The sequence below is a fragment of the Vibrio sp. CAU 1672 genome, assembly GCF_029223195.1.
Taxonomy (GTDB): Bacteria; Pseudomonadota; Gammaproteobacteria; order Enterobacterales; family Vibrionaceae; genus Vibrio.
Genome location: NZ_JARHUF010000028.1, coordinates 1 through 51,421 on the forward strand (window position 1 = coordinate 1; position 51,421 = coordinate 51,421).

The 51,421-nt window shown below is 50.0% G+C and carries 48 protein-coding genes, 1 rRNA gene and 1 pseudogene; 12 read left to right on the forward strand and 38 right to left on the reverse strand.

Annotated elements, in window-relative coordinates; all coding sequences use genetic code 11:
* From P2G85_RS18465 to dusA, 8 genes are all read right to left on the reverse strand, one after another.
* Positions 1 to 113, reverse strand: a 16S ribosomal RNA gene (locus P2G85_RS18465); the annotation flags it as partial.
* 610 nt (positions 114 to 723) lie between these two features.
* On the reverse strand, positions 724 to 1,503 hold the full coding sequence (locus P2G85_RS18470; RefSeq protein WP_275865540.1) for a phosphoadenylyl-sulfate reductase: 780 nt from the start codon (positions 1,501 to 1,503) through the stop codon (positions 724 to 726).
* Positions 1,496 to 3,232 (reverse strand): assimilatory sulfite reductase (NADPH) hemoprotein subunit, encoded by a 1,737-nt coding sequence (cysI, locus tag P2G85_RS18475; RefSeq protein ID WP_275865541.1) that lies wholly within the window; start codon positions 3,230 to 3,232, stop codon positions 1,496 to 1,498. Before cysI ends, P2G85_RS18470 begins: the two co-directional genes overlap by 8 nt.
* A complete protein-coding gene (locus P2G85_RS18480; protein ID WP_275865542.1) occupies positions 3,232 to 5,106 on the reverse strand; it encodes an assimilatory sulfite reductase (NADPH) flavoprotein subunit in 1,875 nt (624 codons plus the stop codon). The genes cysI and P2G85_RS18480 overlap by 1 nt, the downstream gene beginning before the upstream one ends.
* A gap of 117 nt (positions 5,107 to 5,223) precedes the next feature.
* A complete protein-coding gene (locus P2G85_RS18485; RefSeq protein ID WP_275865543.1) occupies positions 5,224 to 5,454 on the reverse strand; it encodes a hypothetical protein in 231 nt (76 codons plus the stop codon).
* Between the two features lie 144 nt (positions 5,455 to 5,598).
* The gene (locus P2G85_RS18490; RefSeq protein ID WP_275865544.1) at positions 5,599 to 6,255 is read right to left on the reverse strand and encodes a TIGR04219 family outer membrane beta-barrel protein; all 657 of its coding nucleotides are present in this window, start codon (positions 6,253 to 6,255) and stop codon (positions 5,599 to 5,601) included.
* 101 nt (positions 6,256 to 6,356) lie between these two features.
* On the reverse strand, positions 6,357 to 6,572 hold the full coding sequence (pspG, locus tag P2G85_RS18495; RefSeq protein ID WP_275865545.1) for an envelope stress response protein PspG: 216 nt from the start codon (positions 6,570 to 6,572) through the stop codon (positions 6,357 to 6,359).
* Between the two features lie 163 nt (positions 6,573 to 6,735).
* The gene (gene dusA / locus P2G85_RS18500) at positions 6,736 to 7,716 is read right to left on the reverse strand and encodes a tRNA dihydrouridine(20/20a) synthase DusA (RefSeq protein ID WP_275865546.1); all 981 of its coding nucleotides are present in this window, start codon (positions 7,714 to 7,716) and stop codon (positions 6,736 to 6,738) included.
* Positions 7,717 to 8,013: 297 nt separating this feature from the next.
* Between dusA and zur the strand changes: the two genes are divergently transcribed.
* Positions 8,014 to 8,472, forward strand: a complete 459-nt coding sequence (gene zur, locus P2G85_RS18505; RefSeq protein WP_275865547.1) for a zinc uptake transcriptional repressor Zur — start codon at positions 8,014 to 8,016, stop codon at positions 8,470 to 8,472.
* An 18-nt stretch (positions 8,473 to 8,490) separates the two neighbouring features.
* A complete protein-coding gene (locus P2G85_RS18510) occupies positions 8,491 to 8,952 on the forward strand; it encodes a chemotaxis protein CheX (protein ID WP_275865548.1) in 462 nt (153 codons plus the stop codon).
* Positions 8,953 to 9,050: 98 nt separating this feature from the next.
* Here P2G85_RS18510 and pgi read toward each other — a convergent pair whose 3' ends face one another.
* Entirely contained in the window at positions 9,051 to 10,703 is a 1,653-nt protein-coding gene (gene pgi, locus P2G85_RS18515) for a glucose-6-phosphate isomerase (protein ID WP_275865549.1), read from the reverse strand.
* A gap of 307 nt (positions 10,704 to 11,010) precedes the next feature.
* On the opposite strand from pgi, the gene P2G85_RS18520 reads away from it, so the two are divergent.
* On the forward strand, positions 11,011 to 11,430 hold the full coding sequence (locus P2G85_RS18520) for a secondary thiamine-phosphate synthase enzyme YjbQ (protein ID WP_275865550.1): 420 nt from the start codon (positions 11,011 to 11,013) through the stop codon (positions 11,428 to 11,430).
* Positions 11,431 to 11,485: 55 nt separating this feature from the next.
* Here the strand turns inward: P2G85_RS18520 and P2G85_RS18525 are convergent, their stop codons facing one another.
* From P2G85_RS18525 to P2G85_RS18535, 3 genes are read right to left on the reverse strand one after another with little or no spacing between them, the layout of a single operon-like run.
* Positions 11,486 to 12,682, reverse strand: coding sequence for a hypothetical protein (locus tag P2G85_RS18525; RefSeq protein ID WP_275865551.1), 1,197 nt, complete (start codon positions 12,680 to 12,682; stop codon positions 11,486 to 11,488).
* A gap of 3 nt (positions 12,683 to 12,685) precedes the next feature.
* Complete coding sequence (gene alr, locus P2G85_RS18530) at positions 12,686 to 13,762, reverse strand: alanine racemase (RefSeq protein ID WP_275865586.1); 1,077 nt, start codon at positions 13,760 to 13,762, stop codon at positions 12,686 to 12,688.
* A 13-nt stretch (positions 13,763 to 13,775) separates the two neighbouring features.
* Positions 13,776 to 15,176 (reverse strand): replicative DNA helicase, encoded by a 1,401-nt coding sequence (locus P2G85_RS18535; protein ID WP_275865552.1) that lies wholly within the window; start codon positions 15,174 to 15,176, stop codon positions 13,776 to 13,778.
* Between the two features lie 208 nt (positions 15,177 to 15,384).
* On the opposite strand from P2G85_RS18535, the gene P2G85_RS18540 reads away from it, so the two are divergent.
* Positions 15,385 to 16,149: a DUF481 domain-containing protein gene (locus P2G85_RS18540; protein ID WP_275865553.1), complete on the forward strand. Its 765-nt coding sequence runs from the start codon at positions 15,385 to 15,387 to the stop codon at positions 16,147 to 16,149.
* Between the two features lie 91 nt (positions 16,150 to 16,240).
* On the opposite strand, the gene rplI is transcribed toward P2G85_RS18540, so the two are convergent.
* The 14 genes from rplI to pilM form a co-directional block, all read right to left on the reverse strand.
* Positions 16,241 to 16,693: a 50S ribosomal protein L9 gene (gene rplI, locus P2G85_RS18545; RefSeq protein WP_275865554.1), complete on the reverse strand. Its 453-nt coding sequence runs from the start codon at positions 16,691 to 16,693 to the stop codon at positions 16,241 to 16,243.
* Between the two features lie 34 nt (positions 16,694 to 16,727).
* On the reverse strand, positions 16,728 to 16,955 hold the full coding sequence (rpsR, locus tag P2G85_RS18550; protein ID WP_275865555.1) for a 30S ribosomal protein S18: 228 nt from the start codon (positions 16,953 to 16,955) through the stop codon (positions 16,728 to 16,730).
* A 16-nt stretch (positions 16,956 to 16,971) separates the two neighbouring features.
* Positions 16,972 to 17,274 carry a primosomal replication protein N gene (gene priB / locus P2G85_RS18555; protein WP_275865556.1) on the reverse strand — a complete coding sequence of 101 codons (303 nt, stop codon included), beginning with the start codon at positions 17,272 to 17,274 and terminating at the stop codon, positions 16,972 to 16,974.
* Positions 17,275 to 17,282: 8 nt separating this feature from the next.
* Positions 17,283 to 17,672: a 30S ribosomal protein S6 gene (rpsF, locus tag P2G85_RS18560; RefSeq protein ID WP_010443890.1), complete on the reverse strand. Its 390-nt coding sequence runs from the start codon at positions 17,670 to 17,672 to the stop codon at positions 17,283 to 17,285.
* Between the two features lie 231 nt (positions 17,673 to 17,903).
* Entirely contained in the window at positions 17,904 to 18,575 is a 672-nt protein-coding gene (gene rpe / locus P2G85_RS18565) for a ribulose-phosphate 3-epimerase (RefSeq protein WP_275865557.1), read from the reverse strand.
* 100 nt (positions 18,576 to 18,675) lie between these two features.
* Complete coding sequence (locus P2G85_RS18570; RefSeq protein ID WP_275865558.1) at positions 18,676 to 19,515, reverse strand: Dam family site-specific DNA-(adenine-N6)-methyltransferase; 840 nt, start codon at positions 19,513 to 19,515, stop codon at positions 18,676 to 18,678.
* Between the two features lie 69 nt (positions 19,516 to 19,584).
* Positions 19,585 to 21,117: an AAA family ATPase gene (locus P2G85_RS18575; RefSeq protein WP_275865559.1), complete on the reverse strand. Its 1,533-nt coding sequence runs from the start codon at positions 21,115 to 21,117 to the stop codon at positions 19,585 to 19,587.
* A gap of 53 nt (positions 21,118 to 21,170) precedes the next feature.
* Entirely contained in the window at positions 21,171 to 22,274 is a 1,104-nt protein-coding gene (gene aroB, locus P2G85_RS18580; protein ID WP_275865560.1) for a 3-dehydroquinate synthase, read from the reverse strand.
* A gap of 33 nt (positions 22,275 to 22,307) precedes the next feature.
* Positions 22,308 to 22,826: a shikimate kinase AroK gene (gene aroK, locus P2G85_RS18585; protein WP_275865561.1), complete on the reverse strand. Its 519-nt coding sequence runs from the start codon at positions 22,824 to 22,826 to the stop codon at positions 22,308 to 22,310.
* A 173-nt stretch (positions 22,827 to 22,999) separates the two neighbouring features.
* Positions 23,000 to 24,721 (reverse strand): type IV pilus secretin PilQ family protein, encoded by a 1,722-nt coding sequence (locus P2G85_RS18590; RefSeq protein WP_275865562.1) that lies wholly within the window; start codon positions 24,719 to 24,721, stop codon positions 23,000 to 23,002.
* 40 nt (positions 24,722 to 24,761) lie between these two features.
* A complete protein-coding gene (locus P2G85_RS18595; RefSeq protein WP_275865563.1) occupies positions 24,762 to 25,277 on the reverse strand; it encodes a pilus assembly protein PilP in 516 nt (171 codons plus the stop codon).
* The gene (gene pilO / locus P2G85_RS18600; RefSeq protein WP_275865564.1) at positions 25,270 to 25,860 is read right to left on the reverse strand and encodes a type 4a pilus biogenesis protein PilO; all 591 of its coding nucleotides are present in this window, start codon (positions 25,858 to 25,860) and stop codon (positions 25,270 to 25,272) included. The genes P2G85_RS18595 and pilO overlap by 8 nt, the downstream gene beginning before the upstream one ends.
* Entirely contained in the window at positions 25,853 to 26,434 is a 582-nt protein-coding gene (locus P2G85_RS18605; RefSeq protein ID WP_275865565.1) for a PilN domain-containing protein, read from the reverse strand. The genes pilO and P2G85_RS18605 overlap by 8 nt, the downstream gene beginning before the upstream one ends.
* On the reverse strand, positions 26,418 to 27,425 hold the full coding sequence (pilM, locus tag P2G85_RS18610; protein ID WP_275865566.1) for a type IV pilus assembly protein PilM: 1,008 nt from the start codon (positions 27,423 to 27,425) through the stop codon (positions 26,418 to 26,420). The genes P2G85_RS18605 and pilM overlap by 17 nt, the downstream gene beginning before the upstream one ends.
* Before the next feature lie 141 nt (positions 27,426 to 27,566).
* Between pilM and P2G85_RS18615 the strand changes: the two genes are divergently transcribed.
* On the forward strand, positions 27,567 to 30,113 hold the full coding sequence (locus tag P2G85_RS18615; protein WP_275865567.1) for a PBP1A family penicillin-binding protein: 2,547 nt from the start codon (positions 27,567 to 27,569) through the stop codon (positions 30,111 to 30,113).
* Positions 30,114 to 30,190: 77 nt separating this feature from the next.
* Here the strand turns inward: P2G85_RS18615 and oxyR are convergent, their stop codons facing one another.
* Positions 30,191 to 31,078, reverse strand: a complete 888-nt coding sequence (gene oxyR, locus P2G85_RS18620) for a DNA-binding transcriptional regulator OxyR (RefSeq protein ID WP_275865568.1) — start codon at positions 31,076 to 31,078, stop codon at positions 30,191 to 30,193.
* Positions 31,079 to 31,247: 169 nt separating this feature from the next.
* Here oxyR and P2G85_RS18625 point away from each other — a divergent pair, with 169 nt between their 5' ends.
* The 3 genes from P2G85_RS18625 (at position 31,248) to P2G85_RS18635 (ending at position 32,712) form a co-directional block, all read left to right on the forward strand.
* A complete protein-coding gene (locus P2G85_RS18625; protein WP_275865569.1) occupies positions 31,248 to 31,976 on the forward strand; it encodes a redoxin family protein in 729 nt (242 codons plus the stop codon).
* A 110-nt stretch (positions 31,977 to 32,086) separates the two neighbouring features.
* Complete coding sequence (locus P2G85_RS18630) at positions 32,087 to 32,236, forward strand: hypothetical protein (protein ID WP_275865570.1); 150 nt, start codon at positions 32,087 to 32,089, stop codon at positions 32,234 to 32,236.
* Positions 32,237 to 32,439: 203 nt separating this feature from the next.
* The gene (locus tag P2G85_RS18635) at positions 32,440 to 32,712 is read left to right on the forward strand and encodes a DUF3624 domain-containing protein (protein WP_275865571.1); all 273 of its coding nucleotides are present in this window, start codon (positions 32,440 to 32,442) and stop codon (positions 32,710 to 32,712) included.
* A 160-nt stretch (positions 32,713 to 32,872) separates the two neighbouring features.
* On the opposite strand, the gene argH is transcribed toward P2G85_RS18635, so the two are convergent.
* The 4 genes from argH to argC form a co-directional block, all read right to left on the reverse strand.
* Positions 32,873 to 34,747, reverse strand: a complete 1,875-nt coding sequence (argH, locus tag P2G85_RS18640; protein WP_275865572.1) for an argininosuccinate lyase — start codon at positions 34,745 to 34,747, stop codon at positions 32,873 to 32,875.
* Between the two features lie 251 nt (positions 34,748 to 34,998).
* Complete coding sequence (locus tag P2G85_RS18645) at positions 34,999 to 36,213, reverse strand: argininosuccinate synthase (protein ID WP_275865573.1); 1,215 nt, start codon at positions 36,211 to 36,213, stop codon at positions 34,999 to 35,001.
* A 90-nt stretch (positions 36,214 to 36,303) separates the two neighbouring features.
* Positions 36,304 to 37,095 (reverse strand): acetylglutamate kinase, encoded by a 792-nt coding sequence (argB, locus tag P2G85_RS18650; RefSeq protein WP_275865574.1) that lies wholly within the window; start codon positions 37,093 to 37,095, stop codon positions 36,304 to 36,306.
* Positions 37,096 to 37,117: 22 nt separating this feature from the next.
* On the reverse strand, positions 37,118 to 38,122 hold the full coding sequence (gene argC / locus P2G85_RS18655) for an N-acetyl-gamma-glutamyl-phosphate reductase (RefSeq protein ID WP_275865575.1): 1,005 nt from the start codon (positions 38,120 to 38,122) through the stop codon (positions 37,118 to 37,120).
* A gap of 144 nt (positions 38,123 to 38,266) precedes the next feature.
* On the opposite strand from argC, the gene argE reads away from it, so the two are divergent.
* The 3 genes from argE to P2G85_RS18670 all read left to right on the forward strand — a co-directional run bounded on the left by argE (position 38,267) and on the right by P2G85_RS18670 (position 43,284).
* Entirely contained in the window at positions 38,267 to 39,403 is a 1,137-nt protein-coding gene (argE, locus tag P2G85_RS18660; RefSeq protein WP_275865576.1) for an acetylornithine deacetylase, read from the forward strand.
* 241 nt (positions 39,404 to 39,644) lie between these two features.
* Positions 39,645 to 42,278 (forward strand): phosphoenolpyruvate carboxylase, encoded by a 2,634-nt coding sequence (gene ppc, locus P2G85_RS18665; RefSeq protein ID WP_275865577.1) that lies wholly within the window; start codon positions 39,645 to 39,647, stop codon positions 42,276 to 42,278.
* Between the two features lie 466 nt (positions 42,279 to 42,744).
* The gene (locus P2G85_RS18670; RefSeq protein WP_275865578.1) at positions 42,745 to 43,284 is read left to right on the forward strand and encodes a PadR family transcriptional regulator; all 540 of its coding nucleotides are present in this window, start codon (positions 42,745 to 42,747) and stop codon (positions 43,282 to 43,284) included.
* Between the two features lie 68 nt (positions 43,285 to 43,352).
* Here the strand turns inward: P2G85_RS18670 and metF are convergent, their stop codons facing one another.
* The 3 genes from metF to P2G85_RS18685 form a co-directional block, all read right to left on the reverse strand.
* Complete coding sequence (metF, locus tag P2G85_RS18675; RefSeq protein ID WP_275865579.1) at positions 43,353 to 44,255, reverse strand: methylenetetrahydrofolate reductase; 903 nt, start codon at positions 44,253 to 44,255, stop codon at positions 43,353 to 43,355.
* Between the two features lie 253 nt (positions 44,256 to 44,508).
* The gene (locus P2G85_RS18680; RefSeq protein WP_275865580.1) at positions 44,509 to 46,917 is read right to left on the reverse strand and encodes a bifunctional aspartate kinase/homoserine dehydrogenase II; all 2,409 of its coding nucleotides are present in this window, start codon (positions 46,915 to 46,917) and stop codon (positions 44,509 to 44,511) included.
* 10 nt (positions 46,918 to 46,927) lie between these two features.
* On the reverse strand, positions 46,928 to 48,091 hold the full coding sequence (locus P2G85_RS18685) for an O-succinylhomoserine (thiol)-lyase (protein ID WP_275865581.1): 1,164 nt from the start codon (positions 48,089 to 48,091) through the stop codon (positions 46,928 to 46,930).
* A gap of 225 nt (positions 48,092 to 48,316) precedes the next feature.
* On the opposite strand from P2G85_RS18685, the gene metJ reads away from it, so the two are divergent.
* Entirely contained in the window at positions 48,317 to 48,637 is a 321-nt protein-coding gene (gene metJ / locus P2G85_RS18690; RefSeq protein WP_275865582.1) for a met regulon transcriptional regulator MetJ, read from the forward strand.
* Positions 48,638 to 48,737: 100 nt separating this feature from the next.
* On the opposite strand, the gene P2G85_RS18695 is transcribed toward metJ, so the two are convergent.
* From P2G85_RS18695 to P2G85_RS18710, 4 genes and pseudogenes are all read right to left on the reverse strand, one after another.
* Positions 48,738 to 50,015 (reverse strand): malic enzyme-like NAD(P)-binding protein, encoded by a 1,278-nt coding sequence (locus P2G85_RS18695; protein WP_275865583.1) that lies wholly within the window; start codon positions 50,013 to 50,015, stop codon positions 48,738 to 48,740.
* 221 nt (positions 50,016 to 50,236) lie between these two features.
* A complete protein-coding gene (gene bfr / locus P2G85_RS18700; RefSeq protein ID WP_275865584.1) occupies positions 50,237 to 50,728 on the reverse strand; it encodes a bacterioferritin in 492 nt (163 codons plus the stop codon).
* Between the two features lie 72 nt (positions 50,729 to 50,800).
* Entirely contained in the window at positions 50,801 to 50,989 is a 189-nt protein-coding gene (locus tag P2G85_RS18705) for a (2Fe-2S)-binding protein (RefSeq protein ID WP_275865585.1), read from the reverse strand.
* 316 nt (positions 50,990 to 51,305) lie between these two features.
* Positions 51,306 to 51,421 (reverse strand): annotated as a pseudogene (locus P2G85_RS18710) (elongation factor Tu); the annotation flags it as partial.

The window sequence follows — 51,421 nt, forward strand, 5'->3', positions numbered from 1 at the left end:
GCTCGCCGCCCATAATTTCCACCGAAGCTTCTATTATGTCGCTGCCGCTCGACTTGCATGTGTTAGGCCTGCCGCCAGCGTTCAATCTGAGCCATGATCAAACTCTTCAATTTAAGATTTTGTCGGCTCAATGAATACTGAACATTCCTTTCGCTAATAAATAGCAGAAGTAATGTTTGAATTGACTGTGCTGAATCTTTCGATTCAATGGTCACTTCGTATCATTGAAACCTAATTTGAAGCCGAAGCTTCGAATTGGATTATCATCAACGAGTGCCCACACAGATTGATAGGTCTATATTGTTAAAGAGCTACTCTTCTTTGTGATTGACATCACTTCGGAAGAGGCGGCCATTTTAGCGAGATAATTATCAGTGTCAAACACTTTTTTGCTTTTATTTTACTTTTTTCAAAGTAAAGGCAATTAACTATTTCGCTTTTCTTTCTAGCCTGTCGATTTGACCCTGAACCCTTATGAGCTCTTGCCCTGTCGACGAGGAGGCATTATAGAGACCCCGATCTCATTGGCAAGTATTTTTTTGCAAAAAATGCAGAAATAACGTCTAAGAGCGGACTTTTTACTCAAAGGCTTATTTATACCAATTTACACAACCATCCCAAACAGGTTATCCACAGAGTTATCCTATTGGGCGTGATTTTTAAGTCTAGTCGAAAAGAACAAAGCTGCTAAATAGCAGCTTTCATTAATTATCCAGGCTAAATCTAGATACCCGAACCATCTTGCTCGGCACTATCGTCTTCGTGAAGCCCACATTCACGCTTCAAACCGAAAAAGCGAGTGTCTTCCTCTTCCATCCCCGGCTCCCACTTACGAGTGGTGTGTGTGTCACCAACCGATAAATAGCCCTCTTCCCAAAGTGGGTGATAGGAAAGCCCATGCTCTTGCAAATAGTAATGCACATCTTTATTACTCCAGTCAACCACTGGTAAAAACTTAAACACACTATTCTGAACCGATAAAATCGGTAGCCCTGCACGTGATTTGGCTTGTTCACGACGTAAGCCAGAAAACCAAGTTCCCACCTTCAGCTCTGTTAGCGCTCTGCGCATCGGTTCAACTTTATTCAGCTTATTGTATTTGCTGATACCCTCAACGCCTTGCTCCCACAATTTACCGTAACGCGCTTCTTGCCAGTGAGCGCTTTCCTGCGCGCGATAAACTTTCAGGTTAAGGTTCAATTGCTCTTTCAGTTGGTCGATGAAGCGATAGGTTTCCGCAAAGAGATATCCCGTATCGGTTAAGATCACCGGAACATCTGGCTTTTGTTGCGTAATCAAGTGCAACATCACTGCCGCCTGAATACCAAAACTGGATGAAACTGCAAACTCACCTTGCAAGTTCTCCAGCGCCCACGCAACGCGTTCTTGCGCCGATAACTGTTCAAGCTTGACGTTAATCTCAGCTAGGCGAAGACTCTGTTCCGCCTTAGTTAAAGTCAACAACTCTGCCAGTTCCAGCTTGGAAGCGACGGAATCAAGCATAAAAGTCCCTCCTTGATACAAACACTTCCTGAATGATGCGAGCACGAATGGTGAAGTCACCAAAGCACTCACCCTCTTCCCGCTCATTGGCCCAACGACCGACTAATTGATCGATTTCTTCAAGGATCTGTTTATCGGTAATGTTCTCTTTATACATCTTAGGTACGCGCGTACCAGCTCGATTCCCCCCCAGATGGAGGTTGTAACGGCCTGGAGCTTTACCGACTAAACCGATCTCTGCCAGCATTGCCCGGCCACAACCGTTGGGACATCCCGTCACACGCAGAATGATGTTGGCTTCTTTTGGCAGACCATGCTTCTCCAAAATACCTTCTACGTCGGTAACAAACTGAGGAAGGAAACGCTCGGCTTCTGCCATTGCCAGCGGACAAGTTGGGAAAGCTACACACGCCATAGAGTTCTTACGCTGTTCACTAACACTGTCATCCATCAAGCCGTGCTCACGAGCAATCTTTTCAATCTTAGCTTTTTGGCTTTTAGGTACACCCGCAACAATCAGGTTTTGGTTTGCGGTCATGCGGAAATCGCCTTTATGGATTTTGGCAATCTCAGCAACACCGGTCTTCAGTGGTTTATCTGGGTAATCCAGCAGGCGCCCGTTTTCGATGAAGAGCGCTAGGTGGTGCTTACCATCAATCCCTTCTACCCAACCGATACGATCACCGCGTTCCGTGAATTCAAACGGCCGACTTGCTTCAAACTGAATGCCTGCACGCTTTTCGACTTCGGCTTTAAAGACATCAGTTCCCACACGGTCGAGGGTGTACTTGGTTTTGGCGTTCTTGCGGTTTGAACGGTTCCCCCAATCACGTTGAGTTGTTACTACTGCCGCTGCGACCTCTAGCGTTTTCTCTAACGGGATAAAACCAAAGTCGTCAGCTCGACGTGGGTAAGTTGAGGTATCTCCGTGTGTCATTGCCAGACCGCCACCGACAAGCACATTAAAGCCAACCAACTTGCCGTTATCTGCAATTGCGACAAAGTTGAGATCGTTCGCGTGCACATCGACATCATTTTGCGGCGGAATAACCACAGTGGTTTTAAACTTACGCGGCAGGTAGGTCTTACCCAGAATCGGTTCGTCTTCCTGTGTCGATTCTACTTTTTCGCCATCCAGCCAAATTTCAGCATATGCGCGAGTTTTCGGTAACAGGTGCTCACTGATTTTCTTCGCCCATTCATACGCCTCCTGATGAAGCGCTGACTCAACCGGGTTAGTGGTGCACAGCACATTACGGTTCACGTCACCTGCTGTCGCAATAGAATCAATACCAATACTGTTTAGCGTTTGGTGCATCAACTTAATATTTGGCTTTAGTACACCATGGAACTGGAATGTTTGACGCGTAGTGAGACGAATACTTCCGTAAAGAGAGTGCTCCGTTGCAAACTTGTCGATCGCCAGCCATTGCTTTGGCGTGATGATGCCGCCCGGCATACGTGCACGAAGCATCACGTTATGCAGTGGCTCCAGCTTTTGTTTTGCACGCTCATTACGGATATCGCGGTCATCTTGCTGATACATACCATGGAAGCGGATCAGCTGGAAATTGTCGGCGGTAAAACCACCGGTAATACGGTCTTGCAGATCTTGCGCAATCGTACCGCGCAGTAAATTACTTTCCCGCTTCAGGCGTTCGTTATCCGACAGTGGGCCTAATTCTTCGCCTAATACAACCTGCTTGTTATTTTCAATAGAAAAAGTCATTAGTACACATCCCTTTGGTAACGTTTCGCTTTACGTAAGTCATTAATGAATTCTTCCGCATCATCGCGTGACAGCTCGCCCTGTTGTTCAGCAACATAAATCAACGCTTCATGAACATCTTTCGCCATGCGGTTTGCATCCCCACAGACATACAGGTAGGCACCATCTTGGATCCACTGCCATACCTGCTCGGCGTTTTCTAGGATTCGATGTTGAACGTAGACTTTCTCTGCCTGGTCCCGGCTAAACGCCACATCAAGACGAGTCAACAAACCTGACTTGAGGTACTTCTGCCATTCAACTTGGTAAAGGAAATCTTGAGTAAAGGTACGGTCACCAAACAACAACCAGTTCTTGCCTTCCGCGTCACGGTTATCACGCTCTTGAATAAAACTGCGGAAAGGGGCGATACCAGTACCAGGACCAATCATGATGATTGGCGTATTGTCATCTTGCGGCAATTTGAAGTTGTTGTTGTGCTCAACAAACACTTTTACTTCACCGCCTTCTTCTAGACGCTGCGCCAGAAAGCTTGACGCACCACCATAACGCTTCTCATCACCCTTGTCGTACTCAACCAAACCAACGGTCAGGTGCACCTCTTCATCTACTTCTGTTTGACTTGAAGCAATAGAATATAGACGGGGTGTCAGGCGACGCAGCAACCCCACCAGCTCTTCTGCGCTAAGTTTGGTTTTCTTCTCTGCCAGCACATCAACTATTTGGGTAGCAGTTGCGTACTCACGGAGTTTGTCTTTGTCTTCCACCAGCTTTTGCAGCTTCTTGCTACCGGAAAGCTCGGCAAACTTGGTGACCAACTGCGGATTGGCGGCAGTGATCTCGTATTGACTGACCAAAGCACTGTGAACAGAAAGGCTTTCTCCATCCACTTCGACACTCTCGACTCCAGAAAGGCCGACTTTGCCTAAAATTGCATTCGCCAATTCTGAACTGTTCTCAAACCAAACGCCTAATGCATCGCCTGGCTGATAAGTCAGTCCGGAGTCTTCCAGATCAATTTCGATATGGCGAACATCTTTACCGGAATCACGACCGGTGATTTTCTGGCTGGAAAGCAACGTTGCGGTATATGGGTATTGCTTGTTATAGACAGAGTGACCTGACACGGCCTGGCCGACAGGCAGTTGCACAATTTCAGCTTGTGTTTCTGCAGAGAGCGCTGCTTTGACTGTCTTTAGTGCTTTCGCACGCCATTCACTCGCGGGGGCTTCATAGTCCACATCACAATCGATACGTTCGATGAATGGCGTCGCGCCCTGCTTAGATAAAAATGCATCAAAATCTTTACCGGTCTGACAGAAAAACTCGTAACTGGAATCCCCCAACCCAATCACACCATACTGAAGGTTTGGCAGCTTAGGGGCTTTCTTTGACTGCAGAAACTCATGCAGTTCTATCGCGTTGTCTGGCGCTTCACCTTCACCGTTGGTTGACGCGACAATAATGACATGAGTTTCTTTTGCTAAGTTCTTACCTTTGTAATCGCTGGCATCAAACAGCTCAACAGCGATCCCCTGGGCCAGCGCTTCTTGCTCAAGCGCCTCCGCCACCCCTTTGGCGTTGCCCGTCTGGGAAGCAAAGATGATCGTCAGTTTTCCTGCGGGTTTCGCTGCCACCGCAGCAGCAGGTTGGGTGGGCGACGTTGCGCTCGTCACACCGGATTGGTTTTGCGCCAAGCCCCAGAAGAAACCACTGACCCACGCGAGCTGCTGCGAAGACAGCCCGGTGACGGTTTGCTGGAGCGTAGTTAATTGCTGATCGTTAAGTGGGCTAACAAGCGGAGAATTGCCGGCTGACCCGTTATTTTGTTCAGACACACTTTTGTGAGAATACTCATTCTTTGGAAAAGACATTGTCACGACATCCCTATTCATTGCGTGACGTTAGATTAACCACTCTCCTTAATAACAAGAAAGAATAGAAGTGAATGTTTTATAACTTTTTGGAAGTAGAAAGCCGTTAACCGATCACTACCGGTCTTCAATCCGTACCTGCTGAAACCCGACGGCCATTGCGGATTTGGAAGCGGTATCCAAATCATCATACAGGCACTCTTCTCCATGACTGTCTGTCAGTACCACAAAACCGCCGCGGGCATGACGAAATTCAACGACCCAGCCCCCTTCTTGGATAGACGGTTCAATCACAGCCTCAACCAGCTGTTTTTCTCTGAATAAATGTCTTAGCTCATTAATTGTCATAGCGATCCCTGCTCAACCACCACATTGCTCTTAATAAGCATGGCTGAACTCTAAAGAGATGCATGAATTTTTCGATTAAATATAACGAAGTGATATAAAAAAACGCCGCTTATAAGGCGACGTTTTAAACAAACCGGTTAGCTCTTAAAACCTATACTCGGCACCAACAAAAAAGCCGTTAGCAAAAATAAACTCTTTGCCTAACGTCGAGGTAAACGATTCGGACTCCAAATCAATTACACGATAACCGCCACGGAAAACCACCTGTGCATCATCCAGTGGCAGATGGTATTGTACCCCTGCCATCAGGTCCGTACTCTTGATCCCGTTGTTGTTACCAAAATGCATTTCACCAATCACATCAACGTTGGTGTTTGGCACCGATATTTCTCCGTAGCCATACCACGCCCAAATCAGCTCATCAAAGTCTGCCAAGGTATTATCTTCTGCGTTGATATAGCGGGTATCACTTAAGTTACTCAGTGTTATACCTGCATCAAAGTGGAGTAAATCGTGCTCGAGAATCTGGTAGTACAAGGTTAAATCCAGTTTATCGAAGCCCATATAGTCGGCATCGACACTTGAGTAGCGCACCCGGGCATTCGGTACATATTGAATGTTATGCTCTATCGCCGCGTAAAAGGATCCACTGGTATGGCTGTCACGACGGACTTCATTCACCTTAGTGTCGGCTCTCCATACTTCTCCCCCTACTGTTATCGAAACATCAGTGTCTGCCAAGGCAGGAAAAGAGGTCGCTATAGTCAGCGCCGTTAACGCGCAAGCCGCCTTCATTGTCATCGAATTGCTACTCCAAGATCGCTTGATCATTTTCATCAGGGCATAAGGGAAAATAGTATCATACTCTCCCTGACAGCCCTCAATAATATCTCGGCAATCGCCTACTTATAACGGGGCTGGGCGACGACATGCTTAAAAAACCAAATACCCAGTGCGATAACGATAAGCCAAGGCAATAGCTTAAATACCACGCCAACCATACCAAGCAAAAACATCACCATCAGCGCCACCCCTGCCGCTGCAAAGACTGTGGCCATTGTCAGGCCGGTGACCAGTAGCGTTGCAGTAAAGACCAGAATAAAGATCAGTTCCAACATAATCACTTCTCCTTTGTTTTAAGCTTACCTGAGCAGGTTCCGTACCAATAACCAAAACAAAACTCAACTCATTAATTTAAAACAAAAAAATAAAGCCAGAGCACAAATCGCGCTCTGGCCTTAGCAACTAGGTCTGGTGATTTTTACCTACCCATGGTGAAATTTACACATTCAGTTCCTGAGGAATTTTAGCCAGTGCCTGTTCTAGCACTTCGAGACCCGCTCCAGGCTTGTGCGCATTCTCACTGATATGACGACGCCATTGGCGTGCTCCAGGCATGTTTTGGAATAACCCCAACATATGACGTGTCATGTGACCAAGGTAAGCGCCTTTCGCAAGCTGCTCCTCAATGTAAGGGTACATCTCTTGCACGATTTGGCTGCGTTTCTTGACCGGTGCATCAGAGCCAAACAACTCCTGGTCTACCGAGGCCAGCAGGTATGGACTCTGATACGCCTCACGGCCAATCATCACGCCGTCAAGATGCTCAAGATGTTCTTTCGCTTCTTGCAGAGACTTCACTCCGCCATTCACTGCAATGATTAAGTGAGGAAAGTCTTTCTTCAGCTGGTATGCCCGCGGGTAATCCAATGGGGGAATTTCCCGGTTCTCTTTCGGACTTAGGCCGCTGAGCCACGCCTTACGTGCGTGGATGGTAAATTGTTCACAACCGCCTTTTTCTGCCACGATGGAAACAAAATCGGTTAAGAACTCATATGAGTCCTGATCATCAATACCAATCCGTGTTTTAACCGTGACTGGCACATCAACCACTTCTTTCATTGCCGCAACACAGTCAGCCACCAGCAGAGGCTCAGCCATCAGGCACGCACCAAACCGGCCATTTTGGACCCGGTCGGAAGGACAGCCGACATTGAGGTTGATTTCATCATAGCCGCGCTCCTGCGCCAGTTTGGCACACTGTGCCAAATCGGCCGGGTTAGAGCCGCCAAGCTGCAACGCCACCGGGTGTTCTTCTTCGTTGTAAGCCAGGAAGTCTCCTTTTCCATGAATGATCGCACCTGTCGTTACCATCTCGGTATACAGCAGGGTTTCCTTGGTCATTAAGCGGTGGAAGTAGCGACAATGACGATCGGTCCAATCGAGCATCGGGGCCACAGAGAGCCTGCAAGAATGAGTCATGATATAAACACCCGTTTTACGTTACCAAATAAAGTGAGCGATAATGCGCTCAAAAATCAAGTCGGCTATTGTATACCCAAGTGACTTCCAGATGCGAGCATTGCTATCTGCGCAAATCATCAAAGCCGGCGCTATCGAATAATCAGCGAAAAGAGTCAAAATTGAGATCTATTGCCAAACCTCTAAGTACGGCAATTGGTATTAAGTCATGATTTCCGCTGTGATTGGGGGTAGAATCGGTAATTTCTGAACCAACTTGGTATAGAAATAGGTTATAATCAGGCTCGTCCAATAGTTATGGTGAAAAGTTTGGGCTCAACAATCATTGAACAAATTGAAAGCATTTGCACCGCTCGGGGCGTCCGGCTAACGCCACAGCGCCGACGGGTGTTTGAACTCATTTGTATGAATCGTCGCGCCTCCAGTGCATACGAGCTATTGGAACAATTGAAACAAAGCGAACCTCAAGCCAAGCCACCCACGGTCTACCGTGCTTTGGACTTTTTGATTGAACAGGGCTTTATCCATCGCGTCGAGTCCACCAACAGCTATATCTCTTGTTGCTCTTGTAACTCCAAACAGCACTTTTTCCAGCTATTGATTTGCGAGAAGTGCGGTGATGTCGTTGAACTGGAGGATGAGAGACTGATATCCTTGTTGAACAATAACGCAGAGAAACACGGGTTTCAGGTCACCAACCAGATCGTAGAAACTCACGGCATATGTCAGGCATGTGCCTCTGAGACGAAAGAATAAGTAAATAGAAGAACATTTATGCGCGCTGAATTTGTAAACCCGTTTTTAGCTTCACTGATGAATGTCCTAAAAACGATGGCTTCTCTCGAACTGAAGCCTCAAAAACCAAGAATCAAAAAGGATGAAATCGCCCGTGGCGATGTGTCAGGCTTGATCGGCATGGTAGGCCCCCAGACACGAGGTTCAATGTCGATCACCTTTGATGAACCGTTAGCTCTTGAAATCATGCAGAACATGCTCGGGGAGCGCCCAAATGGACTGAATGAAGAGGTTACGGACATGGTTGGTGAGATCACCAACATGGTCACTGGTGGTGCGAAGCGCATTCTGGCTGAAAGTGGCTTTGACTTCGACATGGCAACCCCAGTGGTCGTTTCTGGCAAAGGCCATACGATCCGTCATAAATGTGAAGGTTCTATCATCATCATGCCGTTTGTCTCTCAGTGGGGTAATGCCTTCATTGAGATTTGCTTCGAATAATCGAGAAAAAATAGGTTGGCCAATGCCAACCTATTTTTTTTGCTTCAAGCCACAAAAAAGGTCAGCAAATGCTGACCTTTTGTCTTTCTCATCAAACATTAAGCTTTGAACGCTTTAAAGGCGTTGATCAGGCCATTAGTCGAGCTGTCGTGTGAGCTAATCTCTGACTCATCAGCCAGTTCAGGCAGGATCTGGTTTGCTAGTTGTTTACCTAACTCAACACCCCACTGATCGAAGCTGAAGATATTCCAGATCACACCTTGTACGAAGATTTTGTGCTCGTACATTGCGATCAGGTTACCTAGCGTGCGAGGCGTGATTTGCTTAACCAGGATAGAGTTGGTTGGGCGGTTACCTTCAAATACTTTGAATGGTACTAGCGATGCCACTTCTTCTTCGCTCTTACCGGCTTTAGCAAATTCAGCTTTCACTGTTTCTGCAGACTTACCAAATGCCAATGCTTCGGTTTGGGCAAAAAAGTTAGACATCAGTTTTTGGTGGTGATCGCTGGCTGGGTTGTGGCTGACTGCAGGAGCAATGAAGTCACATGGGATCAGCTTAGTGCCTTGGTGGATCAGCTGGTAGAACGCGTGCTGACCATTGGTACCTGGTTCACCCCAGATAATTGGACCGGTTTGGTAAGTCACTGCGTTGCCGTTACGGTCAACGTACTTACCGTTAGATTCCATGTTACCCTGCTGGAAGTACGCCGCGAAGCGGTGCATGTACTGGTCGTAAGGTAGGATCGATTCTGACTCAGCGCCGTGGAAGTTGTTGTACCAAATACCGATCAAAGCAAGAATCACCGGGATGTTGCTTTCTAGCTCAGTTGATACAAAGTGGTTATCCATTTCGTGAGCACCTTCTAGAAGCTCAACGAAATTGTCGTAACCAACCGCCAGTGCAATTGAAAGACCGATTGCTGACCATAGTGAGTAACGGCCGCCAACCCAGTCCCAGAACTCAAACATGTTGTCTGTGTCGATACCGAACTCAGATACCGCAGGAGCATTAGTTGATAGCGCAGCGAAGTGTTTAGCCACGTGTGCTTGATCACCCGCAGTCTCCAGGAACCAGTCACGTGCAGAGTGCGCGTTGGTCATGGTTTCTTGAGTAGTGAACGTCTTCGACGCGATCAGGAATAGCGTTGTTTCTGGATCGACTTTCTTCAGCGTCTCAACGATGTGTGTACCATCAACGTTAGAAACGAAGTGCAGGTTCAGGTGGTTTTTATATGGCGCTAGCGCCTCTGTCACCATGTAAGGACCCAGATCCGAACCGCCGATACCGATGTTAACGATATCCGTGATAGCTTTGCCGGTGTAACCTTTCCACTCACCGCCAATTACGCGTTCAGTGAATGATTTCATTTTCTCCAGCACAGCATTGACTGCAGGCATAACATCTTCGCCACCAACCATTACTGGTTTGTTAGCGCGGTTACGCAGAGCGGTATGAAGAACGGCACGGCCTTCAGTCTGGTTGATCGCTTCACCACTGAACATCGCTTCAATTGCTGACTTAAGCTCAGTCTCATTAGCAAGAGCGAAAAGGTGCTTCAGAGTTTCCTCGTTGATTAAGTTCTTAGAGTAATCGACTAGGATGTCTGAGCCGAAGCGTGCAGAGTATTTGTCAAAACGCGCCGCGTCTTGAGCAAACAGCTCTTTCAGATCCATATCTTGTGCAGATTCGAAATGCGCGGTCAGCGCTTTCCAAGCTTGTGTTTGCGTTGGATTGATATTTTTCAACATGGTCTTTATCCCGATGTTACAGTAGGTTCCATTCCTGACAGTCTAGCGAAAACTGCGGAATCCCCGATTTAGCAAATAGAATATAAATTAACATGTTTGGGCAAATCGCCACAAAACAAGTATTTGTAATTTTTTTTCAGGCGCCAATTATGACCGAGTGGCTTAACACTCACATTGAGTTAGGTCACGTTACCTGTTCCGAATTTAAACAATTCATTTATGGTGCGAGGAATCATATCATTTACCAATGACCGACTCTAATTGGATTAGGATAGACGCCAAATCAAATTTTTCCAAAGGAACGCATATGTGGGCACAAAAAACATTGCAATTGAAAGCGCGTCGTCGAGGCTTTCATCTCGTCACTGATGAAATTGAACAACAATTACCACAAATCCAATCGCTTTCAGTAGGTTTGTTACAGCTGTTTATTCAGCATACTTCAGCCAGCTTAACCTTAAACGAAAACGCCGATCCGACTGTACGTATGGATATGGAAGCTCACTTAAACAAATTTGTACCGGAGCGTGCACCTTACTATCAACACACCTATGAAGGGGATGATGATATGCCGGCTCATATTAAAGCATCACTGCTTGGCAGCAGTGTGACCATTCCGATTCAAAACGGTCGCCTGGCCCTGGGAACATGGCAAGGCATTTATTTAGGTGAGCACCGCGACTTTGGTGGCAGCCGCCGCATTATCGCAACCCTCAACGGTGAATAGTTCAGATAAAACAGAGGCTAACCTCCTGGTTAGCCTTTATCGCTTAAGCTATTGATTAGAATGGTTGGTTGATCATTACCCGGAAGGTACCTTCATCCGCACCTTTTGCCATTTCAACACGAACCACAATCCCTTCGACCTGGAAACGCACTGCCCCGCCAACGTTCCACTTCATCTCTTGATGCAGTGTTTTAAGATTGTACTCTTCAGCCACACGCCCGGCTTCGACAAACGCCACCCATTGCCACCAAGGCAAGTCGTAGTAGTTGATGATTGGAATGTCATCCAGCGGCTGCCAGTCAGGTAATACGCGGTACTCCGCTGAATAGTGAATGGCCGAGCGTCCGTGATAACGACCTGCAGTATAGCCTCTCAGGCGATACAAACCACCAAGGCGGACTTGCTCAGGTTCAGGGGGACGGCTACAGGCTGCACCAGCACATTGATTCCAGGTCGGCGTATCGGCAGTATAAAAATCAAAAGCCACAACTTGTTGATCAAACCAGTCGCCTAGCGGGCCAAGTGCGTAGTATTGACTATTCTGCAACTCCCACTTGAGCCACAAGTCTTCCGACTGCCAACTTTCAGCCCCGGTAGTGAAACCCAAAGACGTGTGCGAACCCCGGGTGGTATTGCGTACACTATCGCGGTTATCCCAATCAAAAGTCAGGCTGAAGCCAGTCGCTTGATCTTTGCTGAGAGGATAAATATCCAGCTCACGGGAAGAATAAAACGGCGTGAAGATGATTGAGCTCACCCCGGACTCAACCGGTGAAGTAAAACTCACATCACGCACCGGTTGGAATGCGCCAGGCAAGCCGTGCTCACGCACACTCCCCCAGGGAAGCAGATACTTAAACTCGAGCTTGTAGTTCTCTTCATCACCATTAGTAATGGTTTTGTCGTCAATAGAAGATCCATTCGTACCTTGGTCACCCAAGTAGTAAGGACTGTCATTAAAGCGCGCCTGATACATTTGCGTACTAACCAGCAAATCTGGCGTCAATGCGTAGTTGAATGCCGAGATGAAGCCGACATAGCTGTCTTTTTCCGAGTACAGCCCCATACCAAAGAGCACCGCCTGTGGCTGACCGACCCCTTTCGCCACCCCGGCGACACCAATGGTGCTGCCGAGCGTATCGGTACTGAAATAAAACGGCAAAAATGCCGAATCTTTCTCTTTGGCGATAGTCTGCGAAGATAAAAAAAGGCTGGCAGAACATGCCAGCACTAACAACAATCGTCTCTTCATCAGCTACTTCGAGTATTCCATTTCGACACGGGAAGTCAGCTTGGTCACCAATTCATAAGCGATGGTACCAATGTGGCTTGCGACTTCTTCTACCGGTAAATCTTTCCCCCACAGAATCGCTTCATCACTGACTTTATCCGTCGCATCGGGCCCGAGGTCGACCGTCAACATATCCATCGATACCCGGCCGGCAATCGGCACTTTACGACCATTGACCAGTACCGGAGTGCCGTTAGGTGCGGTTCTGGGATAACCATCGCCATAACCCACGGCGATCACGCCGACTTTGGTATCGCGCTGACTGGTCCATATTCCGCCGTAACCGACACTTTCGCCTTTTTTGACTTCACGCACAGCAATAAGGTGAGATTTCAGCGTCATCACCGGTTGGTAACCCAAGTCTTGCGCGGTCTTGTCATTAAATGGAGAAACGCCGTACATGATGATGCCAGGACGAACCCAGTCAAGCTGACTGTCTGGCCAAGCCAACAAGCCAGCGGATGCGGCAAGGGAGCGATCCCCTTCACAGCCATCAGTAAGTGACATAAACAGCTCAAGCTGCTCAAGGGTAATATTGCTGTCCAGTTCATCAGCGCAGCCAAAATGGCTCATGTAACGCAATGGCTTGGCGACATTCGGGCACGCTTCCAGACGCGCGAGAAACTCATTGTATTGCTCGGGACGAACCCCCAGGCGATGCATGCCGCTGTCAATTTTCAGCCACACCACGACCGGAGTCTCAAGCTCGGCTTGTTCCAGCGCCACCAGTTGTTCTTCACAATGAACGACGGTTTGAATGTTATTGGTCACCAACACTGGCAGGTCACCCGGCGAGTAAAAACCTTCGAGTAAAAGAATCGGCTTCACTACCCCACAAGCACGCAGCTGCAGTGCCTCTTCAATCCGAGCCACACCAAACGCATCGGCATTCGTCGCATGCTTAGCAACGTGGCGCAACCCGTGGCCGTAACCATTCGCTTTCACCACCGCCATCACTTTACTTTGGGGCGCTTGTTCTTTCACCCGCTGCAAGTTGTATTGCAGTGCAGACAAATCTATGCAGGCCATGGCCGCTTTCATATAACTCATGACATTACTCATCATCAATATCAAATGCAGGGCCCGCGTAGTTGTCGAAACGCGAATGCTGTCCCTGGAAGGTCAGCCGGACGGAACCGATTGGGCCATTACGCTGTTTACCCAGGATGATTTCGGCTGTGCCTTTATACGGGCTGTCTGGATGATAAACCTCATCACGGTAGATAAACATGATCAAATCGGCATCCTGCTCGATAGAGCCTGATTCACGTAAGTCTGAGTTAACCGGCCGTTTATCCGCGCGCTGCTCCAGGGAACGGTTCAACTGCGATAGCGCTACTACAGGGACATTCAGCTCTTTAGCCAGAGCTTTTAGAGAGCGGGATATTTCAGCGATTTCCAGTGTACGGTTATCCGACATGGCCGGCACACGCATCAGCTGAAGGTAGTCGACCATGATCATCGATAACCCGCCATGTTCGCGTGCCACACGACGAGCACGTGAGCGGACTTCGGTCGGCGTCAGGCCTGAGCTGTCATCGATATACATGTTCTTCTTCTGCATCAGCAGACCCATGGTCGAAGAAATACGCGCCCAGTCTTCATCGTCTAACTGGCCCGTCCGGATCTTGGTTTGGTCAACGCGTGACAACGAGGCCAGCATACGCATCATTAACTGTTCGGCCGGCATCTCTAAAGAGAAGATCAACACCGGTTTTTCTTGCTGCATGGCCGCATTTTCACACAAGTTCATCGCAAAGGTGGTTTTACCCATCGAAGGACGCGCCGCAACAATCACCAAATCAGAACCTTGCAGACCGGCCGTCTTCTTATTCAGATCAGTAAAGCCGGTATCGACCCCCGTCACCCCGTCCTGCGGCGTTTTGTACAGCAGCTCGATACGCTCAAGGGTTTTTTCGAGGATATTATCGACGTTCTGCGGACCTTCATTCTCGCTGGTGCGCGACTCGGCAATGGCGAAGACTTTACTTTCCGCCATATCAATCAGATCTTCCGAGCTGCGGCCCTGAGGATCATAGCCCGCATCCGCAATTTCATTCGCCACCCCGATCAGGCCCCGGACGATCGCACGTTCCGCGACAATATCCGCATACGCATTAATATTGGCCGCACTCGGGGTATTTTTCGCCAGATCCGCGAGATAGGCGAACCCTCCGACGTCTTCTAACCGCTCGTGACGCTCGAGATATTCTGAGAGAGTAATCAGATCAAGCGGCTTACCCGCTTCAAGGATAGTCTTAACCCCTTCAAAAATAAGGCGGTGTGGACGACTATAGAAATCACTGCTGACAACGCGCTCGGCAACCGTGTCCCAACGTTCGTTGTCCAATAAAAGGCCACCAATCACCGACTGCTCAGCTTCCAGTGAATGAGGGGGAACTTTGATTGCGTCGACCTGACTGTCCAAAGGTTTACGATTTCTGTTTTCCGCCATGACTCTGCTCAATAACTACTAATGACCGCTGATTATAACCTTAAACCTGTTCAAGATGCTCGTTTCGACAGACAATTACTTGTCAGGAATGCAAGATACCTTCATCCGCTGAAAGGTACCTGGCTCTAATAAAAATTGACCTACCATTGACCAAACCATACAAGTGTATCAGTATCATTCCCTCCTTTTGGATCTTTCGAGGTATGTAGTGTCCCGATATTGGTTACTCAGCGCTGGCTTATTATGCTGTGCGGCATCGCATGCTGAAGAATCCGTATCAAGCGAGCCCGCAACAGAGCTTGCCCCTCCCCTGAAAACAGAAGTCGAGTTCGGCTATCAGTCACACACCGGCAACTCCGATTCACGCTCGTTAAACGCTCGCCTCAGTGCCGACTACACCTCCGGACGCCACCGTTCTAATGGTGAATGGAAGTTTTACAATCTGTATAAGAATGGTGAAGAGGACAAACGTTCTTCGACTTACACCTTGCAGAGCGACTACAAATTGGGGCCACGAACCTACCTGTACGGCAGTTTCAAAGGCGTTGACGCCCGCTACACCGCTTACTTTAAGGATTACACCCTGTCCGGTGGTTTGGGTTACCAGTTCTCATATACCGAGAAGTTTGTCCTGGAGGTCGAGGTGGGCCCGGGTTATCGTTATCAGGAGCCAAATCTGGATGAAATTGATGACGACGATATTGTCTTTCCCGACATTGTCCAGGAGAGTATTTTCCGCAGTAACATCAATACCAGCTGGCAGGTACTCGACAACCTCCGCTTCGCGGCTGACATTACCTTAGTCACCGGTAAAAGTAATACTCGTATCGACAGCGATCTGAGCATCACCAACAACATTACCGATGATATCGCACTGAAGCTGGCCCATTCTCGCCAGTATCACGATAAGGTACCCGAAGGACTGAGCAAGGCAGACAGCGTGTTTTCGGTCAACCTGCTGTTTTTGTTCTGAACGCTAAAGCAGAAGAAGGGAATTTGCCGCTAACAGGCATAAAAAAAGCACCTGATGAACAGGTGCTTTGATATTTCGTCTTGATACTGAATTACTCAGCAGCAACAACTTGTAGGTTAACTGTCGCGAATACTTCAGAGTGAAGTTGAACGCTGATCTCGAACTCACCAGTGTTACGTAGAGCACCTTCAGGAAGGCGAACTTCGCTCTTAGCAACTTCAACGCCTGCCGCTGTGATAGCGTCAGCGATGTCACGAGTACCGATAGAACCGAACAGTTTGCCTTCGTCACCAGCTTTAGAAGCGATAACAACAGCTTCCAGAGCATTAACTTTTTCAGCGCGAGCTTGTGAAGCAGCTAGTTGCTCAGCAACTTTAGCTTCTAGTTCAGCGCGACGAGCTTCGAACATTTCAACGTTAGCTTTAGTTGCCATAACTGCTTTACCCTGAGGGATAAGGAAGTTACGAGCGTAGCCAGATTTAACGTTTACTGTATCGCCAAGACCACCTAGGTTACCGATTTTATCAAGTAGAATAACTTGCATTGTTTAATCCTCTTTCTTAATAAACCAGAACCGATTACTGATGCTTATCAGTGTACGGTAGTAGAGCCAGGTAGCGAGCACGTTTGATAGCGCGAGCTAGTTGACGCTGGTACTTAGCGTTAGTACCAGTGATACGGCTAGGTACGATTTTACCAGCTTCAGTGATGTAGTTTTTAAGAGTTGCTACGTCTTTGTAATCAATCTCTTGTACGCCTTCTGCAGTGAAACGGCAGAATTTACGACGACGGAAGAAACGAGCCATGGGCTATCTCCTGATCTTAAATTTGAGTAATGTTGTCGGCATGTAACACTAATTTCCCCACACCATTCCGGCCGGTTTGATAGGCAACAAAGCCGCCTACCTTAATGTTACTGCCTGGTACTAAATTCTGAGTTAATGCTTGTGACCTTTGCCCACTGACCACTACCGGCATACGACAATAGACTTGTCTCGGCAGGTCAGCTTCGATAACGGTAGAGCGGTGCTCTAACCAAAACCGACAGTGTTCAATCCCACTTGGGCTTTTACTGCGAATCGGAGGCTTAGCAACAGTGCCACTGAGCTCCATTCGGTTGGTCATAAGAGATATTACTCAGCAGCTGCTTCTGGCTTAGCTTCAGCACGCTCTTCGCGACGAGGAGCACGCTCTGCACGCTCTTCTTTCTGCTTAAGCATGATAGATTGCTCAGTGATAGCCGCTTTAGTACGCATGATCATGTTACGTAGAACTGCATCGTTGAAACGGAAAGCAGTTTCTAGCTCATCAATTACAGCTTGGTCAGCTTCAACGTTCATTAGAACGTAGTGAGCTTTGTGAAGCTTGTTGATTGGGTAAGCCAGTTGACGACGGCCCCAGTCTTCTAGACGGTGGATTTTACCGCCAGCTTCAGTGATAGAACCAGTGTAACGCTCGATCATGCCAGCAACTTGCTCGCTTTGATCTGGGTGCACCATGAATACGATTTCGTAATGACGCATTGGTTGCTCCTTACGGATTATTCAGCTTCCACAAATGGCTCAGTCGTCCAGAGGAAGCAAGGAACTAAAGATAATTGACTGAGTTTAAGGAGCACGAATAGTACAGAAAGGACGCAAAATAGGCAAGTGGTTATTTGCGTTGTGGTGCGGATATTTTATTGGAAGGACGGGCAGAAAATAACAAAGGCTGCCCGTACAGTAGCAGCCTTTAAAATCAGCATGTTAAAGCGGTTATTTTACCTGAGCCAGCTCTTCACGCATTTGGTCGATGACTTGCTTGTAATCCGGCTGGCCAAAAATGGCGGATCCGGCGACAAACATATCGGCACCCGCTTCAGCGATTTCACCAATATTATCAACTTTCACCCCGCCATCAATTTCCAGGCGGATATCACGGCCGGACTCATCAATCATTTTACGTACCGCACGCAGCTTATCCAGCGTGTGAGGAATGAATGACTGGCCACCAAAGCCCGGGTTGACTGACATCAGCAGGATCAAATCGACTTTGTCCATGATGAACTCAAGATGCGCCAGTGGCGTTGCTGGGTTGAGTACCACACCGGCTTTACAGCCATGCTCTTTGATCAGTTGAAGTGTACGGTCCACGTGATCAGAGGCCTCAACGTGGAAAGTGATCATCGATGCACCTGCTTTCGCGAAATCAGGGATGATGCGGTCTACAGGTTTCACCATCAGGTGGACATCGATTGGGGCAGTGATGCCATAATCACGCAGCGCTTTACACACTGGTGCACCAAAAGTCAGATTGGGCACATAGTGGTTATCCATCACATCGAAATGCACCACATCCGCACCCGCTGCGAGTACTTTCTCTACGTCTTCCCCTAGACGGGCAAAATCAGCCGATAAAATGGATGGAGCAATAAGAAAATCTTTCATACCTGACCTCAGTAGTGGCGAGCAAACAGCAAACAATTTTGCGCGCAATTCTACCGAAGCCAGTGGCGAGATCCACTACTAAGACGAAATAGTGTGAGAATTATGATACTGAGGTCTCGGACTCAGGGGCGTGAAACAGCGCCAGTAACTCATCGACCTTGTTGCGCCCACCACCGTTACGGCTGATAGTTCGCTTCACTTTCACCACACTCAGGTCAGCACCATGGTAAAGGCGCCGGGTCAATGTCGTGTCGTGGTTGGAAATCAATACCGGAATACCGCGCTTCATCGCGGTTGTTTCCGCCACATCAGCCAGCGCCGCTTGATCATCCAGCGTAAAGCCATTGCCGGCATACGAGGTAAAATTGGCGGTATTGGATAACGGCGCATACGGCGGATCACAGTAGATCACGCTGCCTTTGCGGGCCCGGCTGAAGGTTTCTGGGTAACCTTCACACACAAACGTCGCTTTCTTGGCTTTTTCGGCAAAAAACTCCAGTTCGGCCTCTGGGAAATACGGCTTTTTGTAAGAACCAAACGGAACGTTAAATCCGCCTTTTTTGTTATAGCGACATAAGCCATTAAAGCCAAAACGATTCATGTACAAAAAGGCCAACGAGCGATACATCACGTCATCGGTCGCATTGAAGTCAGCACGAATGCTCAGGTAAGCCTCTTTACGGTTATTTTCCGGTACAAACCAGCGCTTCGCTTCAGCAATGTACTCTTGTGGACGCTCTTTAAGCAAATTGTAGAGATTGATAAGATCCGGATTGATGTCCGCCAACAGGTATTGCTCATAATCTGTATTGAGGAACACTGAACCAGCACCTACAAAAGGTTCAACCAGCTTTCGAGCAGGCGGCAAATGACGTTGGATGTCTTCAACCAGTCCGTACTTCCCTCCCGCCCATTTTAGAAAGGCTCGTTGCTTTTTCATCTACTGCTCTATCTATCGACCAAAAATTAAGGCTGCGGAATGTAACATATTTTTTTATCAAGCTCAGGATTATTTCACACGTTCGATTTCACGCTGAACTTGCCGCACAGACTTTGCCCACGGACTCAAGGCCTTAAGTGAAGCGGGTAAACTTTCTATCGCATCGCGCGCGGCCTGGATCGTCGGGTAATCCCGGTAAGTCACGATAAACCACTCACTGCCATTGCGCAGCGTGGGATAAATACGCGCCTGTTCACCCAGTTGATGTTGATCTAAAAAGCGCTGGACGTCTGCCAGTGAGGTCATCGCCGCCAACTGAATAGTGTATGCCCTCGGCGAAAGCGCCAGCAGCTCTTCCCGGGCATAAGAAAATCTAACCACCGGCTGCGGGGGCGTCTCAGTGGAAGCAACAGGTGACAACGCACTTTCCGCCCCGCCTTGCTCAAGGCTCTGATCATCTGCGGGAACATCCGCTTCACTAGCCTCGTCAACGGCCACCTGAGCAACTGAAGCCTCTACCAAGTCATCTATCGGCTGTGTATCAACGGCCTCAGGTTTCCCTTCGAGCAACGCGTCAACCACGCCCGACTCGATAACCACGCGCTGCTGGTTATCTTCACGGCCTACACTGGCCGTATCGGCGATGATCGCTGGCGGCAGCGCATCAGAATCATCTTGAGCACCACTCAGATCGAGGCGGTCATCCACGCTGGTATCAATCGGAGTTAGCTCTGCAGGCTCTCCCCCGGTAACTGGCGTCTCCGGCAGGGTTGGAATAGCGGTTTGCTCAATCGCTCCGGTAATCCGCTGCGCTTGCTCATCCGGACTGGGCTGATTAAACATCCACCAGTACCCCCCAGCGGCCAGTAATAAGAGCACAAGTACGACTAACGCGATATTGAGCGGCGAACCCACTATTGAGCGGATCACAATCCTTCTTTCCACTTTCATCTCTCCTAATGCCAAGATCTCTCCCGGGATCGGGACGACCTTTTTGAATGCCTCCCGAACTTGCCGCTCCGCTTGATCATCGACATAACGTACCACCAGTGACTCAAAAAACTGCCTGGCTTCGATTTCGGAAAGCATCTCGATATCAAGCTCGATCGGTTTGTACTCTTGTCCATAACTTAAGCGGGATAACAATGCACTCAGCCGGCCTGTTTGGGTAAACAGCAACACATTGATGTTCCAGATAGGATTCGCTTGGGCCGCCATCACCAGCATCCACAGCTCCGCAATCAAAGCCTCACTGAGTAACTGTGCATCATCGACCACAATGGCGATATCACAAGGCTCCTCACCTAGCATGCGCTCCAGGCTATCAAGTAAGGGATCGTGTTGATTAAACAAAGCATCAGACACTATCTGACTGAGGACCAACACCCGGCGCTGGACATCATCCTGACTCGGGTGACACAGCAATAAACTCTGGTTTTTTTGCTCGGCCCCCACTTCAAGGTAGCGTTGCGCCAGCCACGATTTACCATAGCCTGGCTCACCCTGAATAGCGATCAGATTGGAGCCAAAACGAGTTAACAGCGCTAACCGATCTAACAATCTGGTTTGCGATTCCAATTCAAGAACATGGGCTAAATTCATTCACTAACCTAAACACACTACAACAATGACGCCGACAGGCGCCATTGTTAGGGTTAAATGCAGCGACCAAAGTCAATCGCTTGCTTGATGATCTCCTGAGGCGTATCAGCAATGACTTCCGCACTGCCAATGTTGGTCGGCAACACCAGACGTAGCTGCCCGGAAAGCACCTTCTTGTCTCGCATCATATGCGTCATGAAATCATCAAAGCTCATACTCTCTGGCGTATGCACCGGCAACTGAGCACGGCGCAGCAAGGTGATCATGCGTTGTAACTGCGCTTCTGAAATCAACCCTCGCAACTGAGCAGTTTTAGCGGCCATTACCGTCCCCGCCGCCACAGCTTCGCCGTGTAACCAATTACCATACCCCAGCTCGGCTTCAATCGCGTGACCAAATGTATGACCCAGATTCAATAATGCGCGAATACCCGACTCTTTTTCATCCTGGGCAACCACTTCGGCTTTAATTTGACAACAACGGGCAATGGCGTAACCCAGTGCATCCTCATCTAAGGCATATAACCGTTCTAAGTTATCTTCTAACCAGCTGAAGAATGCACCATCGTAAATAATGCCGTATTTGATCACTTCGGCCATGCCGGCAGCAAACTCTCGCGCCGGAAGGGTGGACAAGCAGTTAGTATCAATGATCACCGCTTTGGGTTGGTAAAAGGCACCGATCATGTTTTTACCCAGCGGATGGTTAACCGCCGTTTTCCCGCCCACCGAAGAGTCCACCTGAGACAGAAGGGTGGTTGGGATCTGAACAAAATCCACCCCTCGCTGGTAACAAGCCGAGGCAAAGCCGACCAAATCACCAATGACCCCACCACCCAGGGCAATGATCACCACATCACGAGCGTAGTTCCCTTCGAGCAAAAAGCTCATCACCTGATTAAATACATCCAGGTTCTTGTATTGCTCACCATCAGGCAGGGTTAATAATGCCGCATCACAGCCAAGGGCATCAAGTTGTTGGAGGATTCTATCCGCGTACAGCGGGGCTACCGTGACATTACTGATCACGACCACCTTCTGCTTGGCGTTAGTTTTGTTAGAGAGAATTTGGGAAAGATAGGCCGGGTCATCAAACAACCCGGCACCTATTGAGATTGGGTAGCTACGTTCAGCAAGATCGACCGTAATCCGTTCCATCGGTGTGCTCCAATTTGAAAAGAGATAGAAAACCTATCTCTCTTCTAGCATTTTTACGATCTGATTGGCTACCACTTTTGCACTCTGATCATCAGTGCGTACAGTGTAATCTGCCACCTCTTCATACAGTGGATTACGCTGCTCTGCCAGTTGTTCCAGTACTTCACGCGGGTTATCCGTTTGAAGCAGAGGTCGCTTCTTGTCACGGTTGGTTCGTGCAAGTTGCTTTTCAATTGTGGTTTCCAGGTAAACTACCACACCGCGCGCTGAAAGACGGTTACGGTTTTCTTTACTCTTCACCGAACCACCACCCGTTGCCAGTACGATACCCTGCTCTTGAGTCAGATCATCGATCACTGCTTCTTCGCGCTTACGGAAACCGTCTTCACCCTCAACATCAAAAACCCAAGCAATGTCTGCACCAGTGCGTTCTTCAATCACTGTATCAGAGTCAACAAACTCCATATGCAGTTGCTGTGCTAGATGTCTACCAATTGTACTTTTGCCGGCACCCATCGGGCCAACAAGAAAAATATTACGTTTCTCAGCCATATTTAGCAGTAATTTACAACATTAATTCGATAACATCGCCACAAGAAAACACAGCCGAATCGCTGTTCTACACGGCTTGTGGCACCAATTCCTCACAGATATTTCGTGATAAGACCCGAAATTATCCAAGCATGGTGCCACTAATGCAACTTTATTTTTGATCTAATCGATAATTACTCAATCACCACCTTGGGCGTAACAAAGATCAATAGCTCACTTTTCCCTACATTTTCATAGCTTCGGCGAAATAGAGCCCCCAGTAACGGCAGGTCTCCCAGCAAAGGCACTTTATCCACCGAGTTGGTCATGCTGTGTTGGAAAATACCGCCTAAAACCACGGTCTCTCCATTATTGACCAGCACTTGGGTACCAATGCGTTGGGTATCGATCGCCACCGCTTCTCCGGTGCCGGTTTTCATCACCTTACCCGGCCTGTCCTGGGTGACACTCAGGTCGAGCACTAATCGGTTATCTGGAGTAATTTGCGGCGTTACTTTCAAACTCAACACTGCCTTTTTAAAGGTGATCGACGTGGCCCCGCTGGATGAGGCTTCCAGGTATGGGATCTCGGTTCCTTGCTCAATGTAAGCGGGCTTTTTGTTGGTGGTGATCAATCGCGGGCTTGAGATAACTTCGGCCTTTGACTCCTGCTGCAATGCCGACAGCTCCAAATCCAGCAAGGTATCCGAACCCAGCTTCGCCACTTGAAAGGCAATGCTGGTGGCACTCGGGCTGGTGGCAGCAAGGTTTACGTTAAGGAAGTCATCAATCCCCACGCTGTTGCCACCTTCTCCTTCGCCCCCCTCATCATACAAACCGATCGTCGCCAGGTTATTCTCGATAGACCCACCGACGGTATGGCTGCCATTGATGGAGCTAAAGCCCCAGCGAATACCGAGTTCATCCATATTGCCTTCATTGACCGTGACAATTCTCGCCTCAATCTGCACTTGTTTAACCGGAACATCCAGCGATTGGATAATGTCGCGGATCACCGCGATATTTTGCGGTAACTCACGGATGAGCAGCGAGTTGGTCCGCTCATCAATAGTCATACTACCGCGCGCTGACAGCATACTGACGTTACCCTCACCGCTGATCATCTGAGCTATATCCGAAGCCTTGGCAAAATTAACCTTAATGATCTCTGACGCCAGCTCCCCCAGTTCGGAGGCCAACTTCTGTTTTTCCAGAGCTTGCTGCTCACGCTGATCCAACTCTTCCTTTGGGGCGACCAGGATCACATTGCCATCGACGCGTTTATCGAGTCCTTTCACCTTAAGTATGATGTCCAGCACCTGTTGCCACGGGACGCCGCCCAAACGCAGGGTTAGGTTGCCTACCACCGAGTCCGACACCACCAGATTGAAATCATTGTAATCGGCGATTAACTGCAGAACATTGCGGATCGGGATATCCTGAAAGTTAATCGACATCAGCTTCCCCTCCTTCGCGAGTAAGCTGACTGGCTCTACTGATGGCTCTGTGGCTGGCTTGATAATCGTCACCTCAAGATAACGACCTGAAAGACGGTAATCATAACCAAATTCCTGGTTAGTATATGCCACCAGACGAGTTGCTGAAGCATCACGAAACACTTCCACGCTCTCAACTACGGTAGCAAAATCACTGACGTCCAGCAGATACAACTGCTCATCGTTAACTGTCGTATTCACTAGCGCTATACTTAGCCCCTGCTGTACTTTTTTGATGTCCACGACTACCGAAGGAGAAAGCAGCTCTATTTGCAGCAGCGCCTGTTTAGCTTGATTAGTGCGAAAATCGACCGCTTTTAACGCATTTACATCGCCCGGTTCAGCGGCTACAAGCGGGGTCATCATTAGCCATAGCCAGAACATACTGAAGCTGATCCACTTCCTCTGTCTCAATGTCATTCCATGTTTCATATTAGTTACTCAGTATCAAAATCGATCTCTATCGCAAGGCCAGTTTCACTTTACGTGTCTGCCAACAACCCAACCCATCCGGCAGCGTTTCACTCACTAACAGATAAGATGATGTAATAATTGTAATTTTCCCACGATTCTGCCCCAGATATTGCCCGGGTAGCACGCGGTGCACCGCTCCATCGGGGGCCTGTATCAAACCGGAAACAGTCTTGTCTGCGGTCATAACCCCCTTAAGGCGCAGGTGCTCTAGCGGAAAACGCTCCAGCTTGCCTGGCCGTTTGCGCGCGCCCGGCTGCCAGCAGTCTTTTCTTACCACTGGCTGGGTTGCAATCAACGCTTCTTGTGGTAACTCAAACGGCTCCCGTTGCACCTCAGGCTGATACAAAACCACCTGATAGTCATTCCGGGGCGAAAGCGTGGTGACCTCGTAGCGCGCCTGATTCTCCACCTGGCGAATAAAATCACTCAGGGAGTCGTCATTCGCTTGGCACCCCAGCAACAGTGGACTTAGCGTGAACAACGCCAGGATGGGCTTATTCATGCTGTTTCTCCTCTGGCTTATACTGGTAGGTATTGGCGCGCACGCGAAAGTGCAAGGTTTTACTTTCCTGACTAACCCGCTGCCAAGTGATATCCTGAAAGGTAATAATACGGGGCAAAGTGGCGATCGCCTGTGAGAACCGGCCGACATCATGGAAGTCTCCGGTTAATTCAATGTTGAGTGGCAACTGGTACAGAAACTGCTGCGATTGTTTCTCTCCCCAGTCAATTCGGGTAAAGGTCAGCCGGTTATCGATGCCGAGTTCGTTCACCGATGCCAACATGGTAGCCAATTCACTTTGTGCCGGCAGTTGTTGCAGCAGCACCTGATAACGCTCGGTCAGCGCATCCAGCTGAGACTGCAACTGCGGTAAGGCGGCAGCCCGCTTGGCTTTGATTCTCAGTGTGGCCTTCAGCGTCTCTTCCTTTCCAGTCAGCTGCGCCAGTTGTTGCTGCTGAGGCTTCAAATAAAACCAGTAACCGATCCCCTGGAGTAGCAACACCAGTACCAGCAAAACCACCAACTGTGGCAGCAATGGCCAGTCCAGCACCTCATCCAGCTCCAGCTCTTTCCAGTTATCCATGTTGCTCTCCCGGCATTGGTTGCGGCGGCATTGCCTCAAAACGAAACGAGACTTTGAACGTCTGAAAGTCTTTACCAAAACGCTTGTTGCCCAGAACAATGGAGTGCATTTCCACGTCACTTAACAGTGACGAACGCTCCATGTTGTCTAACATGGTTGCCAAACGCGCCGTACTGTCGGCAATCCCCGAGACTTCAACATGCCGGTCATTCATTTTGATCTTGTCGACGAATACCCCTTCCGGGATCAGTGACGGCATCAGGTTCATAAATTCGGTGGTCTTATTGCGGCCCTGTTGCAGCGCTTCAACGATCTGAATGCGGGCCAGAATTTGGCTGTGTTCCTCTTCGGCGATCTTCATGGTTTCGATCCGCCGGTCCAGTTGAGTAATATAATGCTCCAGATAACGCAGACGTTCCTGCTGTTGCTTCTGTTGATGTTGGATATAGTAACCCACTCCCGCTTGAACCCCGCCAGCGATAACCACTGCGAGCACCACCAAGCCGACAAATCGACGTCGGTGTTCAGCTCGGCGCTGTTCACGCCAAGGAAGCAAGTTAACGCGATACAGCATGTTCACCTCCTAACCACTGGAGGCCTCTGATCGCCAACCCTGCCGCCATAGCAAAATGCTGTTCATCATATTCTCGCCGCTTGCGCTTACTCAGTTGCCAGTCAAATAGCCCCAGCGGGTTAAACCGCTCACAAGGCATCCCCAGTTCGTGCGCCAGAGTCTCGGCGAGCAACGGCGTATTTGCTCCTTCTCCTGACAGCCAAACCCCGCTGATATCCTGATGTCCTTGCACAGAGGTATAAAGTTGCAGCTGACGCTTAAGATGCTCAACAATCTGACGGGTTAACGCCTCGGTCTGCGATGGCGAAGGGGCAGCCAAAGGATCTCTCATATCCTGTGGTACAGACGCCCCCGTGCCACAAACAAACACCTTGTGAAACAATGCTGCTTCCGGACTAAACACGGTCACTGAACTGGTCAGCACCCCGATATCAAGCAGACAAAAATGCGCCTGATCCGGATAATGACAAGCAGCCAGCTGGCAAATCTGGCCCAGCGCCTGCGAGTTCACATCAACCAGCACGGGCTTCAGTCCAGCCAGCTCCAATACACTCACACGGTTTTCAACCAGCTCTTTGCGTGCTGCCACCACTTGATAACACTCGTTGCCCAGCCCCTCGCCCAGTTCAACATAGTCAAGGCACAGGTCTTCAACAGGAAAAGGCGACTGGTGAGAAAAAGCTTGCAGCAAGGCAAACTCTTTGTCTTGCTCATCATGCCGCCGTTCAAGCTGTAATGCTTTACTGATCACCGCGCTATCCGGTAATGACACCGCTACCTTACGGCGGAAAAAAGGCAGTTCTTTTTTCAGTACTGTAAGGGTATTTACAATTTCTTGATGATCTATGGTGTCGTTTTCAGCGACAATACCCCGGTTAAATACGATTTCTTTATACCCCAACAGCGCATATCCTGCGTGATTGGGTTTAAGAATGACGGCCTTGAGGCTCCGAGGGCCTATATCAATGCCGGTAACTAATGACTGATCCATGTCGACTCTCGCTCCGAATTTTCTTCGTGCAAAGGTTGTTATTAGCATCCAAATAAGAGTTAATATCTCTATGGGCTGATTGTTCAGCCCAGAGTACAAGGGTTTGCCGTTACACAGCCTCAACCAATCAGGGATTCTCCGGTGAAGTTCATAAAGCGTTTATTTCTATTAACATTGATTTGCATAATTCTTGGAGTGACCACTATTTTTGGTTTTTACCAGTACGTGAAGCCAGAATTGCCAGATGTTGCAGCCCTAAAAGACGTAGAGTTACAGACTCCTATGCAGGTGTTCAGTAGCGATGACAAGCTGATCGCACAGTTCGGCGAAAAACGTCGCATCCCCGTGACCTACGATGAGATACCTCAAGAACTGATCCATGCTCTGATCGCGACTGAAGACAGCCGGTTTTATGACCATCCAGGTATCGATCCGATTGGTATTACCCGGGCTGCGGTCGTAGTGGCACTGTCCGGTTCCGCCAAGCAAGGCGCCAGTACCATCACCCAACAGCTAGCACGCAACTTCTTCTTGTCCAATGAGAAGAAAATTATGCGTAAAGTGAAAGAGATCTTTATCGCCATCCACATTGAGCAACTGCTTAGCAAGCAGGAGATCATGGAACTGTACGTCAATAAAATTTTCCTTGGTTACCGTTCGTACGGTTTTGGTGCAGCCGCTCAGGTGTACTTTGGCAAAAGCCTGAGTGAACTGACGTTAAGTGAAATCGCCACGTTGGCCGGAATGCCGAAAGCCCCGTCGACAATGAACCCACTCTATTCACTTGAACGTGCTACCCACCGACGTAACGTGGTACTCATGCGTATGCTGGATGAAAAATACATCACCCGTGAGCAGTATGACCAGGCACGTGCAGAGCCGATTGTAGCCAGCTACCACAGCGCTGAGATCCAACTGTCCGCTCCTTATGTGGCTGAGCTGGCTCGCAGCTGGGCCATTCAGCAATTTGGCGAAGAACAGGCGTATACTTCCGGCCTGAAAATCTACATGACGGTTGACTCCAGGTTACAAGATGCTGCCAACAAAGCGGCGATCAACAACCTGCTGGCTTATGATATGCGCCATGGTTACCGCGGCGCGGAAAAAGTCCTGTGGAGCGCAGAGCAAACCGCCTGGGAACAAGAACAAATAGACCAGCATTTGAACAAGCAACCCACCTATGGTGAGTTGTACCCGGCAGTCGTCACCCAGGTAGGAGATAAAACGGCACAAATCTGGGTTAAAAACCACCAGCAGCAAACCATCCCGTGGGATGGTCTGAGTTGGGCAAGAAAATACCTGACTGATGAACGCCAGGGCCCGGCTCCCAAATCTGCCAGTGACATTCTAACCATCGGTGAACAGGTCTGGGTGCGTAAGGTGAGCAGCGCAGAGAGCGCGGATGAGCACAGCCAGGTCTGGCACCTCAGCCAGGTTCCCAATGCCAACACCGCTTTTGTCGCCATGAACCCGAATGATGGCGCGGTCTTATCGCTGTTGGGTGGTTTTAATTTCGTACACAGCAAGTTTAACCGTGCCACCATGTCTGTCCGTCAGGTGGGGTCGAGTATCAAACCGTTTATTTATTCGGCGGCGTTCGACAAAGGCCTGACGCTGGCCAGCCTGATTAATGACGCCCCGATTAATAAATGGGATGCAAGTCAGGGCACAGCATGGCGGCCAAAAAACTCGCCGCCGACCTATATTGGCCCGACGCGACTGCGTATCGGCCTTGCGACCTCCAAAAACGTGATGGCAGTGCGCACATTAAGGGAGGTCGGCCTGGACGCAACACGTCAATACCTGACCCGTTTTGGTTTCGATATTGACCAAGTGCCTCGCTCGGAAACCATCGCCCTCGGCGCGGGGAGCTTAACGCCGATGAAAGTGGCACAAGGCTATTCGGTATTTGCCAACGGTGGCTACTACGTTGAGCCCTACTATATTGCCCGGGTTGAAGATGCGTTTGGCAATCTGGTGTTCCAGTCGAACCCTACCATCGTGTGTCAGCAGGATTGCCCGTCACCGCAACCACAGGATGTTCTGGCGACAGAATTTCATGAGCAGGACCTGATGCCGGATGCGACCGATCTAACCGACCAGCCACCTCACTATGCGCCACAGGTGATTTCAGAACAGAATGCGTTCCTGATCCGTGAGGCTCTGTACAGCAATATCTGGGGCGGTGGCGACTGGCGTGAAGGGACTGGCTGGAATGGTACCGGTTGGCGGGCTCAGAAATTGCACCGACGCGATATTGGTGGGAAAACCGGCACCACCAACGACTCCAAAGATACCTGGTATAACGGCTTTGGTCCCGGGGTTGTCGCTATCGCCTGGGTCGGCTTCGACGATCATTCGCGGACTCTGGGACGCACCACCGTTAACCCGAACCTGGGTAAAGGACAAATCAGCGGTGCTGAATCGGGAGCGAAGACCGCCCAAATGGCCTGGGTCGACTTCATGGGCAGCGTGTTAGCGGACCGGCCACAACAGCACAAATCAATACCGGAAGACATCGTCCGCGTACGGATTGACCGGGATACAGGCTTGCTCACACACGCAGTGGATGGCTCCTCCATGTTTGAGTACTTCGTGAAAGGCACAGAACCAACAGAGTATGTCGGTGACAGCCTGGAGGACAGTATTTACTCCACCGGCAGTGCAACCGGTGAAGAGCTGTTCTGAGCGCAATGAGCGATACGAAACGGGGAGCCCAAGTGGCTCCCCGTTTTTTAACTTAAGGCCCTTGCCTGGTTTACAGGCTACGCTTGCAAGATGGTACGGATCTCATTAGCCAGAGTCTCAAAGCGGGTACGCAATGGCGACCCCGGACGATAGGCCAGAACAATACTGCGTGACGGTACCGGATTAACCGCGGGCACGTAGCAGACTCCGTCTTTCTGTTTTTCCTTCGGCACAGAAAGTTGCGGCAGCAGAGTGATCCCGGCTCCGGCAGCCACCATATTGCGTAACGTCTCCAGGCTGGTGGCCTTAAAACGTTCATCATCTGTGGCCCCGGCCGCAAAGCAGAAGCCTAACGCCTGGTCACGCAAACAATGCCCGTCGCCGAGGGCCAGCACCGTTTTTCCACTCAGCTGCTGCATATCAACTTGTTCTAATCCCGCCCACTCATGATGACACGGAAGCGCGAGCCTCATCGGTTCATTGTAAAGTTCAATCTCTTTAAAAGGTGCGGTCTCCGCGACAGAAGCCAACACCAGGCAATCCAACTTTCCCTCTTCCAGCTGGCGAACTAACTGGTGAGTCTGCGCTTCGTGCAGGAACAACTCCAGCTCCGGAAAAGCGCTTTTCAACTGCGGTACAATTTTCGGCAACAGGTAAGGCCCAACCGTCGGGATAAAGCCAATATGCATCGGCCCGGCCATTGCCCCATTCTGGCCACTGGCCATATCTTTAAATGTTTTCACTTCGCTCAAGATACGCTTAGCCTGCTCGACCAGCTGCAATCCCGGCTCGGTGAACAACACGCGGCGACTACTTCGCTCCAGCAGCGTAGCCCCCAACTCCTCTTCCAGCTTGCGGATTTGCCCACTCAATGTTGGCTGGCTCACAAAGCAGGCTTCGGCCGCTTTACGAAAATGCTTATGCTCTGCAAGTGCAACCAAGTATTCAAAGTCCCGAATATTCATAACACAGTTCGCCTATATTCTAAGATAGCTAATGCCTATCAAAACCATAACATCAAACGATTAGAACTATCAAAGGATTTTGATGACAATGGATGCAACAAAACGAAAGCGAGCAAATAAACACGCTAAGCTCTTAACGCTTCATTTCGAATATTTTAAAGGAGTCCAAATGTTTGTAACTAAAGAAGGCAAAAACATACCCCAGGTAGCTTTCCCGACACGCCAAGGTGACTCTTGGGTTAACCTGTCCTCTGACGATCTTTTCAAAGGTAAAACCGTTATTGTGTTCAGCTTACCTGGCGCATTTACACCAACCTGCTCTTCAAGCCATTTACCGCGTTACAATGAGCTATTTCCGGTGTTTAAAGAACATGGCGTCGATGAGATCCTGTGTGTTTCGGTCAACGACACGTTCGTCATGAACGCTTGGAAGCAGGACCAGGAAGCAGACAACATTAGGTTCATTCCTGATGGCAACGGAGAGTTCACGGAAGGCATGGGGATGCTGGTAGATAAAAACGAGCTGGGCTTTGGACAGCGTTCATGGCGTTACAGCATGCTGGTGAAAGACGGTGTGGTTGAGAAAATGTTTATTGAGCCAAATGAGCCGGGCGACCCGTTCAAAGTCTCTGATGCAGACACCATGCTGAGCTACATCGCTCCTGATTACAAAACTCAAGAATCCATCACCGTGTTTACCAAGCCAGGCTGCCCTTTCTGTGCTAAAGCGAAACAAAGCCTGATTGACCACGCGCTTCAATATGAAGAGGTGATTCTGGGTAAAGACGCGACCACTGTCAGTCTGCGTGCCATTTCTGGCCGTACGACAGTTCCGCAGGTATTCATCGGTGGTAAACACATTGGTGGCAGCGAAGAGCTAGAAAAATACCTGGGCTAACCTGTTCCTGATCCCTCGGTCTTCGGCGCCCCTGCGGCCCGGAGGCCCCCAAAAAACCATTTCATAACCTAATCTAAATACGTGTTACCGGAGGTTTTCTCGGTGCAGAAATGCTCGACATGCCGTTCTACCACCCGGTGATCGAGGAAGGCGTCCGCACTGCGCTGCGTGACTTAAATGCCAAGCTGCACCCTGGCCCGGCCATGATCAAACACCGCCTGGACTGCGGGCTGGGCAGCCAGGTGGCGGAGTTCAAGTAAGTGTCACACCTCACTGGCTGGTTGATGCGTCTTACGAGAGTACCCTATTTTCAGATACTGAAATCAACACCTTCTCCATCGGGGTGGGTTATTCGTTCTGATAAGTTTGCAACCAGACAAACTAAAACAGGGTTAAGCTGCGGCTTAACCCTGTTTTAGTTTATACTCGGGACAAGACAACCACATCATCGCTCATCAATCACATGAAACCGCACTGCCATTCCTGTACACAACACTGGTTCTGGAAAAAACTTGGTCGTTGCCAGCGCTGCCTGGATCAATTAACCGTCTTGTCGGTAGTGACTTGGATTATTTGGTGGTTTGGCTTTAAATCCGATCCGACTGGTGTCGAATCGATCGCTCTGATGGTGGCTGGCTTTGCCTTCAACGTGTTACTTTTCTTACACCTGTGGATACGTTATGTGGTCTTCCCCTGGCAAAAGCGCCAGATGAAGGACAAAACCACACCTAAATGACAGATACAAAAAAGCCCCAAAACCAAACTCGGTATCGGGGCCCTCTTAGATTCTTCTAAGAAAAAGCAGTGGTACTTTAATAGACCAAGCTTTTACCTAAAGGTTCCAAATATTTTCCAATATTTTTCTCACCTGCTTGAGCGTAAAGATAACCATAGCGCTACGCCACATGCACTCTGGCAATGACCTGCTCTAGCAGGTTAATTTCCAGTGCCACTTCATCACAGGCATGCTGACGCGGGCACTGGTCACAATCTTTGAGCACTTTTTCCGGCAGCAGTGATTTGGACGTTGGTAAGAAGTTCTGCTTCATAAAGAACTCCGGCGTACGAGTCAGGACAAACACTTTCTTGATCGCCATCTGACGTGCCTTATCCACCAAGTGGTTCACAATCGCGCTACCCTGGCCCTGCCCCTGCCAGCCTGCCTCTATCCCGAGCGAACGGATCTCAGCCAGACCTGAGTCATAAACGTACAGTGAAGCGCAGCCCGTCACCTCGCCGTGATGCTCGGAGACGGCAAACGAACCGATATCCCGCACCAGTTCATTACGTGAGCGCGGCAGGTTCTCGCCCATATTCGCCCAATACGCCACCATACCTTCTAAGGTTTCGATATCGGTCAGACGTGCCGGACGGACTTTAACCGCCGAAGTGTCACGTTGCAACAAGCGCTTGTCGGCTTGGTCTACGGCGTACGCAACTTGCTGAGGCGATACGCCACCCAACGCGCTGCGTTTTTCCAAACAGGATTCAATGGTCAGGATCTCATACACATCCGCTTCAATCACTTCTGAGAAGGCTTTCAGCTCCTGCAGTGAGAGTTCTTCCAGGGCACAGCCTTTGGCAATTGCGCCCACAACCGCCACCCCGACAATGTGGTGTGCTTCACGGAAAGGAATGCCTTTGGCAACCAGGTAATCGGCCAGCTCTGTGGCATTGGCATAACCTTGCTTGGCCGCTTCGAGCGTGCGCTCACCGTTGACCTGAATACCATCAAAGCATAAGGCTGCCATTTCCATACAGTCATTCCAGGTGTCCAGCGCATCAAACAGGCCTTCCTTGTCTTCCTGCATATCTTTGTTGTATGCCAGCGGCAGGGCTTTTACCGTCATCATCATCGCCGACAATGCGCCGTAGACCCGGCCCGTTTTACCCCTAATCAGCTCCAGCGCATCCGGGTTTTTCTTCTGTGGCATCAGCGAGGAGCCAGAAGTCACCGTATCGGCCAGTTCAATAAAGTTGGACTCACCGGAATTGTAGAAGATCATATCTTCCGCCAAGCGTGACAAATGTAACATCGAAATGGAGGCCACCGACATCAGCTCCATGACATGATCACGGTCTGAAACCGAATCCAGCGAGTTGCGCGTTGCCCGGTGAAAGCCCAGGTTATGTGCCAGTGACTCACGATCGATCGGGTATGCGGTCCCCGCCAGAGCGCCAGAGCCCAACGGGCAGGTATCCAGGCGATGCATCGCATCACTTAAACGTGAATAGTCACGTTCAAACATCTCGACGTAGGCCAGGCACCAATGCGCAAAAGTGACTGGTTGCGCCCGCTGCAAGTGGGTATAGCCCGGCAATACCGTTGCCTGGTGCTGTTTGGCCACCTGCACCATTTGTGACTGCAGACGATCCAGAGCCAATAGCAGTTGCTGGCCCTGTTGACGGCACCACAGCTTTAAATCGGTGGCAACCTGATCATTACGCGAGCGCCCGGTATGTAACTTCTTGCCCAGATCGCCAACTTTGCTAATCAGTTGCTGTTCAACCCATGAATGAATATCTTCAGCATCCGACTGGAGGATCTGGTGCGGATCTTCCATCACTTCGAGTTTCAGCTCATTGAGCGCCAGTTCAAGCTTTTGCTGCTCCTCATCCGTCAGCACATTGACCGACAACAACGCTTTCGACCACGCTATAGAGCCAACAATATCTTGCTCCGCCAATCGGTAATCAAAGCGCAACGAGTCGTTGAAGTCTTTGAATCTTGTATCTGCCGCTTGGGTAAATCTTCCGCCCCATAATGCCATTGCGTCTCTCCTGATTACCATTGCTTACTGTGAAGTGGATAAACGAGTCTTAACTCAAGTGATGCTAACTTGCTCACTTTTCTTAAGGGTCAAAGTTACGGCATTTCCAATAAAAAATAAAGTATAAATTCACTAAATTTACATATTTATTCATGCTGTGTTAGTCACATCTGCTTTAGCACCGCCGACTAAAAAAGGCCTGCCGATAACGGCAGGCCTTTCTCATTGAATATTCTTGCTCAATCAGTCAGTTATTTTTTCAAACTGTTCAGTGCCCGGATACGGCTGGACAGCGAGTAGAGACGGATGAAGCCACCAGCATGGCTTTGGTCGTAGACTTCGTCTGCACCGAAAGTCGCAAACTCTTCCGAGTACAGGCTGTTTTCGGAACGTTTCTGGGTTGCGGTTGCCTGGCCTTTATACAGTTTGACCACCACTTCACCATTGACATCCTGAGCCAACTCTTCTGATGCTGCCAGAATGGCTTTGCACAGTGGAGTGAACCAACGGCCATCGTACACCAGATGCGAGGCTTTCAAGCCCAGCTCTTCACGGAACTCGTAAGCGGTCTTATCCAGCACCAGTTGCTCAACCGCCCGCAACGCTTCCATCATGATCGTACCGCCCGGGGTTTCATAACAGCCACGTGACTTCATGCCAACCAGACGGTTTTCGACAATATCAATCCGGCCGACACCATGCTTGGCGCCTTTCTCATTGAGATAAACCAGCGCATTATAAGGCGTCATCGCTTCACCATTCACCGCGGTGATCGCGCCTTTTTCTACCGTGAGAGTCACATATTCCGCTTCATCCGGCGCTTGCTCAGGATCAACGGTCCATACCCAGCAATCTTCATTCGGGGCATTCCAGGTATCTTCCAATACGCCACCTTCGGTAGAGATGTGCCAGGCGTTAGCATCACGCGAGTAGATCTTAGTCAGTGAGGCAGTACAAGGAATGTTACGCTCAGCCAGATAGTCCAGACACTCTTCACGGCTGACCAAATCCCACTCACGCCAAGGCGCAATCACATGCAGATCCGGAGCCAGTGCGGCAAACGCACCTTCAAAACGCACCTGATCGTTGCCTTTACCGGTACAGCCATGGCACAGGGCATCCGCGCCGACTTTGCGCGCCACTTCGACCTGCGCTTTGGCAATGATTGGCCGCGCCATTGAGGTACCCAGCAGGTATTTGCCTTCGTAGTACGCGCCGGTCTTCAGCGTCGGATAAATGTAATCGGCGACCATCTCTTCTTTAAGGTCAACCACATAACACTCAGAGGCCCCTGACTTTTTCGCTTTCTCTTCAATCCCTTCCAGCTCATCGGCACCTTGGCCGACATCGGCGACAAACGCCACCACTTCACAATCGTAGTTCTCTTTTAACCACGGGATGATCACTGAAGTATCTAGACCGCCTGAGTATGCGACTACCACTTTATTTACGTTCACTTTGCTCATGTTTCTTCTCCAAACTTAACTGGCGCTGCTCTCGGCGGTCAGTGCCAACCACTTCCTAATGTTCGATTATGTAAAAAAATTGCTTCGGGTTTATTGCGGCAAAAACTGGGTACCAATACTTTCGCCAGCGAACAGCTGCGCCAGTTTCTCCGGGTAACGCCAGGTCGCGACCTCTATCGGGCGGCCAAGATCATTGGCCGCTTCCAGCGCCGCTTTCACTTTGACGATCATGCCGTCGGTGATCACGTGCCCTTCGATTAAGGCTTCGGCTTGCTGTTCAGACAGGCTTTTGATCAGATGGCCTTTGCCATCCAGTACACCACTCACATCCGACAGTAGCACCAGCTCCGCATCAAGCGCCCCTGCCACGGCAACTGCCGCCTGATCCGCATTCACGTTCATCATCTGTCCTTCAGCCGTCAGGCCGATAGAGCTGATAATTGGCAATGCCCCGGTATTCAACACCGCTTGCAGCAAGCCAGAGTCGCCCGGAGAGGCTTTGCCTACCGCACCCAGTTCAGGATCCAGCTCTTCCACATGGCACAGAGCGCCATCTGCAAGGCTCAGGCCGACCGCGTTTAAGCCGTCAGCAATCGCCTGGCCCTGAAGGAGTTTATTGGCCGTTCCCGCCAGCGCACCGGCGATGACCGGGATCTGATCATAAGGGGTCACGCGCAATCCCTTCTTCTTGACCGTTTCCAGCTGCAGTTTTGCCATCAGTTCATCCACCAGATAACCACCGCCATGAACGATGGCGATTTGTCGCTGCGCCGAGGTTTGGTAAGCCGCAATGGCACCAAAAAGTTGGCTCAGGGTTTGGGTGCAAGATAAAGCGGCACCGCCTAGCTTAATGACTAAAGGAGCTTGATTGTTTTGCGCCATGGTTTCTTCCCTCTTCTCGCAACTACAGCAAAGCTGTCAGTTCTGGGTAACCGTAATGAATATTAAGACATTGCATCGCTTGACTTGATGCACCTTTAAGTAGGTTGTCGATGGCTGACACCACAATGATGTGCCCGCCGTGAACCTTCCAGCCAATATCACAGAAAGGTGTGTTTTCGACATCCTGAATACGTGGGATACCATCACCTTTCAGGCGAACCGCTGGCTTATTTTGGTAAGCTTGCTCGAAGGCTTGGTTAACCTGAGCTTCACTCACGCCAGCCGCCAGCTTCATGGTGATCGTGGCCAAAATACCGCGCTTAAAATTGCCCAGATGCGGAGTGAAAATCACCTCACAGCCCAGGTGCTGGGCAATTTCTGGTTGGTGACGGTGGTTGAATACCCCATAGGGCTGCAGGCTGACTTCGCAAAAACTGTTGATCATCGATGCTTTGCGGCCAGCACCAGAGACGCCGCTGGTCGCATTGATGACCGGCCACTGGTTGGTATCGATAAGTGCACTGGCCAACAGTGGCTTGATAGCCAACTGCGAAGCGGTTGGGTAACAGCCAGCAACGGCGACTAACTGCGTGGTTTTGATTTCAGCCTGATTCCACTCCGCCAGGCCATAAACAGCTTTGTCCAGCCAGTGATCAAACTGGTGCTCAAAACCATAAAAAGTGTCGTAAAAATCTTTACTCTGTACGCGATAAGCACCGGATAAGTCAAACACCTGACAACCAGCCGCCAAGAACAGCGGCGCCAGATCATGACTGACTTCATGTGCCGTTGCCAAAAACACCACATCCGACTGTTCAGCAACCTGCTGTGGGTTGGTCAATGGCAGGACAGGCATATTCAACACCCCGGCTAACTTGCCATGCAGAGCAGCGATGTTCTTTCCCGCATCGAGACTGTTGGCGGAAACGTATAAACCTGATAGCGTAAGTTCAGGGTGTTTATTGACCATTAAGGCCAACTCTGCGCCGGTGTATCCGCTGGCTCCGATTATTGTGGTATTTAGCATGGTGTCGCATCCATATTGGTAAAGCTCAAAATGACTATTCATATTTAATTTTTGCTTTATTTTGATTTTTTATTCATTAAATATGATTTAATATGTGTTTTACATTTTTAGACCCTGGCTGTCAATAGGAGAAGTGAAGAATCTATGCAATTACCAAGTTTTCTCGAGGTCTATGAAGGCCTCATCAGCACCTCGTCGATCAGCTCCACCGATCCAAGCTGGGATCAGGGCAATGCCAGAGTGATCGAAAAATTGGCAACATGGTTTAAAGATCTGGGCTTTTGCGTCGAGGTGATCGAAGTGGAGCCCGGCAAGCACAACATGATCGCACGCAAAGGGGAAGGAGAAGGCGGACTGCTACTGGCCGGGCACAGCGACACGGTACCGTTTGATGAAGGGCGCTGGAGCTTCAATCCACATAAACTGACCGAAAAGGACAATCGTTTCTATGGCTTAGGCACCGCGGACATGAAAGGCTTCTTCGCCTTTATTTATGCCGCCGTGCAGAAAATCGACTGGAGCCAGCAGAAACATCCTCTCTATGTGCTGGCCACTTGCGACGAAGAAACCACCATGCTCGGTGCCCGCCACTTCACTGCCAACGCGCCGTTTAAACCAGATTACTGCATCATCGGCGAGCCAACCGGCCTGGTGCCGATCCGCGGGCACAAAGGCCATGTCGCCAATGCGATTCGCGTGACCGGCAAGTCCGGCCACTCTTCCGATCCGGCACTGGGGGTGAATGCTATCGAGATCATGCATGAAGTGCTGTTTGCCCTGATGCAGCTGCGTGAAAAACTGATCAAAGAATATCATCACCCTGGCTTTGCAATTCCCAGCCCCACGCTCAACTTAGGCCATATCCACGGCGGCGACAGTGCCAACCGGATCTGTGGCTGCTGCGAACTGCATTACGATGTCCGCCCGCTGCCCGGGATCAGCCTGGACGGTCTGGAGAATATGCTGCGCAGTGCGCTGAGAGAGGTTGAGGCCAGATGGCCGGGAAGAATCGAGATCGTGCCGCTGCATGAAGCCATTCCGGGCTACGAATGTCAACAAGATCACCCCTTCATCGCAGAGGTCGAAACCCTGTGTCAAACCCCCTCACAGACAGTCAACTACTGTACGGAAGCCCCTTTCCTGCAACAGCTCTGCCCGACTCTGGTGCTTGGCCCCGGCTCAATTGACCAGGCCCACCAGCCCGATGAATTTCTGGCGTTTGACTTTATTGAGCCAACCATTGATATTTTATCCAAAGCGATGCGGCAGTATTGCTGTTAATCGCCGCATTTTTTTGAAACGTACCGAGAACATGAACGGTACGCAGGTTGTAAATTTTTGCTCTGTTTTTGTAATTTATTTTCACCTTCATGTGCAAACGGAATAAAATTTGCGCTAAATCAGGTCAGCAGCCGAATAATTGCAAACATCGTCGGCTTTATTTGACTCTGTATGGTGCTTTTCGCTAGATTGTGAACTTAACAAGGACATAGGATGTAGTTTTTTTACGAGGCAGGATGACATGAACGAGAAATACGCCGCACTCAAAAGCAACGTGCGCATGCTAGGCCACTTACTGGGTAACACCATTCGCGATGCACATGGTGAAGAAATCCTGGATAAAGTGGAGACCATCCGTAAGCTATCCAAATCAGCTCAAGCAGGTAACCAGGCCGATCGCAACAACCTGATCGAAGAAATCCAGAACCTGCCTGATGAGCAACTCACGCCAGTCACTCGCGCGTTCAACCAGTTTCTTAACCTTACCAATATGGCCGAGCAGTACCACACTATTTCGCGCCACTGTGAGGAACACGTCTGTGAACCCGACGCGATCAACTCGCTGTTCACTAAGTTGACCCAAAATGATGTCAGTAAACTCGACACGGCTCAGGCCGTACGTGATTTGAACATCGAACTGGTACTGACCGCGCACCCGACCGAAATCACCCGTCGCACCATGATCAACAAGCTGGTCAAGATCAACGAGTGCCTGTCCAAATTGGAGCTAAGCGACCTCTCTTCAAAAGAGCGCAAGAAAACCGAGCGCAGGCTGGAGCAACTGATTGCACAGAGCTGGCACTCAGACGTGATCCGTCAGCAACGTCCGACGCCACTGGATGAAGCCAAATGGGGCTTTGCCGTGGTAGAAAACTCGCTGTGGGAAGCCGTGCCAGACTTCCTGCGCGAAATGGATGAACGCTTGCAGGGTTACTTGGGTGAAGGGCTGCCGATTGATGCTCGTCCGGTGCATTTTTCTTCCTGGATGGGCGGTGACCGCGACGGTAACCCGTTCGTGACCCACACTGTCACTCGTGAAGTCTTACTCCTCTCGCGCTGGAAAGCCGCCGATCTGTACCTGGGCGACATTAATGAGCTGATCAGCGAACTGTCGATGACGGTATGCAACGACGAGGTACGCCAGTTGGCCGGAGAGGGTGAGCATGAACCTTACCGTGCGATCCTCAAGCAACTGCGTAGTCTGTTAAACGAAACCAAAGAGATCCTCGACGCCAAGATCCAAGGCCAAAAACTCGCAGTCAAAGCCCCGCTACAAAAAGTGGCCCAGCTGTGGGATCCCCTGTATGCCTGCTACCAGTCGCTGCATGACTGCGACATGGGTGTGATTGCTGACGGCTCACTGTTAGATACCCTGCGCCGGGTTAAAGCATTTGGTATTCACTTAGTTCGTCTGGACATTCGCCAGGAAAGTACCCGCCACTCTGAGGTGTTATCTGAGTTGACCCGCTACCTGGGTATCGGCGATTACGATCAGTGGAGTGAGCAAGATAAAATTTCATTCCTGACCAATGAGCTGGCCTCGAAGCGTCCTTTACTGCCGCGTGACTGGGAACCCTCTGAAGCCGTTAAAGAGGTGCTCGACACCTGTAAAATCATCGCTCTTCAGCCACGTGAAGCCTTTGGTGCCTACGTTATTTCGATGGCACGTACCGCCTCAGACGTCCTGGCCGTCCACCTCCTGTTACAAGAAGCCGGCTGCCCGTACCGTATGGATGTCTGCCCGCTGTTCGAAACGCTGGATGACCTGAACAACGCGGAAGCCGTGATCAAACAGTTGATGGACATCGACCTGTACCGTGGGTTTATTCAGAACCACCAGATGGTCATGATCGGTTACTCTGACTCCGCGAAAGATGCTGGTGTCATGGCCGCGGGATGGGCGCAGTACCATGCGATGGAGTCGTTGGTGAAAGTTGCCGAAGAAGAAGGCGTCGAGCTGACCCTGTTCCACGGACGTGGCGGCACTATCGGCCGTGGTGGTGCTCCGGCACATGCCGCGCTGCTTTCTCAGCCACCAAAAAGCCTCAAAGGCGGGCTGCGTGTGACCGAGCAGGGCGAAATGATCCGCTTTAAACTCGGCCTGTCAGACGTTGCCGTCAACAGTTTCAGCCTGTATGCCAGCGCCATTCTGGAAGCCAACCTGCTGCCACCACCAGAGCCAAAACAAGACTGGCGTGACTTAATGGAAGTCCTGTCTGAGGTCAGCTGTGAAGCTTACCGCAACGTCGTGCGCGGTGAACCTGACTTTGTTCCGTACTTCCGCCAGGCCACTCCGGAGCTGGAACTGGGTAAACTGCCTCTCGGCTCACGCCCGGCGAAACGCAACCCGAAAGGTGGCGTTGAAAGCCTGCGGGCCATCCCTTGGATTTTCTCCTGGAGCCAAAACCGCCTGGTTCTGCCGGCATGGCTGGGTGCCGGTGAAGCCATCCAGTACTCCATCGACAAGGGGCATCAAGCTCTGCTGGAAGAGATGTGCCGTGAATGGCCGTTCTTCTCTACCCGCCTTGGCATGCTGGAGATGGTGTACTCGAAATGTAATATTGATATTTCACGTTACTACGATCAGCGCCTGGCAGAGCCATCTCTGCTGCCTCTGGGTGACCGCTTGCGGGCACAGCTGCAAAAAGACATCAAAGCGGTGCTCAATGTAGAAAACAACGAAAACTTGATGCAACACGACCCTTGGGGTCTGGAGTCGATTCGCTTACGCAACATTTACGTCGAGCCATTGAATATGCTTCAGGCTGAGTTGCTATACCGCACCCGTCAAACCGAAGAAGCGTCGACCAAACTGGAAGAGGCGTTGATGGTGACCATTGCCGGGATAGCTGCGGGTATGCGTAACACAGGTTAAGCATACTATCCCCACGTGATGCATAAGCCATTACGTGACAGCCATCCAACCAGCAAGGCTGAGCTCAGGCTCAGCCTTGCTATATCTCCCTCTTCTTCTTCCTTTGCATAATAATTATCCAGTCAATAACTCTGCAAAAGTGACATTTTAAACCACAAAAATAAAATTAAATTCCAAACAAACCCGCTACTGAGTGTTTTATTAGTTTTTTGCGGTTATTCCTCCCGAGTATTCCACTTTATGCTTATTATTTATATACTAGCTGTCCGCTGCGAGCTCAATAATCTAATCATACTTGCTCCAGCCAGATGGAATACTCCCATCTCCCTAGGTGATAAACGGCTTTAAGGTGACAGGACCAACATTGTTGGTGCTGCTAATACATAAAAAACTAAACTGCCAATAAGAGCATGATGAAAGTATTAGCAGCTTGTTTACAAGTTTATTGACCATTTGGATTGAAGACATGTCATTACCACACGTAATCTTAACAGTTCTTAGCACTCGCGACGCGACCGGTTACGATATCACGAAAGAATTCTCAGCCAGTATCGGTTACTTCTGGAAAGCCAGCCACCAGCAGGTTTACCGTGAACTGAACAAAATGGCAGAGAAAGAACTGGTTACTTGCGTACTTGAACCCCAGGAAGGTAAACCAGATCGTAAGGTTTACTCTATCACTGACGCTGGTCGCAGCGCTCTGGGTGAATGGTTTGACCAACCGACTGCACACCCAACCGTTCGCGACGAGTTTTCAGCAAAACTCATGGCCTGTGGTGTGCAACCTGCTGCACCATTCCGTGAACAATTAGCTGAACTGGTCGAAGAGTCACGCAAGCTGGTTGCTCACTACAAAGAAATTGAGGCCGCATACTATGCGACACCATCAACCCTTGATAAACAGGCACGCCTGGAGCGTTTGACCCTGCGTCGCAACCTGCTACTGCGTGAAGCGTGGATTAACTGGGCAGAAGAAGTCCTGACGGAATTAGAGGTGATCGGCTAATCCGCTTCATCAAGCAAAAGAAAAGGCTTGCCGAATGGCAAGCCTTTTTATTTTTCCCTGAGTTCAACTTACCCCTCAGCATTGATCTGCGGACGTACGCCCAAGGTATGGCATAGCGCATAGGTCATCTCAGCACGGTTCAACGTATAGAAGTGAAAATCTTTCACGCCTTCACGGCTTAATACACGCACCATATCAATCGCCTGGCTGGCACCCACTAGCTGGCGCGTGACCGGATCATCATCCAAACCTTCAAATTGCTTTCTCATCCACCCCGGCACTTTGACATTGTTCTGCGCAGCAAAGCGGGAAGCCTGCTTGAAGTTCGATACTGGTAAAATACCCGGAACGATTTCTACCTCAATTCCAGCAGCAACACAGCGATCACGGAAGCGTAGATAAGACTCAACATCAAAGAAAAACTGAGTGATGGCTCGGTTAGCCCCGGCATCGACCTTGCGCTTTAAGTTCAGTAAATCCGCCTGGGCACTTTTCGCTTCAGGGTGCACCTCGGGGAAGGCCGCCACTGAGATATCGAAATCATGACGTGATTTCAACAACTGAACCAGATCGGATGCGTACATATCCGGGGCACCGCCACCTGGTGGGATATCCCCACGCAGAGCAACGATGTTTTTGATACCGTTATTCCAGTAGTCGTCAGCGATGGTACACAGTTCATCACGGGTTGCGTCGATACAGGTTAGGTGAGGTGCTGCAACAAGCCCTGTAGCCGCTTTGATTTCTTTGATGATAGAGTGGGTTCTGTCACGTTCGCCTGAGTTTGCACCGTAAGTAACAGAAACGAATTTAGGTTGAAGAGTTTTAAGACGGTGCACTGAGTTCCACAGGGTCTCTTCCATCTTGGCACTGCTTGGTGGAAAAAACTCAAATGAGACGTTGATATTGTCTGATAGTTCAGCGATATTCTGGTTTAAGGCATCGATGTGCCCTGCATGCGTGTATCCCATCTTACTCTCCCTGTGGCAAAGCCACCATCAACTTTAAAATCCTACAATCGACGTTTAGACGTCTATATGTCTCCAGAATGAATTGAAAGCGATTTAATGTCAACCTTGTGATTATGAATATTTTTCAAGTTGATAATGAAGCAATCTCATCACCCTGCCGGCGCGTGCTGGCAACCGTGTCATTTATATATCGAGTTGATGTGAGCATAAAAAACCCCAGGGCTGGCCTGAGGTTTCTCGCTTAAGTTCCCGCTCAGAACAACCCGGCTAAGCGGTTGAGATCCGATTGGATCGCGCCGGCGGTCACCTCTCTTCCTGCCCCAGGTCCTCTAATCACTAATGGATTATCTTTGTACCACTTGCTCTCAATGGCAAAGATATTATCGCAAGGCAACAAGTTCGCCAGGGCATGTTCACGAGGAAGCGCTTCAACCCCCACCGTCGCCTTACCATCTTTCTCCAGGCGAGCAACATAACGCAGCACTTGGCCGTTCTGTTGCGCTTTGGTCAGGCGCTCCTGCAGTAACTCACTCAAGATGCCCGCCTGATCAAAAAATTCATCCACAGTTAATGCACGCAGCGCCTCAGGAACCAATGACTCGACTTTGACACTTTCAGGTTCAATATCCAGCCCCGACTCACGCGCCAGTATCACCAGCTTACGCATCACATCGGAACCATCCAGATCGGAACGGGGATCCGGCTCGGTCAGGCCCTGCTGCCAGGCTAAATCTACCAGTTCACTGAACGGCACACTGCCATCAAACTGCTGGAACAGCCACGACAGGGTGCCGGAAAAAATACCCGATAACGCAGCGATATCATCACCACTCTCACGCAGGTCACGCACAGTATGGTTTATTGGCAGCCCGGCTCCGACCGTCGCGTTATACAGCCAGTGACGACCGATCTTAGTAAACGCATCCTGCACCTGATGGTAATAGTGGCTGTCCGCCGCCCCCGCCACTTTGTTTGCCGAAATCAAATGAATGCCCTGCTGAGCGATTTCGACATAACGCGCCGCCAGTTCCTGACTGGCCGTGACGTCCAGTACCACCACCTCATCGTAATGTTGCACGCCTCCGAGCCGGGTTAACCAAGCGCCATCGTTGCTGATCCCTTCCTCATCAAAACGCTGGATAACGGTCTCGACATCAAGACCATTTTCATCCAGCCAGTAGGTTTGGCTATCAACTACCGCCACCAACTCAAAGTTCATACCATGGCGTTTTTCCAGTTCCCGCTTTTGCTCAGCAAACAATGCCAGCCAACTGGAACCAATATTCCCCTTGCCACATAAGGCAACCGCCACCCGCTTTTGCGCCTGGAACAACTGATTATGAACCGACTTAACCAGCTCAGTCACCGCCGAACGCCGTAATACCGCCACCAGGCTTAAACCCGACTCCGCTTGAGAAATAAACTCTAACGGGGACTGTTTAAGCTGCTGGTAAAAACCAAAACAGTGGTTGGCATTTTTGGTTACCCCCGCTCCCACCGCAGCGAGTAATGAATAGCCCTCTTTCAGCTTGATCTCGGCTTCCACCGCCAACTCCTGCAGATGCTTAAGTGCCCCACCGGCAATTTCGGCGGTGTAGGCCAGCCGTAACACTTGTTGATCCGCCTGAGCTTCAAACGCTAACGGCTCAAGCTGTGCTCGCTTAAGCGCCTGCCGAACCTCTTGCTGTGCGCGGGCAAAGTCATGGCCATGCGTAAACGTTAGTTGTACTAACAACACCTCTTCAAGCGAAGTAATGATCTTGGCCCCACGACCTGACGCCAACACCCGCTCAATGCGCGTGGAGCCGGCTTCCGGCAGATAACTACACTTTAAATTGAGATCCATTGAGCTCTGCGCGACCGGCTGCAGAGTTCGGCTGTGCAGCACCGGCGCCGCCAAACGCGCCAGTTCACTGGCTTCATCCAAACGCAATAACGGCAGCAGGCACGCCTCGGTGACGATCCGCGGATCAGCACTATAAACCCCGGTGACATCACTCCAGATCGTCACCGTCGCCACTTCCGCCAGCGCGCCAATCACCGTTGCAGAATAATCGGATCCATTGCGCCCCAAGAGTACCGTTTCACCTGCGTCATTCTGTGCCATAAAACCAGTCATGATCACCCGCTGATGCTGATATTGCGCTAAGACATCTTTCAGCAGCGGATAAGAGCGACCACGATCGACTTCCGGTTGGGTACCGGCTTCGGCGCGTAAAAAAGTGCGTGCATCCTGGGCTACCGACGGTAAATCATGCTGAGACAGCAAGGCTGCTAACAGACGCGACGACCACACTTCACCATGGCCGAGCACTGCCGCTTGCTGAGCCTCACTCAGTGGCGCAGTCAGTTCCGCCAGTGTGCTGAACTCATCATACAGAAACGCAAGTAACTGGGCTTTGACCTCGCCCTCCAGCAGGCTTTCGATTAAACCGGATTGAAACTGGCGCAAAGTCTGCAGTGCCTCATGAGCGACCCGCCCGTCGTGCTCTAACCCGGCCAGAAACTCAATCAGGGTATTGGTGGTTTTGCCTGCGGCAGAAACGACCACCAAATCACGCTCCGCTGAGTACTCGCGTAAGATACCCACAACTCGCAAATAACACTCGGCATCGGCAAGGCTGCTGCCACCAAATTTATGCAGCTGACGCTGTCTGCTCATCTTCGCTCTCCTATAACTGTGCCGCAGCGGTAAAGGCCTGCTCTAAATCCGCGATCAGATCACTGGCATCTTCCAGCCCCACCGATAAACGCAGTAATTGCTCTGAAACCCCGGCCTTAGCCAGCGCCTCTTCTCCCATCGCCCGATGGGTCATCGACGCCGGATGGCAGACCAGGCTTTCTACCCCGCCGAGAGACTCCGCCAGAGAGAAAAGTTGCAGTTGTTTGACGAACGCCTTGAGCTGCTCAAATGAGCCGGCAAACTCAAAACTCAGCATCGAGCCAAATCCCGATTGCTGCTTCTTGGCAATATCATGCCCCGGATGTTGTTTCAGGCTTGGGTGATAAATGGTGCCCACCAGGGCCTGTTGTTGCAGATAAGCCAGGATTTGCTGTGCGCTCTCCTCGTGCAGCCGCATACGTGCGCCTAAGGTGCGCAGCCCACGCAGGGTCATATAACTGTCAAACGGTGTCCCTGTGGCACCAATACAGTTGCCCCACCAGGCCAACTCTTCAGCGTGTGCTTGGGTTTTGGTGATCACCACCCCTCCAATCACATCCGAGTGGCCGTTGAGGTACTTGGTGGTGGAATGCACCACAAAATCCGCCCCTAACTCAAGCGGCTTTTGGAACACAGGTGTCAAAAAAGTATTATCAACCGCCACCAATGCCCCCACCTGATGGGCTCTATGGCACACATCAGCAATATCCACTACCCGAACCAAAGGATTGGACGGGGTCTCTAGCAGCACCAACTTGGGCTTTTGCGTCAATGCAGCGTCCACTGCTTGTGAATCGGATTGATCGACGAACAGGACCTTGAAGTCGCCTTTCTGGGCCCGCGTATTGAACAGGCGGTAAGTCCCGCCATAACAATCGTGTGGCGCGACTATCAGGTCTTCGGGGCCTAACAAGGCCGATACCCACAGATTAAGCGCCGAAGTACCACAGTTGGTCACCACCGCCCCCTGGCCTGACTCCAGGTCAGACAGCGCCTGCTCAAGCAAGCCACGGTTCGGATTACCTGAACGGGTATAATCATACTTAGGCACTTCGCCAAAAGCCGGAAACCCATAGTTGGTAGAAAGGTAAATTGGCGGGACAACCGCGTGGTATTGACTGTCAGATTCGATACCAGTGCGCACAGCAATGGTCGACGGCTTATGGGTGCTCATAGGTGTATCCTTTCGTGCTTAATGACTTATGCGACGGAATGCGCTATACCTAAACATATCCCTGAGGTCAGCACATTGCCCGTGTAGTTTTCCACCACTTTACTTGCCAAAAAAACAGACGTCAACACCTCTAGACGTCCATATGTCTTTGCTTATGGCGGTAAATGCAGCTAAAATCCCCCCCTATATATTATTTTCTATTTATTACATTGATGAAGGTGCGCAATGGCTGACTGGAATGGCGACTATATAAGCCCGTATGCAGAGCACGGAAAAAAAAGCGAACAAGTAAAAAAAATTACCGTCTCTATCCCGCTAAAGGTTTTGAAAGTACTGACTGATGAGCGAACTCGCCGTCAGATCAACAACTTACGCCACGCAACTAACAGTGAGCTGTTGTGTGAGGCATTTTTGCATGCCTATACCGGCCAACCGCTGCCAACCGACGAAGACCTGCGCAAAGATCGCCCGGACGACATCCCGGCACAAGTGAAAGCGCTGATGACGGAAATGGGCATTGAGTTCGAAGCGTTTGACGAAGAATAATTGCTTACAATTTTATAGCGGCCCCCAAAGCCGCTAACCCGCAGTACAAAAATGGGACGCACTCGCGTCCCATTTTTTTTAACTATTCTGGCGAGGAAAATCACTCAGCCATGTAGTTGTCAGGCATCTCAATTCGAGCGACACCGGAGTCCACTGCCGCCTGGGCTACTGCTCTCGCCACACGAGGTAGCAGGCGCGGATCCATCGGCTTAGGAATAATGTACTGCGGACCAAACTCAAGCTTATCAGCACCTGCCGCCGTTAGCACTTCGGCTGGTACCGGCTCTTTGGCCAACTGGCGGATCGCTTCCACCGCGGCCAGCTTCATCTCATCGTTAATTTCACTTGCACGAACATCCAGTGCACCACGGAAAATGAACGGGAAACAAAGCACGTTATTTACCTGGTTCGGGTAGTCACTGCGGCCGGTGCCCATGATCAGATCATCACGCACTTCATGTGCAAGCTCAGGCTTAATTTCCGGATCCGGGTTAGAGCAGGCAAAAACCACCGGCTTATCAGCCATCAGCTTAAGCGCTTCGGCTGGCAACAGGTTCGGGCCCGATACGCCAAGGAACAGGTCTGCACCGCTGATCACGTCTTCCAGAGTACGCTTATCGGTGTTATTGGCAAACAGCTGCTTATATTCATTCAAGTCGTCGCGACGGGTATGGATCACCCCTTTACGATCCAGCATGTAGATCTTCTCGCGCATCGCACCACACTTGATCAGCAGCTCCATACAAGCCACCGCCGCGGCACCCGCGCCAAGACAAACAATAATTGAGTCCTCCAGCTTTTTACCCTGCAGCTCAATCGCATTCAGCATACCTGCGGCGGTCACAATGGCCGTACCGTGCTGATCGTCGTGGAAGACCGGGACATCACAACGCTCAATCAAACGTTTTTCGATCTCGAAACAATCCGGTGCTTTAATATCTTCTAAATTGATCCCACCAAAACTATCGGCGATGTTTGCCACGGTATCAACAAACTCATCAATGCTGCGGTGTTTTACTTCGATGTCGATAGAATCCAGTCCGGCAAAGCGTTTAAACAGCAGAGCTTTACCTTCCATAACCGGTTTAGACGCCATGGGCCCAAGATTACCCAGACCAAGAATCGCCGTGCCATTTGAGATCACCGCCACCATGTTGCCTTTCGCCGTGTACTTATACACATTATCGGGATTTTGCGCGATTTCGCGTACCGGCTCAGCCACGCCCGGGCTGTAAGCCAGTGCCAGATCGGCGGCAGTTTCAGCGGGTTTGGTCAGCTCGAGGGCAATTTTTCCCGGCACCGGATTGGCATGGTAATCCAGCGCTTGTTGGCGAAACTGTTCTTCAGCAGTGACTGGTTGGTGATTGTCTTCAGACATGGATCGTTTCTCTTTGGTTATTTACTGTTGGGGGCAACAAATATTAAAGGATAGCCGTCAATCTTCCTAGACAAGTTTGCGATGCGAGTATTGAAAATAGCGTCGAATGTAAAGAGATTAGACCAGTTTATGTGCTTTCGCCCCCGAAACGGCCAATCCGGGAGCGCTAAAAGGGCTCGTTACCCTGCCTCAGTGTATTGGTGGTAATGAAGCCATGGGGATTACCCTTCATCATCATCATCTTCATCGACGTACTGCGCCTGAAGGTAATTCTGGATGCCGGTCATTTCAATCAGGCCCAACTGGGTTTCCAGCCAATCGACATGCTCTTCCTCGTCTTGCAGAATATCCTGAAACAGATCCCGTGAGACATAGTCATGAATATCTTCCGCATAGGCGATGGCGTCTTTGAGATCGGGGATTGCCGCCATTTCTAGCTTCAGGTCACACTCCAGCATTTCTTGCGGATCTTCGCCGATCATCAACTTGCCCAGATCCTGTAAATTCGGCAGGCCTTCCAAAAACAGGATCCGCTCGATCAAGTGATCCGCATGCTTCATTTCGTCAATTGACTCGTGGTATTCCTTATCAGCCAGGTGCTTGAGCCCCCAGTCTTTATACATGCGTGCGTGGAGAAAGTACTGGTTAATGGCAATAAGCTCATTTGCAAGTACATTATTGAGGTGTTGGATAATAATGGGATCGCCTTTCATGCACAGCCCTCCTTTTTGGCTTCTTTTAACTTTAGAAGCAAACGAGGCGGTGTCAAAAAGTGGCGTAACAAACTAACAGGCTTGTTTCAATGGCGGATAGCCGGCCTGGGCGAGGATCTGTTTGGTCTGGCGGATGCATTTGCCACACTGAGTTCCTAATGAGGTACATTTCTTAATACCGCGGATGTCTGTGATCCCTTGCTCAATGGCCAATTTTTTAATTTTTTTATCGGAAATACCATGACAAAGACATACGAACATAATGCACCCTCTGCAAACTCAGACCGATAATATAAGCGAGAACAATTCTTATTACCAGTAAAAAGCCACAGCAATTAAGACGATTTGGTTATATATGTCTGACTTCCTTAATCGTGATTCAACAACTTAGATAACAAGCTGCTTAATCGTTAGCTAACCTCGTAGCTAACATTTTGTTTATTAACACTTATAAATCGGAAAGTGGTTCATTGGGTTTATAACAAAAACGAAAAAGGGAAGCCGAAGCTTCCCTTTTTCTAGATGCGCTTTCTTCAATATGAAGAACTGTGCAATCTCTTCAATTAATTCTTAAGAATTATTCGAAGATCTTAGCAACAACACCAGCACCTACTGTACGGCCACCTTCACGGATCGCGAAACGTAGACCTTCGTCCATTGCGATTGGTGCGATTAGCTCAACAGTCATCTTGA

Excerpts from the sequence above, each read along its gene's own strand:
- oxyR (WP_275865568.1), bottom strand. The coding sequence starts at position 31,078 with ATGAATATTCGGGACTTTGAATACTTGGTTGCACTTGCAGAGCATAAG.
- P2G85_RS18670 (WP_275865578.1), top strand. The coding sequence starts at position 42,745 with ATGTCATTACCACACGTAATCTTAACAGTTCTTAGCACTCGCGACGCG.
- zur (WP_275865547.1), top strand. The coding sequence starts at position 8,014 with ATGGTGAAAAGTTTGGGCTCAACAATCATTGAACAAATTGAAAGCATT.
- rpe (WP_275865557.1), bottom strand. The coding sequence starts at position 18,575 with ATGAAAGATTTTCTTATTGCTCCATCCATTTTATCGGCTGATTTTGCC.
- pgi (WP_275865549.1), bottom strand. The coding sequence starts at position 10,703 with ATGTTGAAAAATATCAATCCAACGCAAACACAAGCTTGGAAAGCGCTG.
- pilO (WP_275865564.1), bottom strand. The coding sequence starts at position 25,860 with ATGGATAACTGGAAAGAGCTGGAGCTGGATGAGGTGCTGGACTGGCCA.
- P2G85_RS18575 (WP_275865559.1), bottom strand. The coding sequence starts at position 21,117 with ATGAATTTAGCCCATGTTCTTGAATTGGAATCGCAAACCAGATTGTTA.
- P2G85_RS18590 (WP_275865562.1), bottom strand. The coding sequence starts at position 24,721 with ATGACATTGAGACAGAGGAAGTGGATCAGCTTCAGTATGTTCTGGCTA.
- pspG (WP_275865545.1), bottom strand. The coding sequence starts at position 6,572 with ATGTTGGAACTGATCTTTATTCTGGTCTTTACTGCAACGCTACTGGTC.
- metJ (WP_275865582.1), top strand. The coding sequence starts at position 48,317 with ATGGCTGACTGGAATGGCGACTATATAAGCCCGTATGCAGAGCACGGA.
- P2G85_RS18645 (WP_275865573.1), bottom strand. The coding sequence starts at position 36,213 with ATGAGCAAAGTGAACGTAAATAAAGTGGTAGTCGCATACTCAGGCGGT.
- rpsR (WP_275865555.1), bottom strand. The coding sequence starts at position 16,955 with ATGGCTCGTTTCTTCCGTCGTCGTAAATTCTGCCGTTTCACTGCAGAA.
- argH (WP_275865572.1), bottom strand. The coding sequence starts at position 34,747 with ATGGCATTATGGGGCGGAAGATTTACCCAAGCGGCAGATACAAGATTC.
- aroB (WP_275865560.1), bottom strand. The coding sequence starts at position 22,274 with ATGGAACGGATTACGGTCGATCTTGCTGAACGTAGCTACCCAATCTCA.
- metF (WP_275865579.1), bottom strand. The coding sequence starts at position 44,255 with ATGGGATACACGCATGCAGGGCACATCGATGCCTTAAACCAGAATATC.
- P2G85_RS18625 (WP_275865569.1), top strand. The coding sequence starts at position 31,248 with ATGTTTGTAACTAAAGAAGGCAAAAACATACCCCAGGTAGCTTTCCCG.
- P2G85_RS18595 (WP_275865563.1), bottom strand. The coding sequence starts at position 25,277 with ATGAATAAGCCCATCCTGGCGTTGTTCACGCTAAGTCCACTGTTGCTG.
- P2G85_RS18525 (WP_275865551.1), bottom strand. The coding sequence starts at position 12,682 with ATGAAGAGACGATTGTTGTTAGTGCTGGCATGTTCTGCCAGCCTTTTT.
- P2G85_RS18685 (WP_275865581.1), bottom strand. The coding sequence starts at position 48,091 with ATGAGCACCCATAAGCCGTCGACCATTGCTGTGCGCACTGGTATCGAA.
- P2G85_RS18705 (WP_275865585.1), bottom strand. The coding sequence starts at position 50,989 with ATGTTCGTATGTCTTTGTCATGGTATTTCCGATAAAAAAATTAAAAAA.
- aroK (WP_275865561.1), bottom strand. The coding sequence starts at position 22,826 with ATGGCTGAGAAACGTAATATTTTTCTTGTTGGCCCGATGGGTGCCGGC.
- P2G85_RS18630 (WP_275865570.1), top strand. The coding sequence starts at position 32,087 with ATGCTCGACATGCCGTTCTACCACCCGGTGATCGAGGAAGGCGTCCGC.
- priB (WP_275865556.1), bottom strand. The coding sequence starts at position 17,274 with ATGACCAACCGAATGGAGCTCAGTGGCACTGTTGCTAAGCCTCCGATT.
- P2G85_RS18510 (WP_275865548.1), top strand. The coding sequence starts at position 8,491 with ATGCGCGCTGAATTTGTAAACCCGTTTTTAGCTTCACTGATGAATGTC.
- P2G85_RS18535 (WP_275865552.1), bottom strand. The coding sequence starts at position 15,176 with ATGGCGGAAAACAGAAATCGTAAACCTTTGGACAGTCAGGTCGACGCA.
- P2G85_RS18470 (WP_275865540.1), bottom strand. The coding sequence starts at position 1,503 with ATGCTTGATTCCGTCGCTTCCAAGCTGGAACTGGCAGAGTTGTTGACT.
- dusA (WP_275865546.1), bottom strand. The coding sequence starts at position 7,716 with ATGACTCATTCTTGCAGGCTCTCTGTGGCCCCGATGCTCGATTGGACC.
- bfr (WP_275865584.1), bottom strand. The coding sequence starts at position 50,728 with ATGAAAGGCGATCCCATTATTATCCAACACCTCAATAATGTACTTGCA.
- P2G85_RS18635 (WP_275865571.1), top strand. The coding sequence starts at position 32,440 with ATGAAACCGCACTGCCATTCCTGTACACAACACTGGTTCTGGAAAAAA.
- P2G85_RS18480 (WP_275865542.1), bottom strand. The coding sequence starts at position 5,106 with ATGTCTTTTCCAAAGAATGAGTATTCTCACAAAAGTGTGTCTGAACAA.
- P2G85_RS18485 (WP_275865543.1), bottom strand. The coding sequence starts at position 5,454 with ATGACAATTAATGAGCTAAGACATTTATTCAGAGAAAAACAGCTGGTT.
- argB (WP_275865574.1), bottom strand. The coding sequence starts at position 37,095 with ATGGCGCAAAACAATCAAGCTCCTTTAGTCATTAAGCTAGGCGGTGCC.
- rpsF (WP_010443890.1), bottom strand. The coding sequence starts at position 17,672 with ATGCGTCATTACGAAATCGTATTCATGGTGCACCCAGATCAAAGCGAG.
- ppc (WP_275865577.1), top strand. The coding sequence starts at position 39,645 with ATGAACGAGAAATACGCCGCACTCAAAAGCAACGTGCGCATGCTAGGC.
- argC (WP_275865575.1), bottom strand. The coding sequence starts at position 38,122 with ATGCTAAATACCACAATAATCGGAGCCAGCGGATACACCGGCGCAGAG.
- P2G85_RS18490 (WP_275865544.1), bottom strand. The coding sequence starts at position 6,255 with ATGACAATGAAGGCGGCTTGCGCGTTAACGGCGCTGACTATAGCGACC.
- P2G85_RS18695 (WP_275865583.1), bottom strand. The coding sequence starts at position 50,015 with ATGTCTGAAGACAATCACCAACCAGTCACTGCTGAAGAACAGTTTCGC.
- P2G85_RS18605 (WP_275865565.1), bottom strand. The coding sequence starts at position 26,434 with ATGCTGTATCGCGTTAACTTGCTTCCTTGGCGTGAACAGCGCCGAGCT.
- argE (WP_275865576.1), top strand. The coding sequence starts at position 38,267 with ATGCAATTACCAAGTTTTCTCGAGGTCTATGAAGGCCTCATCAGCACC.
- P2G85_RS18520 (WP_275865550.1), top strand. The coding sequence starts at position 11,011 with ATGTGGGCACAAAAAACATTGCAATTGAAAGCGCGTCGTCGAGGCTTT.
- alr (WP_275865586.1), bottom strand. The coding sequence starts at position 13,762 with ATGAAAGCGGCCATGGCCTGCATAGATTTGTCTGCACTGCAATACAAC.
- cysI (WP_275865541.1), bottom strand. The coding sequence starts at position 3,232 with ATGACTTTTTCTATTGAAAATAACAAGCAGGTTGTATTAGGCGAAGAA.
- P2G85_RS18680 (WP_275865580.1), bottom strand. The coding sequence starts at position 46,917 with ATGAGCAGACAGCGTCAGCTGCATAAATTTGGTGGCAGCAGCCTTGCC.
- P2G85_RS18570 (WP_275865558.1), bottom strand. The coding sequence starts at position 19,515 with ATGAAAAAGCAACGAGCCTTTCTAAAATGGGCGGGAGGGAAGTACGGA.
- pilM (WP_275865566.1), bottom strand. The coding sequence starts at position 27,425 with ATGGATCAGTCATTAGTTACCGGCATTGATATAGGCCCTCGGAGCCTC.
- rplI (WP_275865554.1), bottom strand. The coding sequence starts at position 16,693 with ATGCAAGTTATTCTACTTGATAAAATCGGTAACCTAGGTGGTCTTGGC.